This window comes from Vibrio sp. SCP2 (assembly GCF_059295395.1).
Map to the genome: position 1 here is coordinate 173,015 of NZ_JCAFVV010000006.1, position 50,090 is coordinate 223,104.

61 protein-coding genes (1 of these 61 cut by a window edge) are annotated in these 50,090 nt (G+C 45.4%); 50 read left to right on the top strand and 11 right to left on the bottom strand.

Annotated elements, in window-relative coordinates:
- The 6 genes from kefB to motX all read left to right on the top strand — a co-directional run.
- On the top strand, positions 1-483 hold the 3' portion of the coding sequence (kefB, locus tag AC5O63_RS16830; protein ID WP_004745858.1) for a glutathione-regulated potassium-efflux system protein KefB. 1,314 nt of this gene lie to the left of the window's left edge; 483 of the gene's 1,797 nt are visible here — the last part of the coding sequence; its start codon lies off the left edge, out of view; the stop codon is at positions 481-483.
- 18 nt (positions 484-501) lie between these two features.
- A complete protein-coding gene (locus AC5O63_RS16835; protein ID WP_004745859.1) occupies positions 502-696 on the top strand; it encodes a YheV family putative zinc ribbon protein in 195 nt (64 codons plus the stop codon).
- 92 nt (positions 697-788) lie between these two features.
- Positions 789-1,370 (top strand): peptidylprolyl isomerase, encoded by a 582-nt coding sequence (gene slyD / locus AC5O63_RS16840; protein WP_004745860.1) that lies wholly within the window; start codon positions 789-791, stop codon positions 1,368-1,370.
- Positions 1,371-1,473: 103 nt separating this feature from the next.
- Positions 1,474-2,415: an isoaspartyl peptidase/L-asparaginase family protein gene (locus AC5O63_RS16845; RefSeq protein WP_494505686.1), complete on the top strand. Its 942-nt coding sequence runs from the start codon at positions 1,474-1,476 to the stop codon at positions 2,413-2,415.
- 173 nt (positions 2,416-2,588) lie between these two features.
- A complete protein-coding gene (locus AC5O63_RS16850) occupies positions 2,589-3,905 on the top strand; it encodes an adenylosuccinate synthase (protein ID WP_494505687.1) in 1,317 nt (438 codons plus the stop codon).
- A 223-nt stretch (positions 3,906-4,128) separates the two neighbouring features.
- Positions 4,129-4,767, top strand: coding sequence for a flagellar protein MotX (motX, locus tag AC5O63_RS16855; protein WP_367938256.1), 639 nt, complete (start codon positions 4,129-4,131; stop codon positions 4,765-4,767).
- A 101-nt stretch (positions 4,768-4,868) separates the two neighbouring features.
- Here motX and AC5O63_RS16860 read toward each other — a convergent pair whose 3' ends face one another.
- Positions 4,869-6,278 (bottom strand): amidohydrolase, encoded by a 1,410-nt coding sequence (locus tag AC5O63_RS16860; protein WP_494505704.1) that lies wholly within the window; start codon positions 6,276-6,278, stop codon positions 4,869-4,871.
- 254 nt (positions 6,279-6,532) lie between these two features.
- Here AC5O63_RS16860 and rnr point away from each other — a divergent pair, with 254 nt between their 5' ends.
- The 31 genes from rnr to AC5O63_RS17015 all read left to right on the top strand — a co-directional run bounded on the left by rnr (position 6,533) and on the right by AC5O63_RS17015 (position 24,353).
- Positions 6,533-8,995, top strand: coding sequence for a ribonuclease R (gene rnr, locus AC5O63_RS16865; protein ID WP_494505688.1), 2,463 nt, complete (start codon positions 6,533-6,535; stop codon positions 8,993-8,995).
- Between the two features lie 24 nt (positions 8,996-9,019).
- Entirely contained in the window at positions 9,020-9,757 is a 738-nt protein-coding gene (rlmB, locus tag AC5O63_RS16870) for a 23S rRNA (guanosine(2251)-2'-O)-methyltransferase RlmB (protein ID WP_004745872.1), read from the top strand.
- A gap of 565 nt (positions 9,758-10,322) precedes the next feature.
- The gene (gene rpsJ, locus AC5O63_RS16875) at positions 10,323-10,634 is read left to right on the top strand and encodes a 30S ribosomal protein S10 (RefSeq protein ID WP_004410492.1); all 312 of its coding nucleotides are present in this window, start codon (positions 10,323-10,325) and stop codon (positions 10,632-10,634) included.
- 14 nt (positions 10,635-10,648) lie between these two features.
- Positions 10,649-11,278 carry a 50S ribosomal protein L3 gene (rplC, locus tag AC5O63_RS16880; protein WP_494505689.1) on the top strand — a complete coding sequence of 210 codons (630 nt, stop codon included), beginning with the start codon at positions 10,649-10,651 and terminating at the stop codon, positions 11,276-11,278.
- Between the two features lie 17 nt (positions 11,279-11,295).
- Positions 11,296-11,898: a 50S ribosomal protein L4 gene (gene rplD, locus AC5O63_RS16885; RefSeq protein WP_004745875.1), complete on the top strand. Its 603-nt coding sequence runs from the start codon at positions 11,296-11,298 to the stop codon at positions 11,896-11,898.
- Positions 11,895-12,197 carry a 50S ribosomal protein L23 gene (gene rplW / locus AC5O63_RS16890; protein ID WP_004398471.1) on the top strand — a complete coding sequence of 101 codons (303 nt, stop codon included), beginning with the start codon at positions 11,895-11,897 and terminating at the stop codon, positions 12,195-12,197. Before rplD ends, rplW begins: the two co-directional genes overlap by 4 nt.
- Before the next feature lie 15 nt (positions 12,198-12,212).
- Positions 12,213-13,037, top strand: a complete 825-nt coding sequence (gene rplB / locus AC5O63_RS16895; RefSeq protein ID WP_004410474.1) for a 50S ribosomal protein L2 — start codon at positions 12,213-12,215, stop codon at positions 13,035-13,037.
- Positions 13,038-13,058: 21 nt separating this feature from the next.
- Positions 13,059-13,337, top strand: a complete 279-nt coding sequence (rpsS, locus tag AC5O63_RS16900) for a 30S ribosomal protein S19 (protein ID WP_004745876.1) — start codon at positions 13,059-13,061, stop codon at positions 13,335-13,337.
- Between the two features lie 10 nt (positions 13,338-13,347).
- Positions 13,348-13,680: a 50S ribosomal protein L22 gene (gene rplV, locus AC5O63_RS16905; RefSeq protein WP_004745877.1), complete on the top strand. Its 333-nt coding sequence runs from the start codon at positions 13,348-13,350 to the stop codon at positions 13,678-13,680.
- A 19-nt stretch (positions 13,681-13,699) separates the two neighbouring features.
- Positions 13,700-14,398, top strand: a complete 699-nt coding sequence (gene rpsC / locus AC5O63_RS16910; protein ID WP_004745879.1) for a 30S ribosomal protein S3 — start codon at positions 13,700-13,702, stop codon at positions 14,396-14,398.
- Positions 14,399-14,409: 11 nt separating this feature from the next.
- Positions 14,410-14,820, top strand: coding sequence for a 50S ribosomal protein L16 (gene rplP, locus AC5O63_RS16915; RefSeq protein WP_004410459.1), 411 nt, complete (start codon positions 14,410-14,412; stop codon positions 14,818-14,820).
- Positions 14,820-15,011, top strand: coding sequence for a 50S ribosomal protein L29 (rpmC, locus tag AC5O63_RS16920; RefSeq protein ID WP_004410456.1), 192 nt, complete (start codon positions 14,820-14,822; stop codon positions 15,009-15,011). The genes rplP and rpmC overlap by 1 nt, the downstream gene beginning before the upstream one ends.
- Positions 15,011-15,265 carry a 30S ribosomal protein S17 gene (gene rpsQ / locus AC5O63_RS16925; RefSeq protein WP_004745881.1) on the top strand — a complete coding sequence of 85 codons (255 nt, stop codon included), beginning with the start codon at positions 15,011-15,013 and terminating at the stop codon, positions 15,263-15,265. The genes rpmC and rpsQ overlap by 1 nt, the downstream gene beginning before the upstream one ends.
- A gap of 165 nt (positions 15,266-15,430) precedes the next feature.
- Positions 15,431-15,802, top strand: coding sequence for a 50S ribosomal protein L14 (rplN, locus tag AC5O63_RS16930; protein WP_004745883.1), 372 nt, complete (start codon positions 15,431-15,433; stop codon positions 15,800-15,802).
- Between the two features lie 13 nt (positions 15,803-15,815).
- A complete protein-coding gene (rplX, locus tag AC5O63_RS16935; protein ID WP_004745885.1) occupies positions 15,816-16,133 on the top strand; it encodes a 50S ribosomal protein L24 in 318 nt (105 codons plus the stop codon).
- Between the two features lie 23 nt (positions 16,134-16,156).
- The gene (rplE, locus tag AC5O63_RS16940; RefSeq protein ID WP_004745887.1) at positions 16,157-16,696 is read left to right on the top strand and encodes a 50S ribosomal protein L5; all 540 of its coding nucleotides are present in this window, start codon (positions 16,157-16,159) and stop codon (positions 16,694-16,696) included.
- 17 nt (positions 16,697-16,713) lie between these two features.
- Positions 16,714-17,019, top strand: a complete 306-nt coding sequence (rpsN, locus tag AC5O63_RS16945; protein ID WP_004745888.1) for a 30S ribosomal protein S14 — start codon at positions 16,714-16,716, stop codon at positions 17,017-17,019.
- Positions 17,020-17,048: 29 nt separating this feature from the next.
- On the top strand, positions 17,049-17,441 hold the full coding sequence (gene rpsH, locus AC5O63_RS16950; protein ID WP_004745890.1) for a 30S ribosomal protein S8: 393 nt from the start codon (positions 17,049-17,051) through the stop codon (positions 17,439-17,441).
- 12 nt (positions 17,442-17,453) lie between these two features.
- Positions 17,454-17,987 (top strand): 50S ribosomal protein L6, encoded by a 534-nt coding sequence (gene rplF, locus AC5O63_RS16955; protein ID WP_004745892.1) that lies wholly within the window; start codon positions 17,454-17,456, stop codon positions 17,985-17,987.
- 9 nt (positions 17,988-17,996) lie between these two features.
- A complete protein-coding gene (rplR, locus tag AC5O63_RS16960) occupies positions 17,997-18,350 on the top strand; it encodes a 50S ribosomal protein L18 (RefSeq protein ID WP_004745893.1) in 354 nt (117 codons plus the stop codon).
- A 14-nt stretch (positions 18,351-18,364) separates the two neighbouring features.
- The gene (gene rpsE / locus AC5O63_RS16965; protein WP_004745894.1) at positions 18,365-18,868 is read left to right on the top strand and encodes a 30S ribosomal protein S5; all 504 of its coding nucleotides are present in this window, start codon (positions 18,365-18,367) and stop codon (positions 18,866-18,868) included.
- 7 nt (positions 18,869-18,875) lie between these two features.
- A complete protein-coding gene (gene rpmD / locus AC5O63_RS16970; RefSeq protein ID WP_004410429.1) occupies positions 18,876-19,052 on the top strand; it encodes a 50S ribosomal protein L30 in 177 nt (58 codons plus the stop codon).
- 5 nt (positions 19,053-19,057) lie between these two features.
- Positions 19,058-19,492 (top strand): 50S ribosomal protein L15, encoded by a 435-nt coding sequence (rplO, locus tag AC5O63_RS16975; protein WP_004745896.1) that lies wholly within the window; start codon positions 19,058-19,060, stop codon positions 19,490-19,492.
- A gap of 20 nt (positions 19,493-19,512) precedes the next feature.
- On the top strand, positions 19,513-20,847 hold the full coding sequence (gene secY, locus AC5O63_RS16980) for a preprotein translocase subunit SecY (RefSeq protein WP_171323656.1): 1,335 nt from the start codon (positions 19,513-19,515) through the stop codon (positions 20,845-20,847).
- 39 nt (positions 20,848-20,886) lie between these two features.
- Complete coding sequence (gene rpmJ / locus AC5O63_RS16985; protein WP_000868186.1) at positions 20,887-21,000, top strand: 50S ribosomal protein L36; 114 nt, start codon at positions 20,887-20,889, stop codon at positions 20,998-21,000.
- A 147-nt stretch (positions 21,001-21,147) separates the two neighbouring features.
- Positions 21,148-21,504 carry a 30S ribosomal protein S13 gene (rpsM, locus tag AC5O63_RS16990; protein ID WP_004410414.1) on the top strand — a complete coding sequence of 119 codons (357 nt, stop codon included), beginning with the start codon at positions 21,148-21,150 and terminating at the stop codon, positions 21,502-21,504.
- A gap of 18 nt (positions 21,505-21,522) precedes the next feature.
- Complete coding sequence (rpsK, locus tag AC5O63_RS16995) at positions 21,523-21,912, top strand: 30S ribosomal protein S11 (RefSeq protein WP_001118870.1); 390 nt, start codon at positions 21,523-21,525, stop codon at positions 21,910-21,912.
- A 27-nt stretch (positions 21,913-21,939) separates the two neighbouring features.
- Entirely contained in the window at positions 21,940-22,560 is a 621-nt protein-coding gene (gene rpsD / locus AC5O63_RS17000) for a 30S ribosomal protein S4 (RefSeq protein ID WP_006878395.1), read from the top strand.
- Positions 22,561-22,584: 24 nt separating this feature from the next.
- Positions 22,585-23,577 (top strand): DNA-directed RNA polymerase subunit alpha, encoded by a 993-nt coding sequence (locus AC5O63_RS17005; RefSeq protein ID WP_004410407.1) that lies wholly within the window; start codon positions 22,585-22,587, stop codon positions 23,575-23,577.
- 25 nt (positions 23,578-23,602) lie between these two features.
- Positions 23,603-23,983: a 50S ribosomal protein L17 gene (rplQ, locus tag AC5O63_RS17010; protein WP_004410405.1), complete on the top strand. Its 381-nt coding sequence runs from the start codon at positions 23,603-23,605 to the stop codon at positions 23,981-23,983.
- Between the two features lie 217 nt (positions 23,984-24,200).
- Positions 24,201-24,353 carry a hypothetical protein gene (locus AC5O63_RS17015; RefSeq protein ID WP_494505690.1) on the top strand — a complete coding sequence of 51 codons (153 nt, stop codon included), beginning with the start codon at positions 24,201-24,203 and terminating at the stop codon, positions 24,351-24,353.
- Here the strand turns inward: AC5O63_RS17015 and AC5O63_RS17020 are convergent.
- Positions 24,333-24,830, bottom strand: a complete 498-nt coding sequence (locus tag AC5O63_RS17020) for a DUF2780 domain-containing protein (protein ID WP_171323654.1) — start codon at positions 24,828-24,830, stop codon at positions 24,333-24,335. The two genes, AC5O63_RS17015 and AC5O63_RS17020, sit on opposite strands and share 21 nt — an antisense overlap.
- 109 nt (positions 24,831-24,939) lie before the next feature.
- Positions 24,940-25,560, bottom strand: a complete 621-nt coding sequence (gene bamJ, locus AC5O63_RS17025; RefSeq protein ID WP_069667843.1) for a BamJ family beta-barrel-assembly machinery protein — start codon at positions 25,558-25,560, stop codon at positions 24,940-24,942.
- A gap of 228 nt (positions 25,561-25,788) precedes the next feature.
- Here bamJ and AC5O63_RS17030 point away from each other — a divergent pair, with 228 nt between their 5' ends.
- A complete protein-coding gene (locus tag AC5O63_RS17030; RefSeq protein ID WP_004748313.1) occupies positions 25,789-26,361 on the top strand; it encodes a LysM-like peptidoglycan-binding domain-containing protein in 573 nt (190 codons plus the stop codon).
- Here AC5O63_RS17030 and AC5O63_RS17035 read toward each other — a convergent pair.
- The 4 genes from AC5O63_RS17035 to cpdB all read right to left on the bottom strand — a co-directional run bounded on the left by AC5O63_RS17035 (position 26,307) and on the right by cpdB (position 30,372).
- Positions 26,307-27,215, bottom strand: coding sequence for a DMT family transporter (locus AC5O63_RS17035; RefSeq protein ID WP_494505691.1), 909 nt, complete (start codon positions 27,213-27,215; stop codon positions 26,307-26,309). The two genes, AC5O63_RS17030 and AC5O63_RS17035, sit on opposite strands and share 55 nt — an antisense overlap.
- Positions 27,216-27,217: 2 nt before the next feature.
- A complete protein-coding gene (locus tag AC5O63_RS17040; RefSeq protein WP_494505692.1) occupies positions 27,218-27,670 on the bottom strand; it encodes a GNAT family N-acetyltransferase in 453 nt (150 codons plus the stop codon).
- Between the two features lie 70 nt (positions 27,671-27,740).
- Entirely contained in the window at positions 27,741-28,304 is a 564-nt protein-coding gene (locus AC5O63_RS17045; protein WP_239855663.1) for a Crp/Fnr family transcriptional regulator, read from the bottom strand.
- A gap of 106 nt (positions 28,305-28,410) precedes the next feature.
- Positions 28,411-30,372: a 2',3'-cyclic-nucleotide 2'-phosphodiesterase gene (gene cpdB, locus AC5O63_RS17050; protein ID WP_494505693.1), complete on the bottom strand. Its 1,962-nt coding sequence runs from the start codon at positions 30,370-30,372 to the stop codon at positions 28,411-28,413.
- A gap of 263 nt (positions 30,373-30,635) precedes the next feature.
- Between cpdB and cobA the strand changes: the two genes are divergently transcribed.
- From cobA to cysC, 5 genes are read left to right on the top strand one after another with little or no spacing between them, the layout of a single operon-like run.
- The gene (gene cobA, locus AC5O63_RS17055; protein WP_494505694.1) at positions 30,636-31,505 is read left to right on the top strand and encodes a uroporphyrinogen-III C-methyltransferase; all 870 of its coding nucleotides are present in this window, start codon (positions 30,636-30,638) and stop codon (positions 31,503-31,505) included.
- Between the two features lie 56 nt (positions 31,506-31,561).
- Positions 31,562-32,470: a sulfate adenylyltransferase subunit CysD gene (gene cysD, locus AC5O63_RS17060; protein ID WP_494505695.1), complete on the top strand. Its 909-nt coding sequence runs from the start codon at positions 31,562-31,564 to the stop codon at positions 32,468-32,470.
- Between the two features lie 18 nt (positions 32,471-32,488).
- Positions 32,489-33,916, top strand: coding sequence for a sulfate adenylyltransferase subunit CysN (cysN, locus tag AC5O63_RS17065; protein ID WP_367939771.1), 1,428 nt, complete (start codon positions 32,489-32,491; stop codon positions 33,914-33,916).
- Positions 33,917-33,941: 25 nt separating this feature from the next.
- Positions 33,942-35,666: an SLC13 family permease gene (locus tag AC5O63_RS17070; protein WP_004748300.1), complete on the top strand. Its 1,725-nt coding sequence runs from the start codon at positions 33,942-33,944 to the stop codon at positions 35,664-35,666.
- Between the two features lie 12 nt (positions 35,667-35,678).
- Positions 35,679-36,296, top strand: coding sequence for an adenylyl-sulfate kinase (cysC, locus tag AC5O63_RS17075; RefSeq protein WP_069667850.1), 618 nt, complete (start codon positions 35,679-35,681; stop codon positions 36,294-36,296).
- Positions 36,297-36,351: 55 nt separating this feature from the next.
- On the opposite strand, the gene AC5O63_RS17080 is transcribed toward cysC, so the two are convergent.
- The 4 genes from AC5O63_RS17080 to AC5O63_RS17095 all read right to left on the bottom strand — a co-directional run bounded on the left by AC5O63_RS17080 (position 36,352) and on the right by AC5O63_RS17095 (position 42,129).
- Positions 36,352-36,813 carry a chemotaxis protein CheX gene (locus tag AC5O63_RS17080; protein WP_004748296.1) on the bottom strand — a complete coding sequence of 154 codons (462 nt, stop codon included), beginning with the start codon at positions 36,811-36,813 and terminating at the stop codon, positions 36,352-36,354.
- A gap of 17 nt (positions 36,814-36,830) precedes the next feature.
- On the bottom strand, positions 36,831-37,295 hold the full coding sequence (gene zur, locus AC5O63_RS17085) for a zinc uptake transcriptional repressor Zur (protein WP_038197529.1): 465 nt from the start codon (positions 37,293-37,295) through the stop codon (positions 36,831-36,833).
- 178 nt (positions 37,296-37,473) lie between these two features.
- Positions 37,474-41,073 carry a response regulator gene (locus tag AC5O63_RS17090; protein WP_494505696.1) on the bottom strand — a complete coding sequence of 1,200 codons (3,600 nt, stop codon included), beginning with the start codon at positions 41,071-41,073 and terminating at the stop codon, positions 37,474-37,476.
- Between the two features lie 18 nt (positions 41,074-41,091).
- The gene (locus AC5O63_RS17095; protein ID WP_004748291.1) at positions 41,092-42,129 is read right to left on the bottom strand and encodes a response regulator; all 1,038 of its coding nucleotides are present in this window, start codon (positions 42,127-42,129) and stop codon (positions 41,092-41,094) included.
- A 265-nt stretch (positions 42,130-42,394) separates the two neighbouring features.
- Here AC5O63_RS17095 and dusA point away from each other — a divergent pair, with 265 nt between their 5' ends.
- From dusA to AC5O63_RS17130, 7 genes are all read left to right on the top strand, one after another.
- The gene (dusA, locus tag AC5O63_RS17100; RefSeq protein ID WP_494505697.1) at positions 42,395-43,399 is read left to right on the top strand and encodes a tRNA dihydrouridine(20/20a) synthase DusA; all 1,005 of its coding nucleotides are present in this window, start codon (positions 42,395-42,397) and stop codon (positions 43,397-43,399) included.
- 160 nt (positions 43,400-43,559) lie between these two features.
- Positions 43,560-43,769 carry an envelope stress response protein PspG gene (pspG, locus tag AC5O63_RS17105; protein ID WP_004743376.1) on the top strand — a complete coding sequence of 70 codons (210 nt, stop codon included), beginning with the start codon at positions 43,560-43,562 and terminating at the stop codon, positions 43,767-43,769.
- A 131-nt stretch (positions 43,770-43,900) separates the two neighbouring features.
- Entirely contained in the window at positions 43,901-44,563 is a 663-nt protein-coding gene (locus AC5O63_RS17110) for a TIGR04219 family outer membrane beta-barrel protein (RefSeq protein ID WP_004749436.1), read from the top strand.
- 151 nt (positions 44,564-44,714) lie between these two features.
- Positions 44,715-44,945, top strand: a complete 231-nt coding sequence (locus AC5O63_RS17115; protein ID WP_004743374.1) for a hypothetical protein — start codon at positions 44,715-44,717, stop codon at positions 44,943-44,945.
- 126 nt (positions 44,946-45,071) lie between these two features.
- A complete protein-coding gene (locus AC5O63_RS17120; RefSeq protein WP_494505698.1) occupies positions 45,072-46,925 on the top strand; it encodes an assimilatory sulfite reductase (NADPH) flavoprotein subunit in 1,854 nt (617 codons plus the stop codon).
- Positions 46,925-48,661 (top strand): assimilatory sulfite reductase (NADPH) hemoprotein subunit, encoded by a 1,737-nt coding sequence (cysI, locus tag AC5O63_RS17125; protein ID WP_494505699.1) that lies wholly within the window; start codon positions 46,925-46,927, stop codon positions 48,659-48,661. Before AC5O63_RS17120 ends, cysI begins: the two co-directional genes overlap by 1 nt.
- Positions 48,654-49,430, top strand: coding sequence for a phosphoadenylyl-sulfate reductase (locus tag AC5O63_RS17130; protein ID WP_004743371.1), 777 nt, complete (start codon positions 48,654-48,656; stop codon positions 49,428-49,430). The genes cysI and AC5O63_RS17130 overlap by 8 nt, the downstream gene beginning before the upstream one ends.
- Positions 49,431-50,090 lie beyond the last annotated feature (660 nt).

Consider the following 50,090-nt stretch of genomic DNA (forward strand, 5'->3'; position numbering starts at 1 on the left):
CGTAAATATGGCTATAAAGTCTTTTATGGTGATGCAACTCAGCTTGATTTATTGCGTGCGGCGGGAGCAGATAAAGCAGAGGCCATGGTTATCTGTACTGATTCACCAGACGAGATCATGCAAATAGTTGAGTTGTGCCAAACCCATTTCCCTGATTTAAAATTGCTGGCACGTGCTCGAAGTCGTGTCGAAGCTTATCAACTTCTGAGTCATGGGGTAGACAACTACTCACGAGAAACCTTCTTAGGTGCCTTAGATCTTGGTCGTCAAACCTTGATCAATTTAGGAATGCATCCGTATCAAGCAAAGCGAGCGGAAGCGCATTTTAGAAAGCTTGATAATGCTATGCTCAAAGAATTGCTGCCTCAGCACAATGATGATAAACAATTGGCCCAAAGAGCCAAAGAAGCCCGCAAAGAACTGGAAGAGATATTTGGTCGAGAGCTAGAGAGCGATCAACAAGCCAAAAACTTCTGGGATTAAACTAGTGAAACAAAACAGATGAAAAAAAGATTTATCGCAGGCGCCAGTTGCCCAAAGTGTTCAGCACAAGACACTTTGCGCTGGTGGATAGAGAATAATATTGAGTTAGTAGAATGTGTTGAATGTGGTCACCAAGACCAACGTCAGCCTCAGTCCGTTGAGAAAACAGAACATGGCGGTCAAGAAATGATCGGCATTTTTAAGCCCGATTGATTGTGTTTCTATAAATCATCCCCATAATACCCCAGTAGAAAGTTTATAGACCTTAGTTTGGGCTAAGGTCCTTTATTCTCCTTGGAGTAAATATGAAAATTGAAAAGAACGTAGTTGTAAGCCTTGCTTACCAAGTGAAATTGGAAGACGGTGTTGTTGTTGATCAGTCTACGGCTGATGCGCCACTAGATTACCTACACGGCAACAACAACCTAATCACTGGTCTTGAAACAGCACTAGAAGGTAAGGAAGCAGGCGCTAAGTTCTCTGTAACCGTTTCTCCAGAAGAAGCATACGGTGAACACAACGACGCACTTGTACAACGTGTTCCTGCAAATGTATTCCAAGGTGTTGAGCAAATCGAAGTAGGTATGCGTTTTCTAGCGGATACTGACCAAGGTCCAATCCCTGTAGAAGTGACAGAAGTGGATGGCGACGAAGTGGTTGTTGATGGTAACCACATGCTTGCGGGTCAAACTCTGACTTTCGACGTTGAAGTTGTAGCGGTACGCGAAGCGACTGCAGAAGAAGTTGAGCACGGTCATGTTCACCAAGCTGGTGGCTGTGGTCACGACCACGATCACGAAGGTGGTTGCTGTGGTGGCGAAGGCCATGATCACGGTGAAGAGAAGAAAGATGGCTGCTGCGGTGGCGGTAGCTGCGGTTCTCACTAATCCGTTAGCTTAGAACTAGATTGTAAAAGGCGTTTCCCGCTGTACGGGAAACGCCTTTTTTGTTATTAACTTATCAGTCAACTCGTTGTTAGGAGAGCCGTCGATGACTCAACCATTCTCAATCGCCATTCATGGCGGAGCCGGAACTATATTACGTGATCAAATGAGCGAAGAGTTAAAGGCTTCCATCCTAGCTGACCTTGAAGCATCGGTTCGCGCTGGGCATAGCATTCTAGCTCAGTCGGGTGATGCGCTTGATGCGGTCGTTGCCGCGGTTAAAGTGCTTGAAGACTCACCTAACTTTAATGCAGGCAAGGGCTCTGTCTTAACCCATAAAGAGATGGTTGAAATGGACGCCTCTGTCATGCACGGCAACGATAAAAATGCCGGTGCCGTGGCAGGTGTTCGTCATATCAAAAATCCTATCGAGCTTGCACGAGATGTGATGAACAAGAGCAACCATGTATTACTGATTGGTGAAGGGGCCGAGGAGTTTGCATTCGAGCATGGTTACGAGTTCACCGAGCAGGACTATTTTTTCACTGACCGCCGCTATGAGCAGCTGCTATCGATGAAAGAGAAAGGCTTGTTTGCTTTGTCTGAGTCTAAATATCCTGATGATAAGAAATACGGCACAGTAGGGGCGGTAGCACTGGATCAGCAAGGCAACCTTGCGGCGGCAACCAGCACAGGAGGCGTGACCAATAAGAAATATGGCAGGGTAGGTGACTCTTCGATCATCGGCGCTGGGACATTTGCAGAGAATGGCAATGTTGCTGTTTCCACCACCGGAATGGGTGAGTTCTTCATTCGTCAAACTGTCGCGGGCGATGTTGCCGCAAGAATGCGTTACCTGAAAGAAGATTTAGCCACTGCATGTGAGACGATTATTCAAGGAGAGCTCAAAGAGATGGGCGGAGAAGGTGGTCTGATTGCCGTTAATGCCCAAGGACAACTCCATTTTGCGATGAACAGCAGTGGCATGTACCGAGCAGGCATCGACACAAATGGTCGCTTTAGCGTGAAAATCTACGCAGATGAGTAGCTAGTAAGCGACTTGAATCCAGCAAGAGTGCTATTAAGTCGCTGATATAATTCGACGTTAGCTGAGTCACCCCTTTATTTAAGCGGTATTACGCTTAGATGATTAAAAAATGACTGCAAGAAATGTGATTCAGTGCTAGAATCCATTTTTAACTAGCAACAGATACTGGAAAGATGGGAAATAACGTAGTCGTTCTGGGCACCCAATGGGGTGACGAAGGTAAAGGTAAAATTGTTGACCTTTTAACTGAAGATGCAAAGTATGTGGTTCGCTACCAAGGCGGTCACAACGCAGGTCACACTCTTGTAATTGACGGTGAAAAAACCGTTCTTCACTTAATTCCATCAGGCATCCTACGCGATAACGTAAAATGTGTTATCGGTAACGGCGTTGTACTATCGCCTGAAGCACTTCTTAAAGAAATGAAGCCTCTTGAAGCGCGTGGTATCCCGGTTCGTGAGCGTCTTTTCGTTTCTGAAGCTTGTCCTCTAATTCTTCCTTACCACATCGCTATCGACAACGCGCGTGAAATCGCTCGTGGAGCTAAAGCGATTGGTACAACTGGTCGTGGTATCGGTCCAGCTTACGAAGATAAAGTTGCTCGTCGCGGTCTTCGCGTTGGTGACCTTTTCGATAAAGAAATGTTCGCTGAGAAACTAAAAGAAGTAATGGAATTCCATAACTTCCAACTAGAGCACTTCTACAAAGCTGAAACAGTAAGCTACGATGAAGTTCTTGAGCAGTGCATGGGTTACGCTGAGCTACTAACCTCTATGGTTATGGACGTAACTGACGAACTAGACGCAGCACGTAAGCGCGGCGACAAGGTAATGTTCGAAGGTGCTCAAGGTACTCTACTAGACATCGACCACGGTACTTACCCATACGTAACTTCATCTAACACGACTGCTGGTGGTGTTGCTGCAGGTTCTGGTTTCGGTCCTCGTCACATCGGTTACATCCTTGGTATTACTAAGGCTTACTGTACTCGCGTTGGTTCAGGTCCATTCCCAACTGAGCTTTACGATGGTCTAGACAAGCAAGACCCAGTAGGTAAGCACCTAGGTGATGTTGGCCATGAGTTTGGCGCAACAACAGGTCGTCTACGTCGTACAGGTTGGTTCGATGCAGTGGCAATGCGCCGTGCAATCCAAATCAACTCTCTAACTGGTATGTGTTTGACTAAACTAGACGTTCTTGATGGTCTAAAAGAGATCAAGATCTGTACTGGTTACAAGATGAAAGATGGCTCTATCCTAGAAGTTTCTCCAATGGCTGCAGAGTCATTCGAAGAAGCGACGCCAATCTACGAAACTATGCCAGGTTGGTCTGAGACAACATTTGGTGCGAAGTCGCTAGACGCGCTTCCACAAGCAGCTCTAGATTACATCAAGCGCATCGAAGAGCTAACGGGTGTACCAGTAGACATCATTTCTACAGGTCCAGACCGTAACGAAACAATCATTAAGGTTCACCCTTACCAGGCTTAATCTCTGATTGTTCAGCAATTTTAAAAACCGGCGTTTATCGCCGGTTTTTTTATAACCAATTTTTCTTGCGATTCTCTTAACTTACGGCAACAATTTGCCATGAGACGGCAATTTTGATTAAAGAGTTAGCATTGATTGCCGATACTAGTATCAAGCTTGCCGTGTTTGCGGCAAATCTGATGTTGACGAAAAACATCAATGGTCGAAGTTAAGAGTGCAGAAAATGAAGCTAAGAAGATTAGCTGCTTCGATGGTGTTGGCGTTAAGTGCCTCATGGGTACAGGCAAATGAATTGCCTGATATCGGTGAGCCAATACCTATATATACCGAAGCCGAACTAATTAAACTCATCAACAACAACCAACATTTAGAGCGTGTAAAAGCCGATAACTGTCAGCTTGTTGAAGATATTGTGGCTCGTGCGACTCGAATCAGCTTACCTGCGTATGAATTTTTATACGGAGATATGTTGGCGTGGGGCGTATGTGTCAATCAGGATGTAGAGCTAGGTCTCTACTATATGGAAAATGCTGCCCACCAAGGTTTGCCAGCTGCTCTAGAGCAGATTGGTCGTTATTACTCACGTGGTACCTTAGTTCAGCAAGATAAAGAGCGCGCGATTCCTTACTTGCGTGAAGCGGCGGCTATGGGCAATCTCAATGCGCGTATTCACTTAGCAGAACTGCTGCTACGTGATTATGGTAGTCCGCTTGACTATGAAGACGCCTATCGCTGGCTTTATAATTCAGTCACGGCTGATCAGCGGGTACACAAACGCATTAGTGTGTTAAGGCAAGGCTTAGAGAGGCGCATGCCTCAGAACATTATCGCCAGAGCGAAAAAGCGCGATACCTTCTGGTAACAGCTAAATAGTTTAAATGCACCTGACTTACTGCACTCGGTCGGTTACGAAAATACAAAAATGCCCAGCACTTGCTGGGCATTGTTATTACTAGCCTGCGGTTATTGGACCACTTCACCAGATTCAATCACTGTCTCACGAACCACTTTAGTGAACTCAAGTGCTTCTTTGCGAATCGCTTCTTCATCTACAGTGAGCATTTTACGATCCTGCATCAGTACGTTTCCATCAACAATCGAGTGACGTACATTGCCTGAGTTTGCTGAGTAAACTAAAGCCGAGTACGGGTTATAGACTGGCACCATGTTTGGTGCTTTAGTGTCGATGACAATGATATCTGCCAGTTTACCGACTTCAAGGGAACCGATTTTGTCTTCCATATGCAGTGCTTTGGCCGCACCCATGGTCGCCATATCAATTACTTTGATTGGTGGCATTGCCGCGCGATCTTTGTTAACCAGTTTATGCACTTTAGCCACTTGGTTGAATTCATCAATAGTACTTAAAGTGTTACCTGACATCGGCCCATCAGTACCTAAGCCAATACGAACTTCTTCATCGTACATCTTAAGAGCAGGAGAAACGCCTTTTGCAGATTTAATGTTGGCACTCATGTTGTGTGCGACGCCCATATCTGCTTCTTTCACCAGTTTAATGTCTTCGTCATCGACTAAGATCATGTGCGCGCCAACCAGGTTTTTGTTCAGTGCGCCAATGCTATGCATGTATTGAACAGGCGATAAGCCATCAGAGCGCTCTGCGATTTTCTCTTCTTCACGGTGTGACTCCGCTAAGTGAATCATCACGGGCACATCGTGTTCAAGCGACAACTTAGCCACTTTTTGCAGTGTTTCTGTGGTGTTCGTATATGGAGCGTGTGGCGCGAAAGCAGGTGTGATTCTCGGATGGTCTTTGTACTCTTTGATAAAGTTAAGGGCGTACTGAATGCCTTCATCTGCGTTGGCAGCGTCAGCAACTGGGAACTTAATCACTGTTTCGCCCAAAATGGCTCGCATGCCGATTTTATCGACGGTCTTTGCGACCTCATCTTCAAAATAGTACATGTCCGCGTAGGTGGTTACGCCACCTTTAACCATTTCGACGTTGCCAAGGTTTGCCCCGATACGCACCATATCTCGTGAAACAAGCTTAGCTTCTAGTGGGAAAATATAGCGGTGAAGTCGGTCAGGGACATCGTCAGCTAGAGAACGAAATACTGTCATAGAGACGTGAGTATGGGTATTGATAAGGCCAGGCATAACAATATCGCCATCCACATCCAGTACTTTCTTCGCTTGGTATTGTTTCTCTAGGGACTGGTCACCAACTGCAATGATTTGATTACCCTTTACCACTACCGTTCCTTTTTCATACACGGTCTTATCTTGGTTCATAGTAAGAACCATGGCATCTGTGATCATTAAATCCGCTTTCTCAGTAGCGGATGCCTGAAGCGAGAACAGACCAAGGCTAGCGATAGCCGAAGCGATTAAGGTACGTTTGATACTCATAGCAACACCTGTAGTAAAAGGAATAGTAAATTTTTCCTGAATCATACCCCCTTCTTTACTAGGTGCAATCGTTTGCCCAGTCAGTTGCAATGAAGTGTGATCTTTATCGTACGATGTTATGAGTTGTGAAGAGTCGAGATAAGTTATGAAAAATAGGTGGAAAAACTGCGAAATTAAAGCGACTTACCTGTAGCTTACCCCGCTAGTCAGATATACTAGTTTTAATTCCCCTCCTTTGTTAATTAGGCGCGCCTATGTCAGACAATATCCATAATGACCCATTTGCAGCTCGTGAATCGGAAAATTATGAAAACCCGATCCCAAGCCGTGAGTTTATTCTTGAGTTCCTCAGCCAAGCTGGCGTTCCGATGAACCGTAATGATCTCTTTGAAGCTTTAAAGCTGAAAGGAGAAGATCATTATGAAGGCTTGCGTCGTCGACTGCGCGCCATGGAGCGTGACGGGCAACTGGTCTTCACTCGCCGCCAATGCTACGCCTTACCAGAGAAACTGGAAATGGTGAAAGGCTATGTGATTGGGCATAAAGATGGTCATGGCTGGGTACGTCCTGAAGGAAGCGTCGGCAAAGATAACGACATCGTACTGCCTCATCACCAAATGAAAAACATCATCCACGGTGACTATGTCTTAGTTCAACCGACTGAGAACTCAAAACGAGGACGAAAGGAAGGGCGCCTAGTTCGTGTACTTGAAGAGCGCGTGACGCAAATCGTTGGCCGCTTCTTTATGGAATATGGTTACTCATATGTGGTGCCCGATGATTCGCGTATTAGCCAAGACATCCTGATCCCGAATGACCTACGTGCAGGGGCGCGTATGGGGAATGTCGTGGTGATTGAAATTACGGATCGTGGCTCTCGTTCTCGCGGTATGATGGGTAAAGTGGTTGAAGTCTTAGGTGAAAACATGGCACCTGGGATGGAGACGCAAATTGCGATCCGTACTCACCAAATTCCTCATGAGTGGCCTGAAGCAGTCGATAAGCAAATTGAAGGGCTTGGTGAAGAAGTACCGGAAGAGGCAAAAGTGGGCAGGGTAGATCTGCGCGAACTGCCACTCGTGACTATCGATGGTGAAGATGCTCGCGACTTTGACGATGCTGTTTTCTGTGAGAAAAAGAAAAGCGGTGGTTGGAGACTTTGGGTCGCTATAGCTGATGTCAGCTATTATGTTCGCCCAGACAGTGCTCTGGATAAAGAAGCGATTAACCGCGGTAACTCGGTTTACTTCCCATCACAAGTGGTTCCAATGCTCCCGGAAGTATTATCTAACGGCTTGTGTTCTCTTAACCCACAAGTTGATCGTCTGTGTATGGTGTGTGAGATGACCATCTCTGAGACGGGTAAGTTATCTGGCTATAAGCACTACGAAGCGGTGATGAACTCTCATGCTCGCCTGACCTATAACAAGGTACACCATATCCTTGAAGGGGATGAAGAGCTGCGCCAAAGATACGAACCGCTCGTTCCTCACTTAGAAGAGCTGCATAAGATGTACAAAGTGCTTAAGCATGCTCGTGACAATCGTGGTGCGATTGAATTTGAAACGGTGGAAACCAAGTTCATCTTCAATGCAGAGCGTAAGATTGACAGTATTGAACCTGTGATTCGCAACGATGCGCATAAGATTATTGAAGAGTGTATGATCTTAGCCAATATCGCTTCTGCTTCTTTGGTCGAAAAAGCAAAAGAACCAGCACTCTACCGCATTCACGAATCTCCGGGTGAACTCCGTTTGCAAGGTTTCCGTGACTTCTTGGGTGAGCTAGGTCTGCACTTAAATGGTGGTTTAGAGCCATCACCAACCGATTACGCTGACTTAGTTAAGCAAATTGGCGAGCGTCAAGACAAAGAGCTGATTCAAACCATGCTGTTGCGTTCGATGAAGCAAGCGGTCTACAACGCAGATAACTGCGGTCACTTTGGCTTGGCACTAAAACGCTACGCGCACTTTACCTCGCCAATTCGTCGCTACCCAGACTTGCTATTGCACCGTGCGATTAAATATTTAATTGCCAAAGAAAATGGCACATTGAAAGATCGCTGGACACCAACCGGTGGTTGCCACTATTCATTCGATGACATGGACTTCTACGGTGAGCAATGTTCGATGACTGAGCGTCGCGCCGATGATGCGACTCGCGAAGTTTCTGATTGGCTCAAATGTGAATACATGCAAGACCATGTTGGAGAGGAACTCGAAGGCGTTATCGCCAATGTTACTGGCTTTGGTTTCTTCGTTCGTCTTAGCGATCTGCATATTGATGGTTTGGTGCATATTTCAGCGCTGGCGAATGACTACTATCAATTTGACCCTATTGGTCAGAGACTTATTGGTGAAAGCTTTGGTGCTATCTATCGATTAGGTGATGCAGTGAAAGTCAAAGTGCTTTCCGTTAATCTCGATGATCGTCAAATTGACTTTGAATTAGTCGAAACAAGTCGTAAGCTACGCGGCGAAGGGAAGACGGCTAAGAAGCGCGCGGCAGAGGCGAAAAGAAAAGCCAAAGAGAAAAAACGCGCCGCAACCAAAGGTGGCAAAGCAGGCCGTAAAGCCAGCCCTGACGTTGAACCAACCAAGCGTCCGGAGCCATCAGAGTTAGGAACAGGCAAGAAGCCGAAAGTGACTAAGGCGCGTAAAAAAAAGCCGGGCGCAAAACCTAAGAAAGCCAAGCGTACTAAGAAAGCTGCGCAGTAAGAATTTAACCCAACAGGTTTTTAAATGAGTAACGAATTTATCTATGGTATTCACGCAGTCAAAGCAGTTCTAGAGCGTGAACCAGAGCGTTTCATTGAAGCGTTTGTACTAAAAGGTCGTCAAGATGACCGTCTAATGCCGATTCTGAACGAACTACAAGTGTGTGGTGTTTCAATTCAGCAGATGACTCGTAAAACGTTAGATGACAAAGCACGCGGTGCTAACCATCAAGGTATTATGGCGCGTGTTAAGCCCGCTAAACAGCTTAATGAAAATGACTTAGATGACATTCTTGCTAAGCATGAGTCACCACTACTGCTAGTTCTTGATGGTGTCACAGACCCGCACAACCTAGGTGCTTGTCTACGTAATGCTGACGCAGCAGGTGTTGCGGCGGTTATTGTACCGAAAGACAAATCAGCAAACATTACTGCGACAGTCAGTAAAGTGGCTTGTGGCGCAGCAGAGACTGTACCTTTGGTCCGCGTGACTAACCTAGCTCGCACCATGCGCGCGTTGCAAGAGCAGGGTGTGTGGTTTGTTGGTACAGCAGGTGAAGCGACACACGACATATACCAAGCAAAGCTAACAGGTTCGCTAGCTATCGTTATGGGCGCAGAAGGTGACGGTATGCGCCGCCTGACTCGCGAAACTTGTGATGACTTAATCAAGATCCCAATGGCAGGCAGTGTCTCAAGCCTAAACGTCTCTGTTGCATCAGGCGTATGCCTATTTGAAGCGGTGCGACAGCGCTTAGCTTAAATATCCGGAACGCTGCGCTCCTAGATAACGGGAGCACTACGCTACGAGAAAACTGAAGTTGACCACTTTAACCAGAGTGGTCAGCTTTACCTCTCTACCTCTCTACCTCTCTACCTCTCTACCTCTCTACCTCTCTACCTCTCCAGTTCTCCATAGGACGAAGTCCGTTCCCGCATCCCGCATCCCGATTCCCAACACCCATTCCCTCTTCTGCGTTTATTTTTCAAACAGCACTTGCAAGTAAAACTGTGATCTGTATAATGCGTCGCACTGGTTAAGCCAGTTGTGAACCAATGAGCGAAGAGGAGCTGATTTATCTCTTTGATATTTCAGGTAATGTAGACTCAGCTTATGTTCGCGGTTAATACAATTAGCTACTTATTCTTCGGAATAACTATCCCCAGACGTGATTCTGGTATGTAGGGGTAGTTAATCGAAAATTAACTGACAATACTTCCTAATCTTGGAAGTTACGGTTTCACATAAATCAATCGGCATTCTCTCGTCTTTACGAGTTTGAGTGGCGATATTGTTTGTGTAATTTTTAATATTGGAGCTCTGTCTCATGCAGAACCAACGTATCCGTATCCGCTTAAAAGCTTTCGATTACAAACTAATCGATGCTTCTACAGCGGAAATCGTTGAAACAGCTAAGCGCACTGGCGCACAGGTTCGTGGTCCAATCCCACTACCTACTCGTAAAGAGCGTTTCACAGTTCTTATCTCTCCACACGTTAACAAGAAAGCACGTGACCAGTACGAAATCCGTACTCACAAGCGTCTAATCGACATCGTTGAGCCAACAGACAAAACTGTTGATGCTCTAATGCGTCTAGACCTTGCTGCGGGCGTTGACGTTCAAATTAGCCTAGGTTAAGGGAGATTAGAAGAATGATTGGTCTAATCGGTCGTAAAGTGGGCATGACCCGCGTATTTACTGAAGAAGGCGTTTCTATCCCAGTAACTGTTGTTGAGGTTGAAGCTAACCGTGTTTCTCAAGTTAAAACTCTTGAGACAGATGGCTACGCTGCAATCCAGGTTACTACTGGTGCTAAGAAAGCTAACCGCGTAACTAAGCCAGAAGCAGGTCACTTTGCTAAAGCAGGTGTTGAAGCTGGTCGTGGTCTTTGGGAATTCCGTTTGGAAAACGGTGAAGAGTTTGCAGTTGGCGCTGAGCTAACAGTTGAACTATTCAACGAAACAAAGAAAGTAGACGTTACTGGTACATCTAAGGGTAAAGGTTTCCAAGGCGCTGTTAAGCGTTGGAACTTCCGTACTCAAGATGCTACTCACGGTAACTCATTGTCTCACCGTGCTCCTGGTTCTATTGGCCAATGTCAAACTCCAGGTCGCGTATTTAAAGGCAAGAAAATGGCAGGTCACATGGGTGCAGAGCGTGTAACGACTCAAAACCTAGAGATCGTACGTGTTGACGCTGAGCGCAATCTGCTTCTTATTAAAGGTGCAGTCCCAGGCGCAACTGGCGGCAACGTGATCGTTAAACCAGCTGTTAAAGCATAACGTCTCAGGAGTAAGTAATGGAACTAATGGTTAAAGGTGCTGATGCACTAACTGTTTCCGAAACTACTTTCGGACGTGAGTTTAACGAAGCTCTTGTACACCAAGTAGTTGTTGCATACGCAGCAGGTGCTCGTCAAGGTACTCGTGCTCAGAAAACACGTTCAGAAGTTTCTGGCGGTGGCGCTAAGCCATGGCGTCAAAAAGGTACTGGCCGTGCACGTGCTGGTACAATCCGTAGCCCAATCTGGCGTACAGGTGGTGTTACTTTTGCTGCGAAACCACAAGATCACAGCCAAAAAGTAAACAAAAAAATGTACCGTGGTGCTATGAAGAGCATTCTTTCTGAGCTTGTTCGTCAAGAGCGTCTAATCGTTGTTGATAACTTCTCAGTAGAAGCACCAAAGACTAAAGAACTAGTTGCTAAGCTTAAAGAGCTTGAGCTAACTGACGCTTTAATCGTGACTAGCGAAGTAGATGAGAACCTATTCTTAGCTGCTCGTAACCTATACAAAGTTGACGCTCGTGACGTTGCTGGTATTGACCCAGTTTCTCTAATCGCGTTCGACAAAGTTGTAATTACTGCTGACGCAGTTAAACAAGTAGAGGAGATGCTAGCATGATCACTGAAGAGCGTATCCTAAAAGTTCTACGTGCACCGCACATCTCTGAAAAAGCAACTATGGCAGCTGAGAAAGCGAACACTATCGTTTTCAAAGTAGCTAAAGATGCAACTAAAAAAGAGATCAAAGCAGCTGTAGAAAAGCTATTTGAAGTTGAAGTTAAGTCTGTAAATACTCTTATCACTAAGGGTAAGACCAAACGTCAAGGTCTACGCCAAGGTCGCCGCAGCGACGTTAAGAAAGCGTACGTTACTTTGAAAGAAGGTCAAGATCTTGACTTCGTTGGCGGCGCGGAATAACAGGAGTAGTTAAGAATGGCTATTGTTAAATGTAAGCCGACTTCCCCTGGTCGTCGTCACGTTGTTAAAGTTGTTAACGCTGACCTACACAAGGGCAAGCCATACGCACCTCTTCTAGAGAAAAACTCTAAGAACGGTGGTCGTAACAACAACGGTCGTATCACAGTACGTCACATCGGCGGTGGTCACAAGCACCACTACCGTGTAATTGACTTCAAACGTACTAAAGACGGTATCCCAGCGAAAGTTGAGCGTCTTGAATATGATCCAAACCGTAGCGCTAACATCGCTCTAGTTCTGTACGCAGACGGTGAGCGTCGTTACATCCTAGCACCTAAAGGTGTTAACGCAGGTGATGCTATCCAGTCTGGTGTTGATGCACCAATCAAAGCTGGTAACACTCTACCAATGCGTAACATCCCAGTAGGTTCAACTGTACACAACGTTGAACTTAAGCCTGGTAAAGGTGGTCAGCTAGCTCGTTCGGCTGGTGCATATGCTCAAATCGTTGCTCGCGACGGTGCATACGTAACTATCCGTCTACGTTCTGGCGAAATGCGCAAAGTACTTTCTGAAGGCCGTGCAACAATCGGTGAAGTTGGTAACTCTGAGCACATGCTACGTGAACTTGGTAAAGCTGGTGCTAACCGCTGGCGCGGTGTTCGTCCTACCGTTCGCGGTGTGGTAATGAACCCAGTAGACCACCCACACGGTGGTGGTGAAGGTCGTACTTCTGGTGGCCGTCACCCAGTTTCACCATGGGGTCAGCCAACTAAAGGCTTCAAGACTCGTAAGAACAAACGCACTGACAAGTACATCGTACGTCGTCGTAACAAGTAATCTATATAAAGAGGAATCGCCATGCCACGTTCTCTCAAGAAAGGTCCATTTATTGACCTACACTTGCTGAAGAAGGTAGAGAAAGCGGTGGAAAGCGGAGACAAAAAGCCTATTAAGACTTGGTCCCGTCGTTCAATGATCATCCCTACGATGATCGGTTTGACCATCGCTGTCCATAATGGTCGTCAGCACGTACCAGTATTCGTAACCGAAGAAATGATCGGTCACAAACTGGGCGAATTCGCACCAACACGTACTTACCGCGGCCATGTCGTGGATAAGAAAGCTAAGAAGCGTTAAGGAGTAGATGATGGAAGCATTAGCTAAACATAACTTTGCTCGCATTTCGCCTCAGAAAGCTCGCTTAGTTGCGGATCAAATTCGTGGAAAATCTGTAGACCAGGCTCTAGAAATTCTAACGTTCAGCAACAAAAAAGCTGCTGATCTAATCAAGAAAGTTCTTGAGTCAGCTATCGCTAACGCGGAGCACAATGAAGGCGCAGATATTGACGATCTAAATGTCGCAAAAATCTTCGTAGATGAAGGCCCTATCATGAAGCGTATTATGCCTCGTGCTAAAGGTCGTGCGGATCGTATCTTGAAGCGTTCAAGCCACATCACTGTTGTTGTAGCAGATCGCTAAGAGACTAGGAGAGTAAGCAATGGGTCAAAAAGTACATCCTAATGGTATTCGTCTAGGCATCGTTAAGCCTTGGAATGCTACATGGTTTGCTAACACCAAAGATTTCGCTGACAACCTAGACGGCGACTTCAAGGTACGTCAGTTCCTTACAAGTGAACTGAAAAAAGCATCTCTTTCACGCATCGTTATCGAGCGTCCAGCTAAGAGCATCCGTGTGACTATTCACACTGCTCGTCCTGGCGTTGTAATCGGTAAGAAAGGTGAAGACGTAGAAAAACTACGCACAGCTGTAGCTAAAATTGCAGGTGTACCAGCGCAAATCAACATCGCTGAAGTACGTAAGCCTGAACTTGATGCACAGCTTGTAGGTGATAGCATCGCGTCTCAGCTAGAGCGTCGTGTTATGTTCCGTCGTGCTATGAAGCGCGCGGTACAAAACGCTATGCGTCTAGGCGCTAAAGGTATCAAAGTAGAAGTAAGCGGTCGTCTAGGCGGCGCTGAAATTGCACGTTCTGAGTGGTATCGTGAAGGCCGTGTGCCTCTACACACTCTACGTGCTGACATTGATTACGCAACTTCTTCGGCTCACACTCAATACGGTGTGATCGGCATTAAAGTTTGGATCTTCAAAGGTGAGATTCTAGGCGGTATGCCAGCAGCTAACGCTGTAGAGCCTAAAGGCGACAAGCCTAAGAAGCAGCGTAAAGGCCGTAAGTAAGGAGTCGACAGATGCTACAACCTAAACGTACTAAGTTCCGTAAGGTTCAGACTGGTCGTAACCGTGGTCTAGCTAAAGGTACTGATGTAAGCTTCGGCGAATTCGGTCTTAAAGCTACTGGCCGTGGTCGTCTAACTGCTCGTCAAATCGAAGCGGCACGTCGTGCAATGACACGTCACGTTAAGCGTCAAGGTAAAATCTGGATCCGTGTGTTCCCAGACAAACCTATCACAGAAAAACCACTTGAAGTTCGTCAAGGTAAGGGTAAAGGTAACGTTGAGTACTGGGTAGCCCAAATCCAACCTGGTAAGGTTATGTACGAAATGGGTGGTGTACCTGAAGAATTGGCTCGTGAAGCGTTCCGCCTAGCGGCTCGTAAACTGCCATTCAAAACTACGTTTGTAACTAAGCAGGTGATGTGATGAAAGCACAAGATCTACGCGAAAAAAGCGTTGAAGAGCTTAACGCTGAGCTTTTGAATTTGCTACGTGAACAGTTCAACTTGCGCATGCAAGCTGCTACTGGTCAACTACAGCAAACTCATACTCTGAAAGCTGTACGTCGTGATATCGCACGTGTGAAAACCGTATTGACTGAGAAGGCAGGCGCATAATGAGCGACAAAATTCGTACTTCATTTGGTCGTGTAGTTAGCAACAAAGGCGATAAGTCTATCACTGTTGCTATCGAGCGCATGGTTAAACACCCAATTTACGGCAAGTTCGTAAAGCGCACGACTAAAGTTCACGCACATGACGAGAACAACGAGTGTGGCCTAGGCGATACTGTTGAAATTCGTGAGTGTCGTCCACTGTCTAAGACTAAGTCTTGGACTTTGGTAAAAGTTGTAGAAAAAGCGAAAGGCTAATCCCTTAGCTAGTTCTATGATATTAAACGGCTCCAAAATTATTTTGGGGCCGTTTATTTTTTGACTACCCAATCACAAAAAAGGGTGGTACAATTCGCGTCCCTTTTAAAGAGGCAGCCCGACCCGTGATGGGTCTAGTTATTAATATTTAGCGGAGCACTAACAATGATCCAAATGCAAAGTACACTTGACGCAGCTGATAACTCTGGCGCGCGCAAGGTAATGTGTATTAAGGTCCTGGGTGGCTCACACCGCCGTTATGCACATATCGGTGACGTTATCAAAGTTACTGTGAAGGAAGCAATTCCTCGCGGTAAAGTTAAAAAAGGTGACGTTCTGAAGGCGGTTGTTGTGCGCACTCGCAAAGGCGTTCGTCGTCCAGACGGTTCTGTCATTCGCTTCGACCGTAATGCTTGTGTGTTGTTGAACGACAATACTGAGCAACCAATCGGTACACGTATCTTTGGCCCTGTGACGCGTGAACTTCGTGGCGATAAGTTCATGAAGATCGTTTCACTGGCTCCAGAAGTTCTGTAAGGAGCACGTAGAAATGGCAGCTAAAATCCGTCGTAATGACGAAGTAATCGTTCTTGCTGGTAAAGACAAAGGCAAGAAAGGTAAAGTAACTAAGGTTCTAGCAACTGGTAAAGTTATCGTTGAAGGTATCAACCTTGTTAAGAAGCACCAAAAGCCGGTTCCGGCTCTAGGTCAACAAGGTGGCATCGTTGAACAAGAAGCAGCTATTGATGCTTCTAACGTTGCAATCTTTAACGCAGCTACTGGTAAAGCTGACCGTATCGGTTTCCGTTTTGAAGATGGTAAGAAAGTTCGTTTCTTTAAATCTAACAACGAAATCGTTTCTAACTAATAGAAGTAATTTGGAGTTCTACTATGGCGAAACTGCATGATTACTACAAGTCGTCTGTAGTCGCTGAACTGACCAAACAGTTTAGCTACACAAGCGTCATGCAAGTCCCTAGAATCGAGAAAATCACCCTAAACATGGGTGTTGGTGAAGCAATCAACGATAAGAAACTGCTAGAAAACGCAGCTGCTGATATGGCAACGATCTCTGGTCAAAAGCCACTTATCACTAAAGCACGTAAATCTGTTGCAGGTTTCAAAATCCGCGAAGGCTACCCTATCGGTTGTAAAGTAACCTTGCGTGGCGAACGTATGTGGGATTTTCTTGAGCGTTTAATTAACATCGCTCTTCCACGTGTACGTGACTTCCGTGGCGTTAGCGCTAAGTCTTTTGACGGACGCGGTAACTACAGCATGGGCGTTCGCGAGCAAATCATCTTCCCGGAAATCGACTTTGATAAAGTTGATCGAGTACGCGGTCTAGACATCACTATTACGACGTCTGCTGGTACTGATGAGGAAGGCCGTGCTCTGCTGGCTGCCTTTAACTTCCCATTCCGTAAGTAAGGTGAAGGGTTACTGTTATGGCTAAAAATTCAATGAAAGCACGTGAAGCAAAACGTGCGAAGCTAGTAGCTAAGTTCGCTGAAAAGCGTTCTGCGCTCAAAGCTATCATCAGCGATGTAAACGCATCTGAAGAAGATCGTTGGAACGCAGTTCTTAAATTGCAATCTCTTCCACGTGATTCAAGTGCATCACGTCAGCGCAACCGTTGTAACCAAACTGGTCGTCCACACGGTTACCTACGTAAGTTCGGTCTAAGCCGTATCAAAGTTCGTGAAGCTTGCATGAAAGGCGAGATTCCTGGACTTCGTAAGGCTAGCTGGTAATTGCCACTTAATCATTTGGAGTAAATCATATGAGCATGCAAGATCCGATTTCGGATATGCTGACCCGCGTTCGTAACGGTCAGGCAGCAAACAAAGTTGCTGTTAAAATGCCTTCTTCAAAGCTTAAAGTTGCAATTGCTGCACTACTAAAAGCTGAAGGTTACATCACTGATTTCGCTGTAGAAGGCGAAGCTAAACCTGAGCTAGAAGTAACTCTTAAGTACTTCCAAGCTAAACCAGTAATCGAGCAACTTAAACGTGTTTCTCGTCCAGGTCTACGTGTTTACAAGAAGAAAGATCAACTTCCTTCTGTAATGGGTGGTCTTGGTGTTGCTATCGTTTCAACTTCCAAGGGTCTGATGTCAGACCGTGCTGCACGTAAAGCAGGTCTTGGCGGTGAAATCATCTGCTACGTAGCTTAATAGGAGTAGACTATGTCTCGTGTTGCTAAAGCACCTGTCGCTATTCCAGCTGGCGTAGAGGTGAAACTAAACGGCCAAGAAATCACTGTAAAAGGTGCTAAAGGCGAACTATCTCGCGTTCTTAACGCTGCGGTAGTTGTTGCTCAGGAAGAAAACAATCTTACTTTCGGTCCACGCGAAGGTGTTGCTAACGCATGGGCACAAGCAGGTACTGCTCGCGCTCTAGTTAACAACATGGTTGTTGGCGTTACTGAAGGCTTTACTAAGAAGCTAACCCTTAAGGGTGTTGGTTACCGTGCTGCTATCAAGGGCAACGCTGTAGGCCTAACTCTTGGCTTCTCTCACCCAGTTGAGCATGAATTGCCAGCGGGTATTAAAGCTGAGTGTCCAAGCCAAACTGAAATCGTGATCACTGGTTGTGACAAACAACTTGTTGGTCAGGTTGCGGCTGACATTCGTTCTTACCGTGAGCCTGAGCCTTATAAAGGCAAAGGTGTTCGTTACGCAGATGAAAATGTGCGTACTAAAGAAGCTAAGAAGAAGTAAGGTAACACTATGGATAAGAAAGCATCTCGCATCCGTCGTGCTACACGCGCACGTCGTAAGATTGCAGAACTGGGTGCAACTCGCCTAGTAGTACACCGTACTCCTCGTCACGTGTACGCTCAGGTTATCGCATCAAACGGCTCTGAGGTTATCGCAGCAGCTTCTACTGTAGAAAAAGCGATCCGTGAGCAAGTTAAGAACACTGGTAACATCGATGCAGCTAAAGCAGTAGGTAAAGCTGTTGCTGAGCGCGCTCTTGAAAAAGGCGTTGAGTCAGTTGCATTTGATCGTTCTGGTTTCCAATACCACGGTCGAGTGGCGGCGCTAGCAGAATCTGCTCGCGAAGCTGGTCTGAAATTCTAAGGTAGGGTTGGAAGATGGCTAAAGAACAACAAGTTCAAGCGAATGATTTGCAAGAAAAGCTAATCGCAGTTAACCGTGTATCTAAGACGGTTAAAGGCGGTCGAATCATGAGCTTTACTGCACTAACAGTAGTTGGTGACGGTAACGGTCGTGTAGGTTTCGGTTACGGCAAAGCCCGTGAAGTACCTGCAGCGATCCAGAAAGCAATGGAAAAAGCGCGTCGTAACATGACTACGATCGCTCTAAACGAAGGCACTCTTCACCACCCGGTGAAAGGTCGTCATTCGGGCTCTAAAGTTTACATGCAGCCTGCTGCTGAAGGTACTGGTGTTATCGCAGGTGGTGCGATGCGTGCAGTACTAGAAGTTGCTGGTGTACACAACGTACTATCTAAAGCATACGGTTCTACGAACCCTATCAACATCGTTCGTGCAACGATCGATGCACTAGGTAGCATGAAGTCGCCAGAAATGGTTGCTGCTAAACGTGGTCTAACTGTTGAATCTATTTCGGAGTAAGAACACCATGGCAACTATTAAAGTAACTCAAACTAAAAGCTCAATTGGTCGTCTACCTAAGCACAAAGCGTGTCTTAAAGGTCTAGGCCTTCGTAAAATCAACCACACAGTAGAACTTGAAGATACTCCGTGCGTACGCGGTATGATCAACAAGGTTTACTACATGGTTAAAGTTGAGGAGTAATCAGAATGCGTTTGAATACTCTATCACCAGCTGCTGGTGCTAAGACTGCTGCAAAGCGCGTTGGTCGTGGTATCGGTTCTGGCCTAGGTAAGACTGGTGGCCGTGGTCACAAAGGTCAAAAGTCACGTTCTGGCGGTTCAGTTCGTCCAGGTTTTGAAGGCGGTCAGATGCCTCTAAAACAACGTCTACCAAAATTCGGTTTCACTTCTCGTAAGAGCCTAGTGTCTGCTGAAGTTCGTCTAGCTGAGCTAGCGAAAGTAACTGGTGACGTAGTAGATCTAAACAGCCTTAAAGCTGCTAACGTTATCACTAAGAACATCGAATTTGTAAAAGTTGTTCTATCTGGTGAGCTTAACAAAGCAGTGACTGTAAAAGGTCTACGTGTGACTAAAGGCGCTAAAGCTGCAATCGAAGCTGCAGGCGGTAAAATCGAGGAATAATCTCGAGGAACGAGGTACAGATGGCTAAGAAACCAGGACAAGATTTTCGTAGTGCTCAGAGCGGCTTAAGTGAACTAAAGTCGCGCTTGTTATTCGTAGTGGGTGCACTTTTAGTATTCCGAGCCGGCTCTTTTGTGCCGATTCCTGGTATTGACGCTGCTGTACTTGCCGAATTGTTCGAACAGCAAAAAGGTACCATCGTAGAAATGTTTAACATGTTCTCCGGTGGTGCTCTTGAGCGTGCATCTATATTAGCGTTGGGCATCATGCCGTATATTTCGGCATCGATTGTTGTCCAACTGCTAACTGTAGTTCATCCAGCGTTAGCTGAACTCAAAAAAGAGGGTGAAGCAGGCCGTCGTAAGATCAGCCAATATACACGCTACGGCACGCTTGTACTTGCAACATTCCAAGCTATTGGTATTGCAACAGGCTTACCAAACATGGTCGATAATCTGGTTGTTATCAACCAAACCATGTTTACGCTAATTGCTACCGTAAGTTTAGTAACCGGCACCATGTTCCTAATGTGGTTAGGTGAACAAATTACAGAGCGCGGAATCGGTAACGGCATTTCGTTACTAATCTTTGCAGGTATTGTTGCTGGATTGCCTTCTGCAATCGGTCAAACAATCGAGCAAGCGCGTCAAGGTGAATTGCATGTACTTCTTCTGCTGTTGATTGGTGTACTTGCTTTTGCAGTTATTTACTTCGTTGTTTTCATGGAGCGTGGTCAGCGTCGAATCGTTGTTAACTACGCGAAGCGTCAACAAGGTCGTAAAGTATTTGCTGCGCAAAGCACTCACTTGCCACTTAAAATTAATATGGCAGGTGTTATTCCAGCAATCTTCGCATCGAGCATTATCCTGTTCCCAGGAACATTGGCTCAGTGGTTTGGTCAGAATGGTGAGAGCAGCGCGTTCGGTTGGTTAACTGACGTGTCTTTGGCTCTTAGCCCAGGTCAGCCTCTGTATGTAATGCTATATGCAGCAGCAATTATTTTCTTCTGTTTCTTCTACACGGCGTTGGTTTTCAACCCGCGTGAAACAGCAGATAACTTGAAGAAGTCCGGTGCATTCGTACCCGGCATCCGCCCAGGTGAGCAGACAGCTAAGTATATTGATAAAGTAATGACGCGTTTAACCTTAGCAGGTGCGTTATACATTACCTTTATCTGTCTGATTCCGGAGTTCATGATGGTCGCGTGGAACGTACGTTTCTACTTCGGCGGTACATCTCTACTAATCGTAGTGGTTGTTATCATGGACTTTATGGCACAGGTACAGACTCATCTGATGTCTCAACAGTATGATTCTGTGTTGAAGAAAGCAAATCTGAAAGGCTATGGCCGTTAATTCGGCGGTAGACTCAGATTTCATTTACGGAGTTTAGCAATGAAAGTTCGTGCTTCCGTTAAAAAAATCTGCCGTAACTGTAAAGTTATCAAGCGTAACGGTGTCGTTCGCGTGATTTGCAGTGAGCCAAAGCACAAGCAACGCCAAGGCTAATTAGCAGAAATTTTTACTTGTAATATAAGGTAGTGTCGAGTATATTCCTCGGCCTACCTTTTGCGTGCAAAAGAAGTAGTATTCCGCAGCGTATCCATAACGGGCTTTGCTGCGGCTAATTCTTTTATGAAACACTAGGAGTGAATAATGGCCCGTATAGCAGGCATTAACATTCCTGATCAAAAACATGCTGTGATTGCACTAACGTCAATCTACGGCATCGGTAAGACTCGCTCTCAAGCTATCCTAGCTGAAGTGGGTATTGCTGAAGATGTTAAGATCAGTGAACTATCTGAAGAGCAGATCGATCAACTGCGTGATGGTGTAGCTAAATACACTGTAGAGGGTGATCTACGTCGTGAAGTATCAATGAACATCAAGCGTCTTATGGACCTTGGCTGTTACCGTGGTCTTCGTCATCGTCGCAGTCTACCACTACGTGGACAGCGTACTAAAACCAATGCTCGCACCCGTAAGGGTCCGCGTAAGCCGATCAAGAAATAATCGGGAAGGTAGAGTACAATGGCTAAACAACCAACTCGCGCGCGTAAACGCGTTCGCAAACAAGTTGCAGACGGTGTTGCGCACATCCATGCTTCTTTCAACAACACAATCGTAACCATCACTGACCGTCAAGGTAATGCTCTTGCATGGGCAACTGCAGGTGGTTCAGGTTTCCGTGGTTCTCGTAAGTCTACTCCGTTCGCTGCACAGGTTGCTGCTGAGCGTTGTGCTGAAATGGCTAAAGAATACGGTCTAAAGAACTTGGAAGTTATGGTTAAGGGTCCAGGTCCAGGTCGTGAATCTACTGTTCGCGCACTGAACGCTGCTGGTTTCCGCATCACAAACATCGTTGATGCTACACCAATCCCTCATAACGGTTGTCGTCCACCTAAGAAACGTCGCGTATAACGTTTTTTAGATTACTGGAGAAAGATCATGGCAAGATATTTGGGTCCTAAGCTGAAGCTTAGCCGTCGCGAAGGTACTGACTTATTCCTTAAGTCTGGTGTACGCGCGATCGATACCAAGTGTAAAATTGATAACGCACCAGGTGTACACGGCGCTCGTCGCGGTCGTCTATCTGAGTATGGCGTTCAGCTTCGTGAGAAGCAAAAAGTTCGTCGTATGTACGGCGTTCTAGAAAAACAATTCCGTAACTACTACAAAGAAGCTGCTCGCCTAAAAGGCAACACTGGTGAAAACCTACTTCAGCTTCTTGAAGGTCGTCTTGATAACGTAGTTTACCGCATGGGCTTTGGCGCAACTCGCGCAGAAGCACGTCAGCTAGTTAGCCACAAAGCTATCCTAGTTAACGGTAAAGTTGTAAACATTCCTTCTTTCAAAGTTGCGGCTAACGACGTTGTTTCTATCCGCGAGAAAGCTAAACAGCAATCTCGTATCAAGGCTGCTCTAGAAGTTGCTGAACAACGTGAAAAACCAACTTGGATTGAAGTAGATGGTGGTAAGATGGAAGGTACGTTCAAGCGTTTGCCTGAGCGTTCAGATCTATCTGCTGACATCAACGAACAATTGATCGTCGAGCTTTACTCTAAGTAAGGTTTAAACTAAAGAGAGGACACAATGCAGGGTTCTGTAACAGAATTTCTTAAGCCACGTCTTGTTGACATCGAACAGGTTAGCACGACTCACGCAAAAGTAACTCTTGAGCCATTAGAGCGTGGTTTTGGCCATACTCTTGGTAATGCACTTCGCCGTATTCTTCTATCTTCTATGCCAGGTTGTGCTGTAACAGAAGTAGAAATCGAAGGCGTACTTCATGAGTACAGCACTAAAGAAGGCGTTCAAGAAGATATTCTTGAAATCCTACTTAACCTTAAAGGTTTAGCTGTACGTGTTGCCGAAGGCAAAGATGAAGTGTTCATTACTTTGAACAAATCAGGCTCGGGCCCTGTGGTTGCAGGTGACATCACCCATGATGGTGATGTAGAGATCGCTAACCCTGAACACGTTATTTGTCACCTAACAGATGACAACGCTGAGATCGCAATGCGCATCAAAGTTGAACGTGGTCGTGGTTATGTTCCAGCTTCGGCTCGTATCCATACTGAAGAAGATGAGCGTCCAATTGGTCGCCTACTGGTTGACGCTACGTACAGCCCAGTAGACAAGATTGCTTACTCTGTTGAAGCAGCTCGTGTAGAGCAGCGTACAGACTTAGACAAGCTTGTTATCGATATGGAAACGAACGGTACTCTAGACCCTGAGGAAGCAATCCGTCGTGCAGCTACTATCCTAGCTGAGCAATTGGATGCGTTCGTAGATCTACGTGATGTACGTGTACCTGAGGAGAAGGAAGAGAAGCCAGAATTCGATCCGATCCTACTGCGTCCTGTAGACGATCTTGAACTAACAGTTCGCTCTGCTAACTGTCTGAAAGCAGAAGCGATTCACTACATCGGTGATCTTGTACAGCGTACTGAGGTTGAGCTACTTAAAACGCCTAACCTGGGTAAAAAATCTCTTACAGAGATCAAAGACGTACTTGCATCACGTGGTCTTTCTCTTGGCATGCGCCTAGAAAACTGGCCACCAGCGTCTATCGCTGAAGATTAATCGATAAAGTTAGAAGGATTAGGTCATGCGCCATCGTAAGAGTGGTCGTCAACTCAACCGCAACAGCTCACATCGTAAAGCGATGTTTAGCAACATGGCTAGCTCTCTAGTACGTCATGAAGTTATCAAGACTACACTGCCAAAAGCAAAAGAGCTACGTCGCGTAGTTGAGCCTTTGATTACACTAGCTAAGACTGACAGCGTTGCTAACCGTCGTCTAGCATTTGCACGTACTCGTGACAACGAAGTAGTTGCAAAACTATTTAACGAACTAGGTCCACGTTTTGCTGCTCGTCAGGGCGGTTACACTCGTATCCTAAAAGCTGGTTTCCGTACTGGTGATAAAGCTCCAATGGCTTACATTGAGCTTGTAGATCGCCCAGCTGCTGAAGAAGCTGCTGAGTAATCAGGTTCGTAAGAACGAAAAAGCCGAGCATTAGCTCGGCTTTTTTGCGTCTGGAGATCAGGAACGGACTTCGTCCTATGGAACGCTGCGCTCTAGAATCGAGAACGGGCTTCGCCCTCCGAGATGTGTTCGCGGTCAGCGAGTCAAAAATGGTAGGCAGTGATATTTCTTTTAAGGACTAGTTTTTTTGAATACAAAAGGAAAGAGTTGACACTAAGTGCCAACCCCTCAAAATTTTCTCGCTTCTCGCTTCTCGCTTCTCGCTTCTCGCTTCTCGCTTCTCGCTTCTCGCTTCTCGCTTCTCGCTTCTCGCTTCTCGCTTCTCGCTTCTCGCTTCTCGCTTCTCGCTTTACTGCCAGATTGTACCTAAGCTACCCAACAACCCGCTACTTGCACCTTGGCTTTGGAGTGCACTTAGGATGATAGGAGTGAAGGTTGAGATTAGAGACGGGTCCATTCCTAATGCAGAAAAAGCGCTCTTAACGGATTCGTTGTTTGCAATCATGGTGCTTAAACCACTCGATTGCAGAGAGTCAAAACCAGGAATAAGGCTTGCCATCTCACTGGTTTCGCTGCTACTTAACGAGTTTTGCGCCAAGGCTAACATTGAGCCCAATCCGCCTATTGCTTGTTCAGAAGAAACATTGGCGTTGCTTTGCAGGGCTGAAACTAAATCTGTCTCTGCTGCACCTTGTGAAGACCAAGCCTGAACCGCTCCCATTAAAGCGGCATTGGCAATTGTGCTGTAATTGTTTTCAGTCGTACTTGCCTGACCATCGCTTGAAGTACTTTGGCATCCTATTAAAGCAAGACTTGCTAAAGTCGCTACTGCTAATTTCTTGTACATTGTCTCTCCTTGTTTCAATAGTACCTATACGCGTTGTTTTGATAAGTATCATACATAAAAAACGGCGACACAATGGTCGCCGTTATACATGCTTAAATTTCTTAAGAAATTAAAGGATGTCTAGAAGTTCTACTTCAAATACTAGAGCAGCAAATGGAGGGATAGCAGCACCTGCGCCACGCTCACCGTATGCTAGGTCTTGTGGGATGTATAGTTTCCACTTAGAACCTACAGGCATTAGTTGAAGTGCTTCAACCCAACCTTTGATTACGCCAGTTACTGGGAACTCAGCAGGTTGACCGCGAGATACAGAGCTGTCGAAAACAGTGCCGTCAGTTAGCTCACCGTGGTAGTGCACACGAACTTGCTTGTCAGAAGTTGGGATTTCGCCAGTACCTTCAGTGATGATTTCGTACTGTAGACCAGACTCAAGAACAGTCACTTCTGAACGTAGAGCGTTGTCTTTTAGGAACGCTTCACCGTCTGCTGCTGCTACTTTAGCTGCTTCTTGACGTGCTGCTTCAACGCGAGTGTGTAGCTCTTGTAGTGCGTTGTTGATCTCGTCGATTTCGATAGCTGGTTGCTCACCAACTAGTGCAGTTGCGATACCAGCAGCGATAGCGTCAACGTTTAGACCTTCAAGACCAGAACCAGCAAGTTGCTGACCCATTTGTAGACCGATACCGTAGCTAGCTTTCTGCTCTACAGTCTCAAATTTAACTTCAGACATGTTGTCTCTCTTTATATGGTGTATAAAGGGTAAAGGATACCAGTTATAGCTTTGTTATGAAACGGTCGAGCCTAGATAGTCTTTCGCCACGTTGTGCGATTAAGATCGACTTTTAACGACATTTTATCGAAATTTAACTGGGCTATTACCTTCAATGCTTAAAAATCCTATACTCATAAGCGCTTGGTTTTTATACTTGTAGCGAAGGCCGTTTGGAGACAAGGTGCGATGAATCGCAGAAAGAAAAAGAAACAGCAGCAGGTGGATTACGTTGAACTGGCAAAAGCCAAGCTCAACCAGATTGATTGGCAACAGATTAAGCAGACTATTCTAGATAAATGGAACTTGTTACCTAGGCTGCATCAACGTGCACTTATGGTGATTACTCCTTTGCTATTGGTGTTACTTGTTATCCCAATCCCTGAGGCTCAAACCGAAACAGAGCCGGCAGTTTCTTCTAACACTCAACGTGTCGAAGTGGATATCAATACCCGCAGCCTGAGTGAGCAAAAAAGCGCAGAGCAGGATTCACTCGTTTCTAAAGCTTGGAATGAGTATGAAGTTAAAAGTGGTGATACCTTAGCTCAAGTTTTTCGTAGTAACGGCTTAGCCATGGCTGACCTTAATGCCTTGGTAAAGGTCGAGGGTTCGGATAAGCCTTTGAGTAGAATTAAAAAAGGTCAGCTCGTGCGATTTAAACTAGCCGAAAACGGCCAGCTTGATATCTTACAGCTTGAAAAAAGTAATCAGTCCGTTATGTTCTTCCGACTGTCAGATGGCGGATTTGGTCGCAGTAAGTAATTGACTCTAAATAGTTTCAACACCGCTTTCCATGGCATTAGGGGGAGGATAATCATCACTATCCCTAATGCTGTTAGCCAATCTGGCACTTCATCAAACCATATCACACCAAACAGCGCGACAAACACTAGCCCAGAATTTTCGGCCACTGCGATTGAGCTGGCTGGCGAGCGTTGGTAGGCCATCACCGCAAAACCATTGTAGGTCAGAATCAAGGCGGCACTGGTTAAGATTAGCAGTAAGTGGTTATTCGATATCGGCTGCCAGTAAAGCAGTGCCAGTATACCTGATACTGGCAGTGACAGGACTGATGTCCAAAACAGAGTACTGACGACCGTTTGCTGGCTAGGTAGCTTTCGTGCGCTTATGTTAAACAGGGCAAGAGTGAAGGTTGTTCCGAGTGCAAATAGCGCAGCCCAATGGAACTCGGATGGCCTCAGCACCACCATTACTCCAGCAAAGCCAAAAATGGTTGCCGCGCTACGTTGAAGTGTCGGTTTCTCTCCCAGTAACACAATCGCTAGCGGCAGCATGAGTAGGGGGGCTGCGTAGAAAACAGCATTTGCTGTCGCCAAGGTTAAGTGGGTGATAGCGACAACCATGCATCCACTACCAATTAAGATCAGATGCGCTCTGACCAAATTTAACTTGGGGCTGTACATCTTTCTTTGTGGCTGGGATTGTTTCCACCATAAAGGGAAAATAACCACAGCGGAAAGCAATTGGCGAATGAAGATGTACTGAAAGGTTGATACCTCACCATCAAGCAGCTTCACAGCGACATCGGAAAGAGAAGCTGCGAAGTTGCCAATCACTAGCAGTAGGATAGCTAGGTAGGTTGCAGAGAGAGCCAAGGCTACTTTTCCAATTTCATATCAATATGTGGGATGTCATCTTCTAAGTACATAGCGGATGTTTGAACAAAACCGTGTTGTTGATAAAACGAGGCTAAGTGTTCTTGTGCGCCAATTTCAATCGACTCACTGGGCCATAATGATTCACAATCTGCCAAGGCTTGTTGCAGTAGTTTATGACCTAAACCACCACCTCTATGACTTTCCTTAGTGGCAACACGACCAATACTCACTGACGGATAACTGATTCCTTTAGGTAACAAACGTGCGCAAGCTATTAGCTCATCGTCTTGATAACCGAGTAGGTGAAAAACGCCCAACTGGTGGTCTTTATCATCCAGCTCGGGGTAAGGACAAGTTTGCTCGACGACGAAGACATCGACTCGAAGTTTTAGCAGTGTATACAGTTGCTCTGTAGTGAGGTCAGAAAAAGGTTTGAGTTGCCAAGTAATCATTGTTTATCTGTCTTGCTGTTGTTGATATCGCCAATGTAGCAAGACAGCTTTCAATGGGCATTAACAATTGTTAACTTTGGCTGCGCTTTTTAATTCGGCTTAGGCTAATTGGAGTAATCCCAAGATAGGCTGCGATCTGATAATCGTTGAGGCGTTCAAGTAAGTTAGGGTAATGCTGGCAGAACAGTTCATAACGCTCTTCCGGGCTGTAGAGCAACATAAAGCGTTCTTTGTTTTCTTTATACATCAGCTGAGTTTCAAGCAGCTTGAGGTAAATACCGTGTTTTTGCTCGCGCCATACCCTTAAGGTCTCAATAGGTAATGAGAGTAAGGTGCACTGGGTCAAAGACTCAAGCAAGTAAGGGGAGGGTTGTTGATTAACCAAACTTTCAAATCCGATGATCCAATCATTCTCCCAATAGAACTCTTTACTGAACTCTTTGCCTTTATCGGTTAGATACGCCGAGTGGCACATTCCATCTAACAAAAAGAAAATCTCTTCAGCGACTTCCCCTTGATGCAACAGAATATGGCGTGTAGGCAGTTCAATCAATTGCGCTGATTGGGTGAGTTGTTCTATTTCAGGTTGCGTGAATCCGTTTTGTGACAGTTGCTGATGGAAAGCGTCAAACATAGTGGCAAAAATCTTACGTAGATGAAGAGCGGTCATTTTAAGATAAACGTTAACCAATAAAAAAGCCGCAATTTTTATTGCGGCTTTCAGTTAGTTCAATGAAGTGTTACTTCTGTAGGTCGATTTGGTACACACCAAAGCCAACATCATCCGTTGCGACACGTTTCATTGGGTACTGACCTTTCTCTTCAATGAATTTCGCTGCTTTTTCACTTGGTGATGTTTCAAAGCGAATATCAAGTTTGTTGTCTGACTTGATTGGAGCAAATGACCAGTTGTTGTCAGCGCTTGGCGTTACTTCACCTTTCTCTTGGCTTACACGAGTGATGTACGCTGCGATAACTGAACGGTTTTCATCTGGCGAATCAAATGCGACAAACTCTGCGCCTGTTCCTGGGAACTTGTTGCTGTATGCACGGTAGTTGTTGGTTGCGATGATGAAATCTTGCTTCATATCGATTGGCTTACCTTGGTAAGTCAGGCCAACAATACGCTCGGCACCTTGGTTAACGACTTTACAGTTACCGTCGTATTTCGCTGGTTGAGTAACGTCGATTTGGTAGTTTACACCGTCGATAACATCGAAGTTGTAAGTACGGAAGCCGTCCCAGTCGATAAGTTGCTGTGGTGCAGTGCTGTTGACGTCGATTTGCTTAAACTGTCCAGCAGTACATTCTAGCCACTCTTTGACTTCTTTACCGGTTACCTTCATCGCTACTAGCGTGTTCGGGTACAGGTATAGGTCTGCTGCGTTACGGAAGGTTAGCTGTCCAGATTCAACTTCTGTGAAGTTTGCAGGGTCATTTTTACGACCACCGGCTTTAAATGGCGCTGCTGCAGAAAGTACTGGAATATCTGAGAGATCTGGGTCGCCCTGAATGAAGCGCTCGACGTAATCTTTTTGCGCTAGGTTGACGATTTGAACCGTTGGATCATCCTGAACGAGAGCTAAGAAGCTGTACATGACGTCATTCGCTTTACCAATCGGTTGGTTAACGAAATCGCGAGTACCTTTGTGGTCAGCTTCAAGCGCTTTGACCATCTCTTTATCTGCTTCAGCCAGTGACTTCTTGTTTACTTTATCGAAGATTGGGCGCGCTTCTGATTGGCCATTAACCACAACCCATTTGCCATCTTTCTCTTTAAGTTCTAGATCGATTACACCAACATGGCTACCCCAGCGGCCTGGCATGACTGAGGCTACGCCATTGATAGTGCCTTTTTGGTTATCAACACCTTGAATATTGTCGAAGCCTTTACCCGGGAATACCGCATGCGAGTGACCAAATGCAATTGCGTCAATGCCTTCAACTTCAGCCAAGTAGTATGTAGAGTTTTCAGCGCCATGTTTGTATGGGTCTGCTGCTACACCAGAGTGAGGAATCGCAACGATAACGTCGGCACCCTCTTTTTTCATCTGTGGAACAAGCTCTTCTGCTGTTTCCTTGATGTCTTTAGCGAACACCTTACCTTCTAGGTTCTTCTTATCCCAAACCATGATCTGTGGTGGAACAAATCCGATGTAACCTACTTTGATTTCATGCTCAACACCGTCAACATCTTTGAATTTGTGAGACTTAATGATGTATGGCTTAAAGTAGTGCGCACCGGTTTTTTGATCAAATACGTTAGCGCTGATGTAAGGGAAGTCTGCATCGTTGATGGTTTCAGCTAGGAACTCAAGGCCGTAGTTGAATTCATGGTTACCAATGTTGCCCACATCGTAGTCTAGTTGGTTCATCGCTTTGTACACTGGGTGTACTTCACCAACTTTGATGCCTTTAGCTGCCATGTAGTCACCCATAGGGCTACCTTGGATTAAGTCACCGTTATCAACCAAGACACTGTTCTCAACTTCAGCGCGAGCCTGTTTTACTAAAGTAGCAGCACGAGTCAGACCAATCTTTTGCGATGGCTTATCTTTGTAGTAGTCATAATCCATGACGTTAGTGTGAATATCAGTTGTTTCGACAATACGAAGTTTGATCGTATCTGCCATTGCTGGGCCTGCCATGGTTAACATGCCACCCAGTACAGCAAGAGATAGGGGTTTCACTGCTACTTTCATTTTTTGATGCTCCGATAGCGTTTAGTAAGACGCTGCATAATGTAACAAAATGAAATGAAACAATGATTTCATTGAAAGACAAAGTGTGATGTTGAGCAATTACTTTATAGCGTTCTGCTGAGAATCTCTCAAAACCGAACAAAGCTTGAACAATCTTAAAATATTCGCTTATCAGAAATTGATATAAAAAATGAAATTTTAGAATTTCAGGTAATATAACTAGAGCGCCATAATGCCTTCATAGATTAGGTAAGGGTGACATTATGGCGAGCAAGGATAAGATTTCTCAATTTCCTCTGAGCAATCAGCACGCACAGCGTAGTAAGCAAGCAGATCTCAATACAGTGGGTCAGAGTCTGCTCGGTAAAGGTGAAGTTGCACTCGTTGGCGCAGGTCCGGGTGATGTCGAACTTCTGACCTTGAAAGCGCTGCGTTTCCTTCAGCAAGCTGATGTTGTGCTTTATGACTACCTAGTATCGGATGACATCATCTCTTTGGTGCCAAGCGATACCATCTTAGTGTGTGTCGGTAAACGTGCCGGTCACCACAGTGTTCCTCAAGAAAAAACCAATCAACTACTACTCGACTTCGCGCTGCAAGGCCACCGAGTGGTACGCATAAAAGGTGGCGATCCGTTTATCTTTGGCCGTGGTGGAGAAGAGCTTGAAGTCCTTGCTGATGCAGGTGTCTCTTTCCATGTCGTGCCAGGTATCACAGCCGCAGCTGGCGCAACCGCTTATGCGGGCATTCCCCTCACACACCGCAACTATGCTCAGTCAGCAATGTTTATCACCGGTCATTTAAAAGCAGAAAGTGATCAGATGGATTGGTCGACGTTAGCGCGCGGTAATCAGACTCTAGTGATCTACATGGGTTTGATGAAGTCGGAATACATCCAAAGCCAACTGATTGAACATGGTCGACAGCCAGAAACACCCATCGCGATTATTGAGCGCGGTACGCACAGTAAACAGAAAGTATTTAAAGGTCAGCTCAATGAGCTTGCTGGTCTCGCAAAAGACGCTCAGTCACCTTCGCTTATCGTCGTTGGTGAAGTGGTGGCATTGTCCGAAAAGCTTGCGTGGTTTGAACCTCAAGCCGAACACGTCACGGCCCAGCGTCAGTCAGCCTAACGCCATTTTAACTAGATTAGCCATCGGCTCAATGAGCCATAAAGGAAGCAATTAACATGGATCAAGAACGTTTAACCCATCTTAAGCAGCTTGAAGCGGAGAGTATTCACATCATTCGTGAAGTTGCCGCTGAGTTCGATAACCCAGTGATGATGTATTCAATTGGTAAAGACTCATCGGTCATGCTGCATCTGGCACGTAAAGCTTTTTACCCAGGTAAAATTCCTTTCCCGCTACTTCATGTCGATACCGACTGGAAGTTTAAGGAAATGATTAAGTTCCGTGACCGTACTGCTGAGAAATACGGCTTTGAGCTTTTGGTTCATAAGAACCCAGAAGGTCTTGCGATGGGATGTAGCCCATTCACACATGGCTCATCTAAGCATACTGACATCATGAAAACTCAAGGTCTTAAGCAAGCTTTGAACAAGTATGGTTTTGATGCGGCTTTTGGTGGCGCGCGTCGTGATGAAGAGAAATCTCGTGCGAAAGAGCGTGTTTACTCTTTCCGTGACAAGAACCATACGTGGGATCCAAAGAATCAGCGTCCTGAGTTATGGCGTACTTTCAACGGCCAAATCAATAAAGGTGAGAGCATTCGTGTCTTCCCACTTTCAAACTGGACTGAGCTAGATATCTGGCAATACATCTACCTAGAGAACATCGAGATTGTGCCACTTTACCTAGCCGATAAGCGACCAGTTGTTGAACGTGATGGCATGCTAATCATGGTTGACGATGACCGTATGGAGCTTCAACCAGGTGAAAAAATCGAAGAGAAAAGCGTTCGCTTCAGAACACTTGGTTGTTACCCACTGACTGGCGCGATTGAGTCTGAAGCCAATACGCTCACAGGCATTATTGAAGAGATGTTGGTTGCGACATCCAGTGAACGACAAGGCAGAGCGATCGACCACGATCAGTCTGGATCGATGGAACTTAAGAAACGCCAAGGTTACTTCTAAGGATTGAGGACAAACAAGATGAATAGCGCAGTTGAAGCTCAGCTTGAAGAGCTTGGTATTGAAGGATACCTAAAACAACACCAATACAAATCACTACTTAGATTCCTCACTTGTGGTTCAGTAGATGATGGTAAAAGTACCTTGATCGGTCGCTTGCTGCATGACTCTAAGCAAATTTATGAAGATCAATTGGCAGCCGTTCATAACGACAGCCAACGCGTTGGTACTACTGGAGAGCGTCCAGACCTTGCTTTGCTTGTTGATGGACTTCAGGCAGAGCGAGAGCAAGGGATCACTATCGATGTAGCTTACCGTTACTTCTCAACACAGAAACGTAAGTTCATCATTGCAGATACTCCGGGGCACGAGCAGTACACGCGTAATATGGCGACAGGGGCATCGACCTGTGATCTCGCAGTGATCTTGATTGATGCACGTAAAGGCGTACTAGATCAAACTCGTCGTCACTCATTTATCTCCAACCTACTTGGTCTTAAGCACTTTGTGGTTGCGGTAAACAAAATGGATCTTGTTGACTATTCGCAGCAGCGTTTTGAAGAGATTCGCGATGAGTATCTTGAGTTTTCCAAAAACCTGCAAGGCGAAACCGATATTCAAATCATCCCGCTTTCTGCACTTGAGGGTGATAACGTTGTTGAGCCTAGCCCGAAAATGGCTTGGTTCGAAGGTTCGCCGTTACTTGAGATTCTAGAAAACGTGGATGTTGACCAAGACAAAGAAATTGGTGAGTTCCGTTTCCCTGTCCAGTACGTTAACCGCCCGAATCTAGATTTCCGTGGCTTTGCTGGCACGATTGCTTCCGGTAGCGTCAAAGTGGGTGATGAAGTTAAGGCATTGCCTTCAGGTAAAACGTCGAAAGTTGCACGTATCGTTACTTTTGACGGTGACCTTGAACAAGCTCAGGCAGGACTAGCCGTCACGTTAACGCTTGAAGATGAGATTGATATCAGCCGTGGTGATTTGATTGTGCTAGAGAATGCGCAAGTTGAGTCGAGTAACCACTTGCTTGCTGATGTCGTGTGGATGACAGAGCAACCACTTCAGCCAGGCCGCGATTATGACGTGAAGATTGCTGGTAAGAAAACGGTCGGTCATGTCGAGGCGATTCGCCACCAATATGACATCAACAATCTATCAACGCACAGCGCAGTTGAGCTACCTCTTAATGGTATCGGCTTGTGTGAGTGGACGTTAACAGAGTCTGTTGCGCTTGATGATTATCTTGCTAGCCAAGACACCGGTGGTTTCATCATCATCGATCGCCTAACCAATGTAACGGTCGGAGCAGGTCTTGTGCGCGAAAGTCTATCAAGTGTTGAAGTGAAAACCTCTGATATCTCTGCATTTGAGCTAGAGCTGAATGCCTTAGTTCGCAAGCACTTCCCACACTGGGAAGCGAAAGATATTAGTCAGCTACTTAAATAGTTGATTGCTAGAGTAGGGAAGCGTTATGTGGCAGCAAGGATTTGTGTTGGCAATTTTACTCGGCATCGTTGCATGCTTGGTAACAACACGAATTAAACCTAGTTATATCTTCGCTGGAGCAGCTTTTATTGCTTTCCTTGGTGGCATGATAGAGCTAGGTGAAGTGGCTACTAATTTCACCAACTCTTCTCTACTCACTTTAGTGCTGCTGATCTTAGCATCAGCAGCACTAGAAAAGACTCGCCTGATTAGCTGGGTAAGCCGCTCACTTTCAACCGGAAGGCTGGGTACTGTTGTTGCCAAACTGGGCGTCTCAACAGCGCTACTTTCATCCTTTACCAATAATACTGCGGTCGTGGTCTCTTTGATTGGCGCCATTAAACGTAACCAGCAGCATGCACCTTCAAAGCTATTGATCCCGCTTTCTTACGCCGCGATCTTAGGTGGTACATTGACCTTGATCGGTACGTCGACCAATTTGATCATTAACAGCTTTGTTGAAGATGCTGGACTACCCAGTCTTGGCTTCTTTGCTCCAACCATGATCGGTTTGTCTGTCTTGCTTGGTGGTATGTTGATCCTGATCCCGCTCAGTTACCTGTTGCCCAATTATGAAGATCATAGCCAAGATGAGTTGCCCTATTTTCTTGAGGCGAGAGTCGAACCAGGTTCGCCATTGGTCGGTCGTAGCATTAGCGAGAACAACCTACGCGCACTGCGTAAATTGTTCTTAGCCGAAGTGGTACGAGATGGTGAAACCATGCCTTCTGTTGAACCGGACTTTGTGCTTCAAGCTCGTGACCGATTGTTGTTTTGTGGTGATATTGAAAGTGTTGCTACGCTGCAAGAAATTCAGGGGCTGACCTTATTTGGCCAGCATCACCTCAACGGCCAAGGCTTTGTCGAAGTGGTGGTGAGCTCTTCGGCAAGCTTTTGTAATAAAACGCTTAAATCGAGCCACTTCCGCGATCGCTTTGATGCGGTTGTTGTTGCCATACGCCGCGGGCATGAGCGCTTACAGGGCGGGTTAGGGAATATTACGCTCAATGCAGGTGATACCTTAGTCCTTGTTCCGGGTAAACGCTTTGAGCAAGAGCGTCGTGCGCATCGTAAAGAGTTTGTCTTAGTGAATGACTTAGATTCGAGTGCGCGTTTGGATGCCAATAAGTCGGCAATGGTGTTAGTCGGTTTTGCGAGCGTTATTGCCCTTGCGCTGCTTGAGATCGTGCCGCTGATTAAGGGGTTATCCGTTTTCCTCTTAGCTGCGCTGTTTTTTGGTGTCGTTCAGCTTGGTGAGCTTCGCAGGCGTTTCCCCGTCGATATCGTAGTGATTGTTGGTTCAGCGCTCTCCATCGCTCAACTGATGCTGTCGACAGGTTTGTCCGTTAGCTTAGGCCAGATGTTTATTGAAGGCTTCAATGGTTGGGGTGTATTTGGTGCCTTGGTTGCCACTTACTTACTAACCCTGATTTTAACTGAGCTTGTAACCAATAATGCAGCGGCGGCGTTGTCTTTTCCTATCGGCTACAGCATGGCGATTGGCTACGGTGTCGATCCAATGCCATTTATTATGGCAGTGCTTTTTGGCGCTAGCGCGAGCTTTATTTCTCCCTACGGTTATCAGACCAATCTCTTGGTTTACAGCGTAGGCAATTACAAATTAACAGATTACGTTCGAGTGGGAATTCCTCTTTCTATTGTTTACTCCGTATTGGTGTTAACTCTAATTCCACTCTTCTTTCCGTTTTAAAAGGACTGAATTATGACTACGGAAACGCCAACTAAAGATGAAAATGTCGTCTGGCATCAACACTCTATTGATAAGGCTTTTCGCTCTCAGTTAAAGAAGCAAAAGCCGGTGGTACTATGGTTTACCGGTCTTTCTGGTGCAGGTAAATCTACCGTAGCGGGAGCGTTAGAGACGCGTCTTGCACAAGCGGGGTTTCATACTTACCTGCTAGATGGAGACAATGTACGTCACGGCCTATGCAGTGATTTGGGCTTTTCCGAGCAAGATCGTCGTGAGAACATTCGACGCATTGGTGAACTAGCTAAGTTGATGGCTGATGCTGGCTTAATTGTTTTATCAGCGTTTATTTCACCGCATCGCGCGGAAAGGCAGTTGGTCAGAGAGATGCTACCTGAGGGAGAGTTCCTTGAAGTCTTCGTCAACACCTCACTCGAAGTTTGCGAGCAGCGTGACCCTAAAGGTTTGTACAAGAAAGCGCGAGCAGGGGAAATTGCAAACTTCACAGGTATTGATTCTGAATATGAAGCGCCGATTAACCCAGAAATAGATTTACGTGCTGGTGAGAAATCGATTGAAGCTCTGGTAGAAGATTGCTTGGCGGCTCTCAAGGAAAGACAAGTTATCGCATAAACTAAAAAACGCTTCCCTAGAGAAGCGTTTTTTATTGATTCATTTGAGTGGTTTATTACTCGAAACAGATCTCAATAAAAGCATTACCCCATTGAGAGGTGAAAGGCATGATGATGATAGAACCTTCACACTTGTGACGGATAGTGTGACCTTTACCAGACACAACAACCGGTGTAGCCATATCAAAATCGAAGCCACTTTCTGCAAGAATACGCTTTGCACCACCAGTAACCATATTGGTGATTTCACCCACCATGTCCGTTACTTCATCGTTAAGGCCATTCGGGCGCTCACCTAGCATATTCTGCATAATCTCTAATGCGAGGCTTTCATCAAAAGTAATAGACATAGAGCCGCGGCTTTGAGTGCCAACCATCCCTATTAAACCTGATACATCTCCACGTGCGATTTCATCTTTCTTCACACGAGGCTTCTGTGGCTTCAATTCCAGCGAAGCCATCGTTTTTAATACGTTCATCAATGAAGCTAAAAACGGGTTTACAAATTCAGCGCGCATAATCTTCTTCTATATCTTTATTTCGCATTGTCAGCAGAACATGCCTGACAAGTACCGTGTGACTCAATTACGTGATTATTGATGGTAAAACCATGTGCTTCCGCATTGTTCGCAAGTAAGGCTACCAAACTATCATCTTGAAGTTCAATAACGCTCCCGCATTTATCGCAAATCAATAGGTGCGAGAAATGCTTATGTGCATTGCATGAAACACATTGAATGTAGCTATTGGTTGACTCTACCCTATGAATAAAGCCTTGCTCCAACAAAAAATCTAACGCCCGATATACGGTCGGTGGTTTTGCTTGAGGCTCACTTTGCTTCAAATCTTCAAGTAGCTCGTAGGCACTAGAGGCCTTTGGGCTCTCACATATCAATTCAAATACGCGCTTACGCTGAGTTGTAAGGCGTACACCTCGGGCAGAGCATATCTCTTCAACTTGCTTCACTAAATGCAGGTCCAAACTTATCACCATTACCATTGGACATTTTAATAATATACCATTTCTCGCGGTTTATCGTCGCTTACTAGGTAATATCTTATAGCTTTGTCAGTAAGTTACTTATTCATAATGTGAATAATGTCTAACTTGTCTGGAACGCTATAACTTACCTTATCTACATAAAAAACGATACCAATAACAGCATTTTAGCTATTTCTTATCGTTGAGCTGTGTCCAAGATCTGCAAACCACGCTCAAAATCAAACTCTTCAACAGCTCTAGACAGCTCGGATAACTGAGCGCTACTTAAGCCAATCTGTTTACCCGAGACAATGTCATTGATAATGGTGACGGCCTCAGTATCGCTTTGTTCAATGGCTGAGTAGAGCTTTTCGTATGTCGCTTGGTCATAATTTTGAGCCGAGGTTTGCGCCGTCTTCGTTTCTGGTTGTACGGTGGCAAGAGCTTGCTCTATCAGGTCAATTAATTGCTTAAGTTGCTCAATTAACTCGTTACGTAAGGTGCTGTTATCTAGATCTTGCTCTAGTGAAGCACTTAGCTGGTGGAGTTCACTAGCGCCAATGTTTCCAGATACCCCTTTGAGTGAGTGAACATTGCGCTTTCTCGCCTCTTTGTCATGATCTGAAAGTGCAAGCAAGACAGCATCAGTGTCTCGATATGTCGTGGCAAAACGCTCAAGAAGCTTTTTGTACAAGTTGCTATTACCGCTAGAGCGAATCAACCCTGCTTGTGTATCGACGCCTTCAATCTGAGGAATGTCTGAACTGTGCTGCGCAGACTGTGCGACAAACTGTTGAGGATGTTTTGGCGTAATCCATTTGGCCAGAGTGCTAAACATACTTCCGACATCAATAGGTTTAGCAATAATGTCGTTCATTCCTGCTTCTGCGGCTTTGACCTTATCTCGTTCCATCACGTTAGCTGTCATGGCGATAATGGGTATCGAATGGTCACTTAGCTTGGTGCGAATATATTGGGTAGCTTCATAGCCATCCATAATTGGCATTTGGCAATCCATCAGAATGCCATCGAACTCATTGGTCTTATAAAGGTCTAGAGCAACCTGACCATTCTCCGCCACGGTGACATGCATTTGTTGACCCTCAAGAAGCTCAATAGCCAACTCTTGGTTGATTTCATTATCCTCAACTAACAGAAGTTGGGCGCCAGCCAGTTGCTGAACATTGGCCAGTTGGTTCTGCTCTTCTGCCTCACTGCGACTTAGACGGGCATGGTCAACGCCGTAGAGAGAAACAATGGCATCAAAAAGGTGGGACGCCGTTATCGGCTTATCGAGAATACTAGGAACCGTAATGCCTCTTTGTTCAATGATTTCGGTGAGCTCCTCTCGACCGAAGGCGGTCAACATAAGTGGTTTTGGCTGTTGAGATTGAGAAATCTGAGCTTTAACCATCTCAAGTAAATCAATGCCATCTTTGCCAGGCATTTGCCAGTCAGTGATCAGTAGATCATAAGGTTGTTCATTGCTGAGTGCTTGATTGAGCTCAGCGAGTGCGTCATCTGCACTGCTTACGCTGTGAGCGTCAAATCGTAGTGATTCAAGGATATCTTCAACAATAATTCTAGCGCTGGCATTGTCATCGACGACAAGTACTCTCAGTTTTCCTAGCTCGACAGGAACCGCGATCTCTTCTTGTTTCAGGGCGTGACTGACTTTGGAGGCTACAGTAAAGGTAAAGCATGAGCCTTTACCTGCTTCACTTTCTACACGGATATCCCCGCCCATTAACTGGCTAAGTTCTTTACTGATGGCTAACCCTAATCCGGTACCACCATATTTCCGTGTGGTTGAGCTATCAGCTTGAGTGAACTTGCTAAACAACTTAGCGGTTTGTTCCGCTGTCATGCCTATACCACTGTCTTCAACACTAAATTCTAGTACTAGGTCATCACCATTACGTTCGGCAACACGAATGGAGATTTTGATTTCCCCTTTCTCTGTAAACTTGACTGCGTTATTGGCAAGATTAATTAAGATCTGCCCAAGTCGCAGAGGATCGCCGACTAAGGTGGTAGGAACATCTCGATCAATGTGGATCAGCAGCTCAAGTCCGCGTTCAGAAGCACGTAAACCAACAAGGTTCGAAATATTGTCGAGTACATTTTCTAAATGGAAATCGACGTTTTCTATATCTAGCTTACCCGCTTCAATCTTAGAAAAGTCGAGGATGTCATTGATCAGCCCCAGTAGGGAGTCTGCAGACAGCTTAACTTTATGAATGTAGTTACGCTGAGCTTTAGTTAAGTCGGTTTTGAGCGCCAAGTAGCTCATACCTATAATCGCATTCATCGGGGTGCGGATTTCGTGGCTCATATTCGCTAAGAAATCCGACTTAGCGCTGTTCGCTGAATTGGCTTCATCACGCGCAATCGCGAGCTTTTCGGCGAATCGTTCTAAGGCTGAATGGGATTTATTGGCTAGAAAGCCTAGGAGTAAAAGTGTAACTAAGAAAATTGCGCCACCAATGGCTAGATTGCGTGCGATGCTGCCAGAGTCTTCCACTGTGGCTAGTTGCGCTTCATAGCCAGGTAAAATTAAACCAATGATGGCTTGATGCTGCTGTTTGAGTGCTTGGATTTGACGGTTTTTCTCACCGCGTAAGTCCGTGAGCTGATTGAACAGAGTTAGGTAATCTTGTGTTGCCTCTTGTAGCGTACTGATTTGAATTTGTTCATCCTCAGTGACAACTTGCTCATAGAGGTTTTCTAACAGTTCGATGGCAGCATTAAGGTTGTTCTCAACTTCTGTTTTAAGCTGTAGCTGACGCTCAATTTTCTGAGTAATAGCGTAGTCTTTGTCACTTTGCTGTGCATTACTAATCTCAGTGTGTAACACCAATAAGTTAGTGCTGATAGAAAGCTTGTCACTAATAGAGAGCTGAACATTGGTTACGGCTTGCTGGGCGAGTTTGAGTCGTTGCTGGAAATGTGAACGTAGCTCGATTGAGACCCGAGTCAGTTCAGTGACCGATCTTTCTATCTGAGAAGAGATGTTCGCCTGCAGAGGTTTAGACAGCTTCGGCCAACTGCGAAGTTGAACTAAGGCTGAGCTGTAACGGTTTTTTGCATTCTTGATTAGAGCAATTGTCTGTTGGCTTTCGCTATCGGTGGCATCGCGCTCAAGTTTATTGATCAGTTGCTCCGCTTTTTTTAATTCTAGCTGAGCAAGGTTTAAAGATTCTTGTTGATTGGAAACGATATAGGTTTTCTGCTCTGCTTGAGAGTTAGCTAGCAGACTGACTAACCAATGTGCTTGAATCGCGAGATCAGATTCTCGGTCGACTTTATCTCTAAGTTCATCAATCGAAACGATACTCGACTCGATGAACTGTTCGTGTTCAAGCTGAATCTCTTGTACTAAGCTCTCGACGTAATCCCCCGTCTCAGACAGCTCCGTCCGTGTTTGAGCGGACTTTTCACTCAGCTCCACATAGGTTTCAAATTGCTGATGATATTGGGCGAGTGAGCTTTGAATCTGCGAGTCAGCCCCATTGCTGACAGCATCACTGGCAATTAACTGAGCTTTACTAACCGCCTGCGACAGTTGGTTTTGCAGTTGGGTATCTGGCTGGCGAATATAGCTTTGCTCGATGACTTTAATACCATCAAGGGTTGAGAGCAGCTGAGCGTTATTGGCATATTGATCAACGGTGTTAAAGCGTTGAGTTAGGCTTAACCATCCGATAATGCCAGCGATGAGCAACATCACCGACGCGATAATAAAGCCAATAAGAATACGTTTGGAATCGAGAGCGTAGTTTTTTACAGAGTCCATTCAAGCCTCAGTGGTTGATTAGAATTCATCTTTAAAAGATTCTTTAACTTTCAAAATCTCATCGAGTTGTTGGAGAAAGATTGGGACCAGCGTTGGATCAAAATGTGAGCCCGCTTCTTCTTCGAGCAAAGCCGTCGCTTTTTCAATCGGCCATGCCTGTTTGTAAGGACGTTCACTGGTTAAGGCATCGAAGACATCCGCAATAGCAACAATTCTCGCACTAAGCGGGATATCTTCCCCCTTTAATCCATGCGGATAGCCACTGCCATCCCACTTTTCGTGGTGATAAAGCGCGATCTCTTGTGCCATCTGCATTAATCGTGTGTCGCTGTCTGCAATGATATCTGCACCGATTTTTACGTGGGTTTGCATCACTGCCCACTCTTCGGCATCCAGTTTTCCCGGTTTGCGCAGCACAGCGTCAGGGATACCTATCTTACCAATGTCATGCATAGGGGAGGCTTGAAACACTAACTCTACCCAGCGTTCACTCACATCTAACTGTTGGGCAAGGATTCTCGAATAGTGACTCATGCGAATAACGTGCATGCCTGTCTCGTTATCTTTATATTCCGCCGCTCGGCCAAGACGCTGAATGACCTCAAGGCGAGTTTTTTCCAGTAGCGCAGTCCGTTCTTTAACTTTGTTGGCTAATGATAGGTTTTGGTCATACAGAGAAATATGCGTTTTGACCCTAGCTTGAACGATAGGCGGGCTAACGGGTTTGGTAATATAGTCGACAGCTCCCATCTCGAAGCCTTTTTGCTCATCGACCACCTCCGCTTTAGCAGTAACGAAAATAACTGGAATTTCAGCGGTGACTGGATTGGATTTAAGTTTCTCACATACCTCGTAACCGTCCATTTCCGGCATCATAATATCGAGCAGGATGAGGTGTGGGTAAGGTTTGGTACTCGCAATTTGTAAGGCCTTTGCGCCGCTTGTTGCCGCTTTTATACGGTAGTCATCAGAAAGAATGCCTGACAAAGTATGGATGTTGTCGGGGATATCATCGACAACCAGAATTACAGGTTTTTCATGCTGTTCAATTGGCATTGCGGTAAATCCTTTACTGCAGAATCATTGACTTATTAATCCATAGAATAGTTATTTTTTATAAATATTGGCACTCAATAATTCAGTGGTCGTATAACTCATCCTAGATAACGTGACCCACGTTTGAATAATCGTTATTTATTACCGACGGTATTTAACCTGAATCTTTTCCCGCAGCGGTGTATAATCGCGCGATTATTTTTGATGCCGCGTTGGAAATAGGGACGTTATTTGAAAGCGGTACTGACTGTTTAGAGGTAGCTTCGTGTCTAACACTGAAACGAAACAACAATTTCCAATGCAGCGCTTTTCCATTGCGCCCATGCTCGATTGGACGGATCGCCATTGTCGATACTTCCATCGCTTGCTGACTAGTGAAACATTGCTGTACACCGAGATGGTGACAACTGGTGCAATCATTCACGGTAAAGGTGACTTCTTAGCCTATAACCAGCAAGAGCATCCAGTGGCGCTTCAGCTTGGTGGTTCGAACCCTCAGGATTTGGCTACGTGTGCTAAGTTAGCGGCAGAGCGCGGTTATGATGAGATTAACCTTAACGTCGGTTGTCCTTCAGACCGAGTTCAGAACGGTCGTTTTGGGGCGTGCTTAATGGCAGAGCCGGAGCTGGTGGCTGAATGTGTTTCTGCAATGCGTGATGTGGTTGATGTTCCAGTTACGGTGAAAACCCGCATTGGTATCGATGACCAAGACTCTTATGAGTTTCTGACTGACTTTGTATCAATTGTCTCTGAGAAGGGCGGTTGTGAGCAGTTCACGATTCATGCGCGTAAAGCTTGGCTATCTGGTTTGAGCCCAAAAGAGAACCGCGAGATCCCACCGCTTGATTATCCGCGTGCTTATCAGCTCAAGAAAGACTTCTCGCACCTGACGATTGCCATTAATGGTGGCGTTAAGACACTGGAAGAGAGTAAGGAGCACCTTCAGCACCTTGATGGTGTTATGGTTGGGCGCGAAGCGTATCAAAACCCATATATCCTAGCTAACGTTGATCAAGAGATCTTTGGTTTGGATAAGCCAGTGAAGAAACGCAGCCAAGTGGTTGAAGAGATGTACCCATACATTGAGCAGCAGCTATCTCAAGGTGCGTATCTTGGTCATATTACTCGTCATATGTTAGGTCTATTCCAAAATATGCCTGGTGCTCGTCAGTGGCGTCGTTACATCAGTGAAAACGCGCACAAACCAGGTTCGGGTATTGAAGTGGTTGAAGCTGCACTGGCGAAAATCCCTAAAGAGTTGAATGTGTAAAAAATACCTAGTTACTTGGTTAATTTTACCTCGTTGAAGATTTTTAAAGAGCACTCAAATAGGGTGCTCTTTTTTATTGTTTATTTATCAATGCCTTACGTTTGGGTGAGAGTTTGGCACGTATCCTGATAGATATTCCAGGTCAACTAAGGAGAATCGTATGTTTGAACTGATCTTTATCATGGTATTTGCTGCTACATTGCTAGTCACTGGCGTGACTATGGTGACAGTGCTTGCGGGTGTAGCGTTTTCTTTGGTAGTCATGGTACTGCTTGGCATGGTAGGAGCAGTCCTTAAGTTGTTGCCTTGGCTCATTGTTATTGCAATCGGTATTTGGTTCTTTAAATCCTATGTGGCGCAGCCTAGATAAATAGACGGTAGGACAAATACTTGATGGCTAGTCGTACAAATATGCATTAGTATTTGACGCATACCATACTTGTCTAGCTAAGGCAGCACAGCGAGGTGCTGCCTATTGCGATTAACTGGAGAGTCAAATTTATGGGTTTAAAAACCGCAATTGCATTGGCAGCTGTTGTTTCTACGTCTGCACTGGCAGAATCGTCTCTAACCACTAAGTTTGGCGCCGAAATGTGGTTTCCCAAGACTGAAGTAAATGAAGTCAACCGAGAAAGCGATACCACACCGAGCTTCTATGCTGCGATAGAACATGATGTTAAATATGTCCCAGATGCACGCGTTCGCTATTCTACGGTCGATGCTGACTATATGGCATTCAACAAATTAGATCTGACTTTGTATTACCGTATTTTGGAGCATGACTTAATGCACTTTGATGCGGGTATGACCTTCAGTGATTTGAGTAATACTAAGTACGTCAACGCGGATACTAATGACGTAAAGAACTTTGATGAGATGATTTGGGCTTGGTACGGCTATGCAGAAATTACGGTGCCGAATACCAATCTTGATGTGATTGGTGAAATGAACTTTGGCAATAATAGCGGGATTAAGAGTACTGACTTGATAGCTGGGATGCAGTATCGACTGCCGCTTGGGAGCAGCACACTGGCATTGCGCGGTGGTTACCGAGTGATAGACCTTGAAGCTGAAGAGATCTTTAAGCCAGCTGAAGGCTCAAACCTAGGTAAACCATTCATTTTCGCTAATGGCTTCTTTGCCGGAGCAGAGTTCTCGTTCTAACGAAGCTTTCATACTGTTTTTTAAAACGCTGCCTTCTAAGGTGGCGTTTTTTTATACCTATTGATTATATTCATACAATTCATTTAGCACTTTCTTGTCGATTGACCATGCTTAAAGAGGAATAGTGTTTTTAGCCAGAGAAAGGAATCTCATGACTATCAATGAACTTAGACATCTTTATCGAGAGCAGCAATTGGTTGAAGCCATCATCGAGCCATCGGCTCAGGAAGGCAGTTGGATCGTTGAGTTTCGTCATGCCCGTGGAGGCTTTGTTCTTTTAACCGACTCTCACGGTGAAGAATGTCACTATATGAACTTAGACCTTGCGTCGAAGTCAGCAATGGCGGTAGGTTTCAAACAAGTCAGAGTCGAAGCCAAGTAGGTGAGCTAGTTTAATTCTTCTCCTTTCTTTAATTCGAAAAGTTATAAAACATTCACTTCTATTCTTTCTTGTTATTAAAGAGAGTGGTTAATCTATCATCACGCAATGAATAGGGATGTCGAGACCATGTCTTTGAACAAGAACGTGTCCTCTCAAGGAAACACACCACAAGAATTACCATCAATCGCTGCTCCTCTTAATGATCAACAGCTTAGCTCGTTACAACAGACGGTTACCGATCTGTCGGCGCAGCAGTTAGCTTGGGTTAGCGGTTATTTCTGGGGATTAGCTCAAGCTCAACCTGCGGCAGCTTCTGCTCCAATTAATCAAGCCGCTGCTGCTGTTGCGGCTAAACCTGCTGGAAAACTGTCAATTATCTTCGCATCACAAACGGGCAATGCTAAAGGTGTTGCTGAAGCGCTAGAGCAAGAAGCAAAAGCACAGGGCATTGCCGTTGAGCTGTTTGATGCCAGTGACTACAAAGGTAAAAACCTTGCCAAAGAAACGCACGTAATTTTCGTGGCATCAACTAATGGTGAAGGTGAAGCACCAGACAATGCTATCGAGTTGCATGAGTTTTTACAGTCGAAGAAAGCGCCTAAACTGCCAAATCTGCAATATGGCGTGATTGGTTTAGGTGACTCAAGTTACGAGTTTTTCTGTCAGACAGGTAAAGACTTCGATGCATTTTTGTCTAAGTTAGGTGCAACTTCATTTATCGATCGTGTTGATCTCGATGTGGACTATGAAGCGCCAGCCGCTGAGTGGCGTTCTTCAGCGTTAGAGAAAGTTAAAGAGGCACTATCGTCTGGTGCAGAAGCCGAAGTGGTGCAACTCCCAGTAGGCCAAGCGGCACCAGGTCACTCTCCATATAACAAGCAAAATCCTTATACAGCGACATTGCTGACGAGCCAAAAAATAACAGGTCGCGATTCAGGTAAAGATGTTCGCCATGTAGAGATCGATCTCGAAGAGTCTGGTTTAACTTACCAACCGGGTGATGCGCTAGGCGTATGGTTTGAAAACAGCAGCGATCTTGCTAATGCCATTTTAGCTAAAGTAGGCCTATCAGGTGTAGAAAGCGTTGAAGTTGATGGTGATAGCCTATCGATTCATAGCGCTTTGGTTAGCAAGTTCGAAATTACAGCGGCTAACCCTCAGCTAGTGACTAAGTTTGCAGAGCTGTCTGGCAGTAAAAAACTACAAAAGCTGGTGGAAGATAAAGACAAGTTACGTGAATACGCTGGGAATACGCAGGTTGTTGATGTAGTTGCTGAGAAGAAGACCAAGTTATCTGCACAAGAGCTGATTGGTTTATTGCGTCGTTTAACTCCGCGTCTTTACTCTATCGCATCAAGCCAAAGTGAAGTGGATGAAGAAGTTCATCTAACAGTAGGCTTAGTTGAATACGACAAAGGGGATGAAAAGCGTTACGGAGGGGCATCGAGCTTCTTATCACAGCGTTTGGAAGAAGGCGGCGAGGTGAAAGTTTTTGTTGAGAACAATAATAACTTCAAGCTACCTCAAGATGACAATACCCCTGTGATCATGATTGGCCCGGGTACAGGTATCGCGCCATTCCGCAGCTTTATTCAAGAACGTGATAACCGAGATGCAGAAGGCAAAAATTGGTTGTTCTTCGGTGATCGCACCTTTACTCAAGATTTCCTCTACCAAGTGGAGTGGCAGAAGTACCTAAAATCTGGATTACTCAATCGCCTTGATGTGGCATTCAGCCGTGATCAAGCAGAGAAAGTCTATGTCCAACACCGAATTCTAGAAAATGCCGAGCAAGTATGGCAGTGGATCCAAGAAGGCGCTTACATCTATGTTTGTGGCGATGCAACACGCATGGCGAAAGATGTGCATGAAGCCTTGATTCATGTTGCTGAGCAACAAGGCAAGCTATCACGCGATGATGCGGAAGAATTTATTAACGAACTACGTAAAGCGAAACGTTATCAAAGGGATGTGTACTAATGACTTTTTCTACTGAGAATAATAAGCAGGTTGTATTAGGCGAAGAGTTAGGAAAGCTTTCTGATAACGAGCGTCTAAAAACACAAAGTAACTTCTTACGCGGTACGATCGAGCAAGACCTGCAAGACAGAATTACGGGTGGTTTTACCGCTGACAACTTTCAGCTGATTCGTTTCCACGGCATGTATCAGCAAGATGACCGTGACATTCGTAACGAACGTGCAAAGCAAAAACTTGAGCCGCTACATAATGTCATGCTGCGTGCTCGTATGCCGGGTGGCATTATCAACCCGGATCAGTGGCTAGCGATTGATAAGTTCGCGACTGACCACTCTCTTTACGGCAGTATTCGCCTGACGACTCGTCAAACCTTTCAGTTTCACGGAGTTCTTAAGCCGAACATTAAGTTGATGCACCAAACCCTAAACAGTATTGGTATTGATTCGATTGCAACAGCGGGTGATGTGAACCGTAACGTCTTGTGTACCACTAACCCAATTGAATCAGAGCTACACCAAGAAGCTTATGAGTGGGCCAAGAAAATCAGTGAGCATTTGCTACCTAAGACTAAGGCATACGCAGAAATCTGGTTAGATGGCGAGAAAGTAGAGACAACAGAAGGTGATGAGCCGATTCTAGGTAAGACTTATCTTCCTCGTAAGTTTAAAACGACGGTAGTGATTCCGCCGCAAAATGATGTTGATGTTCACGCCAATGATCTTAACTTTGTGGCGATAGGTGAGAACGGTAAGCTGGTGGGCTTTAATGTTCTTGTCGGTGGTGGCTTGGCAATGACCCACGGTGATACCTCTACTTATGCTCGTCGTGCTGATGACTTTGGGTTTGTTCCGCTAGAGAAAACTCTTGATGTTGCAGCGGCAGTTGTTACCACTCAGCGTGACTGGGGTAACCGCTCGAACCGTAAGAATGCTAAAACCAAGTACACCTTAGATCGCGTCGGTATCGATGTGTTCAAAGCAGAAGTAGAAAAGCGCGCAGGTGTTGAGTTTGCTGAAAGTAGACCTTATGAATTTACTGACCGCGGCGATCGTATCGGTTGGGTTGAAGGTATCGATGGTAAACATCACTTAGCACTGTTTATCGAGAATGGACGCTTATTGGATTTCCCAGGTAAACCTCTTAAGACAGGGGTTGCCGAAATTGCCAAAATCCATAAAGGTGATTTCCGAATGACGGCTAACCAAAACTTAATTGTTGCGGGCGTCTCGAAAAGTCAAAAAGCCAAGATCGAAAAGATCGCACGTGAACACGGTTTGATTGATGATAGCGTGAGTGAACAGCGTAAGAGTTCGATGGCATGTGTCGCTTTCCCAACTTGCCCACTTGCTATGGCTGAAGCTGAGCGCTTCTTACCTCAGTTTGTAACAGACGTAGAAGGCATACTTGAGAAACACGGCTTGCCAGAAGAAGAAAATATCATCTTACGTGTGACTGGTTGTCCGAATGGTTGTGGTCGTGCAATGTTGGCTGAAATCGGCTTAGTCGGTAAAGCTCCGGGGCGCTATAACCTCCACCTAGGTGGTAACCGAGCGGGTACACGCATTCCAAAGATGTACAAAGAGAACATTACCGATAAGCAGATTCTTGAAGAAATCGATCAGCTGGTTGGTCGTTGGGCGCAAGAGCGTGAAACGGGTGAAGGGTTTGGTGATTTTGCAATTCGTGCTGGAATCATCCAAGAGGTAAAAGTATCGAAGAGGGACTTACATGCTTGATTCTGTCGCTTCTAAACCTCAGTTAGCGAAACTTCTCTCATTAACTAAGACGGAACAAATACTCCAGCTTGGTCAAATTAATGCAGAGTTAGAGCAGCTAACTGCGCAGCAAAGAGTTGCTTGGGCGCTTGAAAACCTTGAAGGTCAGTTCGCTGTTTCCTCGAGTTTCGGTATTCAGGCTGCTGTTATGTTGCACCTAGTTACTGAGCAAAAGCCTGATATTCCCGTTATCTTGACGGATACTGGCTATCTGTTTCCAGAAACCTACCGCTTTATTGATCAGCTTAGTGAGCAGTTGACGCTAAACCTTAAGGTCTATCGCGCAAAAGAAAGTGCTAACTGGCAGGAAGCCCGTTACGGAAAATTGTGGGAACAAGGTATAGAGGGAATAGAGAAATACAATAAACTAAATAAAGTCGAACCGATGAGGCGAGCTTTAGATGAGCTTGAGGTAGGGACTTGGTTCTCAGGTTTACGTCGTGAGCAATCTAAATCACGAGCAAGTTTACCAATCTTATCGATTCAAAATGGTGTGTTTAAGTTCTTGCCTGTGATCGATTGGACGAATAAAGATGTTCATTATTACCTAGAGCAAAACGGACTTTCTTATCATCCCCTAAGAGATGAAGGTTATCTATCTGTTGGTGATACCCATACAAGCAAAAAGTGGGAACCGGGGATGAGTGAAGAAGAAACTCGCTTCTTTGGATTGAAGCGTGAATGTGGTCTTCACGAAGACGATAGTGAGCAAGATGGTTCGGGGATTTAGTTTTTCCCTCTATATATAGATAAAAAGGTCGCGAGAGCGGCCTTTCTTTTTACGTGAAAAACAGCGAATGTGGATAACTCTGTGAGTATTTTGTTGGCTTAATTGGGGTAAAGTTGGATAAATAAGGCTTTGGGCGAAAGTTAGCCTGTTAAACGTTATTTTTGCAATTTTTTTCAAAATAACGCTTGCCAATGTGAGCGCGATCTCTATAATGCCTCCTCGTCGACAGGGCAAGGGCTCACAAGGGTTCAAGCGAAATCGACAGGTTAACTAGCTGAGCGGAAACGCTTAAGAAAAAAGTTTAAAAAAGTGGTTGACACTAAAACTTAAAACGCTAGAATGGCCGCCTCTTCCGAAGTGATGCGAATCACAAAGAAGAGAAGCTCTTTAAAAATATAGACCTATCAATCTGTGTGGGCACTCGTTGATGATAATCCAAATAGATACTTCGGTATCAATTTAGGTTTCAATGATACGAAGTGACCATTCGAATTGGGAAGCAGTCTTGAGCTGTTTTGTTTTACTTTTTCAAAAGTGAAAACCAATAAGAGCACAGTCAATTCAAACATTACTTTATGTAATGTTCAGTATTCATTGAGCCGAACAAAATCTTAAATTGAAGAGTTTGATCATGGCTCAGATTGAACGCTGGCGGCAGGC

What these genes read in the sequence shown, in the direction of transcription:
- AC5O63_RS16835 (WP_004745859.1), top strand. Translation starts at nt 502, where the DNA reads ATGAAAAAAAGATTTATCGCAGGCGCCAGTTGCCCAAAGTGTTCAGCA.
- slyD (WP_004745860.1), top strand. Translation starts at nt 789, where the DNA reads ATGAAAATTGAAAAGAACGTAGTTGTAAGCCTTGCTTACCAAGTGAAA.
- AC5O63_RS16845 (WP_494505686.1), top strand. Translation starts at nt 1,474, where the DNA reads ATGACTCAACCATTCTCAATCGCCATTCATGGCGGAGCCGGAACTATA.
- AC5O63_RS16850 (WP_494505687.1), top strand. Translation starts at nt 2,589, where the DNA reads ATGGGAAATAACGTAGTCGTTCTGGGCACCCAATGGGGTGACGAAGGT.
- motX (WP_367938256.1), top strand. Translation starts at nt 4,129, where the DNA reads ATGAAGCTAAGAAGATTAGCTGCTTCGATGGTGTTGGCGTTAAGTGCC.
- AC5O63_RS16860 (WP_494505704.1), bottom strand. Translation starts at nt 6,278, where the DNA reads ATGAGTATCAAACGTACCTTAATCGCTTCGGCTATCGCTAGCCTTGGT.
- rnr (WP_494505688.1), top strand. Translation starts at nt 6,533, where the DNA reads ATGTCAGACAATATCCATAATGACCCATTTGCAGCTCGTGAATCGGAA.
- rlmB (WP_004745872.1), top strand. Translation starts at nt 9,020, where the DNA reads ATGAGTAACGAATTTATCTATGGTATTCACGCAGTCAAAGCAGTTCTA.
- rpsJ (WP_004410492.1), top strand. Translation starts at nt 10,323, where the DNA reads ATGCAGAACCAACGTATCCGTATCCGCTTAAAAGCTTTCGATTACAAA.
- rplC (WP_494505689.1), top strand. Translation starts at nt 10,649, where the DNA reads ATGATTGGTCTAATCGGTCGTAAAGTGGGCATGACCCGCGTATTTACT.
- rplD (WP_004745875.1), top strand. Translation starts at nt 11,296, where the DNA reads ATGGAACTAATGGTTAAAGGTGCTGATGCACTAACTGTTTCCGAAACT.
- rplW (WP_004398471.1), top strand. Translation starts at nt 11,895, where the DNA reads ATGATCACTGAAGAGCGTATCCTAAAAGTTCTACGTGCACCGCACATC.
- rplB (WP_004410474.1), top strand. Translation starts at nt 12,213, where the DNA reads ATGGCTATTGTTAAATGTAAGCCGACTTCCCCTGGTCGTCGTCACGTT.
- rpsS (WP_004745876.1), top strand. Translation starts at nt 13,059, where the DNA reads ATGCCACGTTCTCTCAAGAAAGGTCCATTTATTGACCTACACTTGCTG.
- rplV (WP_004745877.1), top strand. Translation starts at nt 13,348, where the DNA reads ATGGAAGCATTAGCTAAACATAACTTTGCTCGCATTTCGCCTCAGAAA.
- rpsC (WP_004745879.1), top strand. Translation starts at nt 13,700, where the DNA reads ATGGGTCAAAAAGTACATCCTAATGGTATTCGTCTAGGCATCGTTAAG.
- rplP (WP_004410459.1), top strand. Translation starts at nt 14,410, where the DNA reads ATGCTACAACCTAAACGTACTAAGTTCCGTAAGGTTCAGACTGGTCGT.
- rpmC (WP_004410456.1), top strand. Translation starts at nt 14,820, where the DNA reads ATGAAAGCACAAGATCTACGCGAAAAAAGCGTTGAAGAGCTTAACGCT.
- rpsQ (WP_004745881.1), top strand. Translation starts at nt 15,011, where the DNA reads ATGAGCGACAAAATTCGTACTTCATTTGGTCGTGTAGTTAGCAACAAA.
- rplN (WP_004745883.1), top strand. Translation starts at nt 15,431, where the DNA reads ATGATCCAAATGCAAAGTACACTTGACGCAGCTGATAACTCTGGCGCG.
- rplX (WP_004745885.1), top strand. Translation starts at nt 15,816, where the DNA reads ATGGCAGCTAAAATCCGTCGTAATGACGAAGTAATCGTTCTTGCTGGT.
- rplE (WP_004745887.1), top strand. Translation starts at nt 16,157, where the DNA reads ATGGCGAAACTGCATGATTACTACAAGTCGTCTGTAGTCGCTGAACTG.
- rpsN (WP_004745888.1), top strand. Translation starts at nt 16,714, where the DNA reads ATGGCTAAAAATTCAATGAAAGCACGTGAAGCAAAACGTGCGAAGCTA.
- rpsH (WP_004745890.1), top strand. Translation starts at nt 17,049, where the DNA reads ATGAGCATGCAAGATCCGATTTCGGATATGCTGACCCGCGTTCGTAAC.
- rplF (WP_004745892.1), top strand. Translation starts at nt 17,454, where the DNA reads ATGTCTCGTGTTGCTAAAGCACCTGTCGCTATTCCAGCTGGCGTAGAG.
- rplR (WP_004745893.1), top strand. Translation starts at nt 17,997, where the DNA reads ATGGATAAGAAAGCATCTCGCATCCGTCGTGCTACACGCGCACGTCGT.
- rpsE (WP_004745894.1), top strand. Translation starts at nt 18,365, where the DNA reads ATGGCTAAAGAACAACAAGTTCAAGCGAATGATTTGCAAGAAAAGCTA.
- rpmD (WP_004410429.1), top strand. Translation starts at nt 18,876, where the DNA reads ATGGCAACTATTAAAGTAACTCAAACTAAAAGCTCAATTGGTCGTCTA.
- rplO (WP_004745896.1), top strand. Translation starts at nt 19,058, where the DNA reads ATGCGTTTGAATACTCTATCACCAGCTGCTGGTGCTAAGACTGCTGCA.
- secY (WP_171323656.1), top strand. Translation starts at nt 19,513, where the DNA reads ATGGCTAAGAAACCAGGACAAGATTTTCGTAGTGCTCAGAGCGGCTTA.
- rpmJ (WP_000868186.1), top strand. Translation starts at nt 20,887, where the DNA reads ATGAAAGTTCGTGCTTCCGTTAAAAAAATCTGCCGTAACTGTAAAGTT.
- rpsM (WP_004410414.1), top strand. Translation starts at nt 21,148, where the DNA reads ATGGCCCGTATAGCAGGCATTAACATTCCTGATCAAAAACATGCTGTG.
- rpsK (WP_001118870.1), top strand. Translation starts at nt 21,523, where the DNA reads ATGGCTAAACAACCAACTCGCGCGCGTAAACGCGTTCGCAAACAAGTT.
- rpsD (WP_006878395.1), top strand. Translation starts at nt 21,940, where the DNA reads ATGGCAAGATATTTGGGTCCTAAGCTGAAGCTTAGCCGTCGCGAAGGT.
- AC5O63_RS17005 (WP_004410407.1), top strand. Translation starts at nt 22,585, where the DNA reads ATGCAGGGTTCTGTAACAGAATTTCTTAAGCCACGTCTTGTTGACATC.
- rplQ (WP_004410405.1), top strand. Translation starts at nt 23,603, where the DNA reads ATGCGCCATCGTAAGAGTGGTCGTCAACTCAACCGCAACAGCTCACAT.
- AC5O63_RS17020 (WP_171323654.1), bottom strand. Translation starts at nt 24,830, where the DNA reads ATGTACAAGAAATTAGCAGTAGCGACTTTAGCAAGTCTTGCTTTAATA.
- bamJ (WP_069667843.1), bottom strand. Translation starts at nt 25,560, where the DNA reads ATGTCTGAAGTTAAATTTGAGACTGTAGAGCAGAAAGCTAGCTACGGT.
- AC5O63_RS17030 (WP_004748313.1), top strand. Translation starts at nt 25,789, where the DNA reads ATGAATCGCAGAAAGAAAAAGAAACAGCAGCAGGTGGATTACGTTGAA.
- AC5O63_RS17040 (WP_494505692.1), bottom strand. Translation starts at nt 27,670, where the DNA reads ATGATTACTTGGCAACTCAAACCTTTTTCTGACCTCACTACAGAGCAA.
- AC5O63_RS17045 (WP_239855663.1), bottom strand. Translation starts at nt 28,304, where the DNA reads ATGTTTGACGCTTTCCATCAGCAACTGTCACAAAACGGATTCACGCAA.
- cpdB (WP_494505693.1), bottom strand. Translation starts at nt 30,372, where the DNA reads ATGAAAGTAGCAGTGAAACCCCTATCTCTTGCTGTACTGGGTGGCATG.
- cobA (WP_494505694.1), top strand. Translation starts at nt 30,636, where the DNA reads ATGGCGAGCAAGGATAAGATTTCTCAATTTCCTCTGAGCAATCAGCAC.
- cysD (WP_494505695.1), top strand. Translation starts at nt 31,562, where the DNA reads ATGGATCAAGAACGTTTAACCCATCTTAAGCAGCTTGAAGCGGAGAGT.
- cysN (WP_367939771.1), top strand. Translation starts at nt 32,489, where the DNA reads ATGAATAGCGCAGTTGAAGCTCAGCTTGAAGAGCTTGGTATTGAAGGA.
- AC5O63_RS17070 (WP_004748300.1), top strand. Translation starts at nt 33,942, where the DNA reads ATGTGGCAGCAAGGATTTGTGTTGGCAATTTTACTCGGCATCGTTGCA.
- cysC (WP_069667850.1), top strand. Translation starts at nt 35,679, where the DNA reads ATGACTACGGAAACGCCAACTAAAGATGAAAATGTCGTCTGGCATCAA.
- AC5O63_RS17080 (WP_004748296.1), bottom strand. Translation starts at nt 36,813, where the DNA reads ATGCGCGCTGAATTTGTAAACCCGTTTTTAGCTTCATTGATGAACGTA.
- zur (WP_038197529.1), bottom strand. Translation starts at nt 37,295, where the DNA reads ATGGTAATGGTGATAAGTTTGGACCTGCATTTAGTGAAGCAAGTTGAA.
- AC5O63_RS17090 (WP_494505696.1), bottom strand. Translation starts at nt 41,073, where the DNA reads ATGGACTCTGTAAAAAACTACGCTCTCGATTCCAAACGTATTCTTATT.
- AC5O63_RS17095 (WP_004748291.1), bottom strand. Translation starts at nt 42,129, where the DNA reads ATGCCAATTGAACAGCATGAAAAACCTGTAATTCTGGTTGTCGATGAT.
- pspG (WP_004743376.1), top strand. Translation starts at nt 43,560, where the DNA reads ATGTTTGAACTGATCTTTATCATGGTATTTGCTGCTACATTGCTAGTC.
- AC5O63_RS17110 (WP_004749436.1), top strand. Translation starts at nt 43,901, where the DNA reads ATGGGTTTAAAAACCGCAATTGCATTGGCAGCTGTTGTTTCTACGTCT.
- AC5O63_RS17115 (WP_004743374.1), top strand. Translation starts at nt 44,715, where the DNA reads ATGACTATCAATGAACTTAGACATCTTTATCGAGAGCAGCAATTGGTT.
- AC5O63_RS17120 (WP_494505698.1), top strand. Translation starts at nt 45,072, where the DNA reads ATGTCTTTGAACAAGAACGTGTCCTCTCAAGGAAACACACCACAAGAA.
- cysI (WP_494505699.1), top strand. Translation starts at nt 46,925, where the DNA reads ATGACTTTTTCTACTGAGAATAATAAGCAGGTTGTATTAGGCGAAGAG.
- AC5O63_RS17130 (WP_004743371.1), top strand. Translation starts at nt 48,654, where the DNA reads ATGCTTGATTCTGTCGCTTCTAAACCTCAGTTAGCGAAACTTCTCTCA.